Origin of the sequence: Halorubrum sp. SP9 (assembly GCF_005435015.1) — an archaeon.
Classification (GTDB): Archaea; Halobacteriota; Halobacteria; order Halobacteriales; family Haloferacaceae; genus Halorubrum; species Halorubrum sodomense.
The window spans coordinates 112,219-167,598 of record NZ_SGXU01000001.1 but is presented as its reverse complement, the minus strand read 5'-3'; the positions used below and the strand labels follow the sequence as shown (position 1 = coordinate 167,598).

At 70.9% G+C, this 55,380-nt stretch carries 54 protein-coding genes (2 of these 54 cut by a window edge); 22 read left to right on the top strand and 32 right to left on the bottom strand.

The annotated features are described in order from the left end of the window. On the bottom strand, positions 1-311 hold the 5' portion of the coding sequence (locus EXE45_RS00820; protein ID WP_137693269.1) for a hypothetical protein. 187 nt of this gene lie to the left of the window's left edge; 311 of the gene's 498 nt are visible here — the first part of the coding sequence; its start codon is at positions 309-311; its stop codon lies off the left edge, out of view. 261 nt (positions 312-572) lie between these two features. On the opposite strand from EXE45_RS00820, the gene EXE45_RS00815 reads away from it, so the two are divergent. The 4 genes from EXE45_RS00815 (at position 573) to EXE45_RS00800 (ending at position 5,641) form a co-directional block, all read left to right on the top strand. Beyond that, positions 573-1,328 carry a DUF726 domain-containing protein gene (locus EXE45_RS00815; protein WP_137693268.1) on the top strand — a complete coding sequence of 252 codons (756 nt, stop codon included), beginning with the start codon at positions 573-575 and terminating at the stop codon, positions 1,326-1,328. Between the two features lie 85 nt (positions 1,329-1,413). Continuing rightward, positions 1,414-2,256 carry a translation initiation factor eIF-2B gene (locus EXE45_RS00810; protein ID WP_092922769.1) on the top strand — a complete coding sequence of 281 codons (843 nt, stop codon included), beginning with the start codon at positions 1,414-1,416 and terminating at the stop codon, positions 2,254-2,256. Between the two features lie 128 nt (positions 2,257-2,384). Continuing rightward, a complete protein-coding gene (locus tag EXE45_RS00805; protein ID WP_137693267.1) occupies positions 2,385-3,368 on the top strand; it encodes a hypothetical protein in 984 nt (327 codons plus the stop codon). 194 nt (positions 3,369-3,562) lie between these two features. Further along, the gene (locus tag EXE45_RS00800) at positions 3,563-5,641 is read left to right on the top strand and encodes a long-chain fatty acid--CoA ligase (protein ID WP_137693266.1); all 2,079 of its coding nucleotides are present in this window, start codon (positions 3,563-3,565) and stop codon (positions 5,639-5,641) included. A gap of 33 nt (positions 5,642-5,674) precedes the next feature. On the opposite strand, the gene EXE45_RS00795 is transcribed toward EXE45_RS00800, so the two are convergent. The 6 genes from EXE45_RS00795 to EXE45_RS00770 all read right to left on the bottom strand — a co-directional run bounded on the left by EXE45_RS00795 (position 5,675) and on the right by EXE45_RS00770 (position 13,764). Then, positions 5,675-6,985: a tRNA (N(6)-L-threonylcarbamoyladenosine(37)-C(2))-methylthiotransferase gene (locus tag EXE45_RS00795; RefSeq protein WP_137693265.1), complete on the bottom strand. Its 1,311-nt coding sequence runs from the start codon at positions 6,983-6,985 to the stop codon at positions 5,675-5,677. A gap of 98 nt (positions 6,986-7,083) precedes the next feature. Beyond that, the gene (locus EXE45_RS00790; RefSeq protein ID WP_092922781.1) at positions 7,084-7,410 is read right to left on the bottom strand and encodes an ArsR family transcriptional regulator; all 327 of its coding nucleotides are present in this window, start codon (positions 7,408-7,410) and stop codon (positions 7,084-7,086) included. A gap of 85 nt (positions 7,411-7,495) precedes the next feature. Next, positions 7,496-10,048 carry a GAF domain-containing protein gene (locus EXE45_RS00785; protein WP_137693264.1) on the bottom strand — a complete coding sequence of 851 codons (2,553 nt, stop codon included), beginning with the start codon at positions 10,046-10,048 and terminating at the stop codon, positions 7,496-7,498. A gap of 115 nt (positions 10,049-10,163) precedes the next feature. Continuing rightward, complete coding sequence (gene sucD, locus EXE45_RS00780; RefSeq protein ID WP_137693263.1) at positions 10,164-11,033, bottom strand: succinate--CoA ligase subunit alpha; 870 nt, start codon at positions 11,031-11,033, stop codon at positions 10,164-10,166. A 79-nt stretch (positions 11,034-11,112) separates the two neighbouring features. Beyond that, complete coding sequence (sucC, locus tag EXE45_RS00775; protein WP_137693262.1) at positions 11,113-12,258, bottom strand: ADP-forming succinate--CoA ligase subunit beta; 1,146 nt, start codon at positions 12,256-12,258, stop codon at positions 11,113-11,115. 96 nt (positions 12,259-12,354) lie between these two features. Next, positions 12,355-13,764: an aspartate ammonia-lyase gene (locus tag EXE45_RS00770; protein WP_137693261.1), complete on the bottom strand. Its 1,410-nt coding sequence runs from the start codon at positions 13,762-13,764 to the stop codon at positions 12,355-12,357. A gap of 194 nt (positions 13,765-13,958) precedes the next feature. On the opposite strand from EXE45_RS00770, the gene EXE45_RS00765 reads away from it, so the two are divergent. Further along, positions 13,959-14,549: a hypothetical protein gene (locus EXE45_RS00765; RefSeq protein WP_092922796.1), complete on the top strand. Its 591-nt coding sequence runs from the start codon at positions 13,959-13,961 to the stop codon at positions 14,547-14,549. Between the two features lie 146 nt (positions 14,550-14,695). Here EXE45_RS00765 and EXE45_RS00760 read toward each other — a convergent pair whose 3' ends face one another. The 3 genes from EXE45_RS00760 to EXE45_RS00750 form a co-directional block, all read right to left on the bottom strand. After that, positions 14,696-15,019 (bottom strand): BolA family protein, encoded by a 324-nt coding sequence (locus EXE45_RS00760; RefSeq protein ID WP_092922799.1) that lies wholly within the window; start codon positions 15,017-15,019, stop codon positions 14,696-14,698. Positions 15,020-15,105: 86 nt separating this feature from the next. Next, the gene (locus tag EXE45_RS00755) at positions 15,106-15,702 is read right to left on the bottom strand and encodes a class I SAM-dependent methyltransferase (protein ID WP_092922802.1); all 597 of its coding nucleotides are present in this window, start codon (positions 15,700-15,702) and stop codon (positions 15,106-15,108) included. Between the two features lie 84 nt (positions 15,703-15,786). After that, positions 15,787-16,725 (bottom strand): DUF1028 domain-containing protein, encoded by a 939-nt coding sequence (locus tag EXE45_RS00750; RefSeq protein ID WP_137693260.1) that lies wholly within the window; start codon positions 16,723-16,725, stop codon positions 15,787-15,789. Between the two features lie 120 nt (positions 16,726-16,845). On the opposite strand from EXE45_RS00750, the gene EXE45_RS00745 reads away from it, so the two are divergent. Next, positions 16,846-17,550 carry a nucleotide exchange factor GrpE gene (locus EXE45_RS00745; protein WP_137693259.1) on the top strand — a complete coding sequence of 235 codons (705 nt, stop codon included), beginning with the start codon at positions 16,846-16,848 and terminating at the stop codon, positions 17,548-17,550. A 58-nt stretch (positions 17,551-17,608) separates the two neighbouring features. On the opposite strand, the gene surE is transcribed toward EXE45_RS00745, so the two are convergent. Then, entirely contained in the window at positions 17,609-18,403 is a 795-nt protein-coding gene (gene surE, locus EXE45_RS00740) for a 5'/3'-nucleotidase SurE (protein ID WP_137693258.1), read from the bottom strand. A gap of 134 nt (positions 18,404-18,537) precedes the next feature. Here surE and EXE45_RS00735 point away from each other — a divergent pair, with 134 nt between their 5' ends. After that, entirely contained in the window at positions 18,538-18,885 is a 348-nt protein-coding gene (locus tag EXE45_RS00735; protein ID WP_092922814.1) for a DUF5798 family protein, read from the top strand. Here the strand turns inward: EXE45_RS00735 and EXE45_RS00730 are convergent. Together EXE45_RS00730 and purD are read right to left on the bottom strand one after the other, a co-directional pair. Further along, the gene (locus EXE45_RS00730) at positions 18,882-19,484 is read right to left on the bottom strand and encodes a DapH/DapD/GlmU-related protein (protein WP_137693257.1); all 603 of its coding nucleotides are present in this window, start codon (positions 19,482-19,484) and stop codon (positions 18,882-18,884) included. The genes EXE45_RS00735 and EXE45_RS00730 overlap by 4 nt on opposite strands. A gap of 84 nt (positions 19,485-19,568) precedes the next feature. After that, positions 19,569-20,852: a phosphoribosylamine--glycine ligase gene (gene purD, locus EXE45_RS00725; protein WP_137693256.1), complete on the bottom strand. Its 1,284-nt coding sequence runs from the start codon at positions 20,850-20,852 to the stop codon at positions 19,569-19,571. Positions 20,853-21,005: 153 nt separating this feature from the next. On the opposite strand from purD, the gene EXE45_RS00720 reads away from it, so the two are divergent. Continuing rightward, positions 21,006-23,228, top strand: a complete 2,223-nt coding sequence (locus tag EXE45_RS00720; protein ID WP_137693255.1) for a thioredoxin domain-containing protein — start codon at positions 21,006-21,008, stop codon at positions 23,226-23,228. A gap of 97 nt (positions 23,229-23,325) precedes the next feature. Beyond that, positions 23,326-24,426: a geranylgeranyl reductase family protein gene (locus EXE45_RS00715; RefSeq protein ID WP_137693254.1), complete on the top strand. Its 1,101-nt coding sequence runs from the start codon at positions 23,326-23,328 to the stop codon at positions 24,424-24,426. A 43-nt stretch (positions 24,427-24,469) separates the two neighbouring features. On the opposite strand, the gene EXE45_RS00710 is transcribed toward EXE45_RS00715, so the two are convergent. After that, positions 24,470-24,952: a TRAM domain-containing protein gene (locus EXE45_RS00710; RefSeq protein ID WP_092922829.1), complete on the bottom strand. Its 483-nt coding sequence runs from the start codon at positions 24,950-24,952 to the stop codon at positions 24,470-24,472. 95 nt (positions 24,953-25,047) lie between these two features. Here EXE45_RS00710 and EXE45_RS00705 point away from each other — a divergent pair, with 95 nt between their 5' ends. Then, the gene (locus tag EXE45_RS00705; protein ID WP_092922832.1) at positions 25,048-26,286 is read left to right on the top strand and encodes a mandelate racemase/muconate lactonizing enzyme family protein; all 1,239 of its coding nucleotides are present in this window, start codon (positions 25,048-25,050) and stop codon (positions 26,284-26,286) included. A 337-nt stretch (positions 26,287-26,623) separates the two neighbouring features. Continuing rightward, positions 26,624-27,022: a hypothetical protein gene (locus EXE45_RS00700; RefSeq protein ID WP_092922835.1), complete on the top strand. Its 399-nt coding sequence runs from the start codon at positions 26,624-26,626 to the stop codon at positions 27,020-27,022. 166 nt (positions 27,023-27,188) lie between these two features. Here EXE45_RS00700 and EXE45_RS00695 read toward each other — a convergent pair whose 3' ends face one another. From EXE45_RS00695 to EXE45_RS00675, 4 genes are all read right to left on the bottom strand, one after another. Then, positions 27,189-27,974, bottom strand: coding sequence for a PHP domain-containing protein (locus EXE45_RS00695; protein ID WP_092922838.1), 786 nt, complete (start codon positions 27,972-27,974; stop codon positions 27,189-27,191). 512 nt (positions 27,975-28,486) lie between these two features. Beyond that, entirely contained in the window at positions 28,487-29,704 is a 1,218-nt protein-coding gene (locus EXE45_RS00685; protein ID WP_092923287.1) for an MFS transporter, read from the bottom strand. 199 nt (positions 29,705-29,903) lie between these two features. After that, complete coding sequence (locus tag EXE45_RS00680) at positions 29,904-30,455, bottom strand: MOSC domain-containing protein (RefSeq protein ID WP_137693253.1); 552 nt, start codon at positions 30,453-30,455, stop codon at positions 29,904-29,906. After that, positions 30,452-31,369 (bottom strand): PLP-dependent cysteine synthase family protein, encoded by a 918-nt coding sequence (locus EXE45_RS00675; protein ID WP_092922844.1) that lies wholly within the window; start codon positions 31,367-31,369, stop codon positions 30,452-30,454. The genes EXE45_RS00680 and EXE45_RS00675 overlap by 4 nt, the downstream gene beginning before the upstream one ends. A 441-nt stretch (positions 31,370-31,810) precedes the next feature. Between EXE45_RS00675 and EXE45_RS00670 the strand changes: the two genes are divergently transcribed. Then, positions 31,811-32,197: a thioredoxin domain-containing protein gene (locus tag EXE45_RS00670; protein ID WP_137693252.1), complete on the top strand. Its 387-nt coding sequence runs from the start codon at positions 31,811-31,813 to the stop codon at positions 32,195-32,197. A gap of 15 nt (positions 32,198-32,212) precedes the next feature. On the opposite strand, the gene EXE45_RS00665 is transcribed toward EXE45_RS00670, so the two are convergent. Beyond that, the gene (locus EXE45_RS00665; RefSeq protein WP_092922850.1) at positions 32,213-32,431 is read right to left on the bottom strand and encodes a hypothetical protein; all 219 of its coding nucleotides are present in this window, start codon (positions 32,429-32,431) and stop codon (positions 32,213-32,215) included. 131 nt (positions 32,432-32,562) lie between these two features. Between EXE45_RS00665 and EXE45_RS00660 the strand changes: the two genes are divergently transcribed. Together EXE45_RS00660 and EXE45_RS00650 are read left to right on the top strand one after the other, a co-directional pair. Continuing rightward, positions 32,563-33,306, top strand: coding sequence for a ThuA domain-containing protein (locus EXE45_RS00660; protein WP_137693251.1), 744 nt, complete (start codon positions 32,563-32,565; stop codon positions 33,304-33,306). 607 nt (positions 33,307-33,913) lie between these two features. Beyond that, complete coding sequence (locus EXE45_RS00650) at positions 33,914-35,743, top strand: cation:proton antiporter (RefSeq protein WP_137693250.1); 1,830 nt, start codon at positions 33,914-33,916, stop codon at positions 35,741-35,743. A 180-nt stretch (positions 35,744-35,923) separates the two neighbouring features. Here the strand turns inward: EXE45_RS00650 and EXE45_RS00645 are convergent, their stop codons facing one another. The 3 genes from EXE45_RS00645 to pyrB form a co-directional block, all read right to left on the bottom strand. Next, positions 35,924-36,784: a hypothetical protein gene (locus tag EXE45_RS00645; RefSeq protein ID WP_092922856.1), complete on the bottom strand. Its 861-nt coding sequence runs from the start codon at positions 36,782-36,784 to the stop codon at positions 35,924-35,926. A gap of 309 nt (positions 36,785-37,093) precedes the next feature. After that, a complete protein-coding gene (gene pyrI, locus EXE45_RS00640) occupies positions 37,094-37,552 on the bottom strand; it encodes an aspartate carbamoyltransferase regulatory subunit (protein ID WP_092922859.1) in 459 nt (152 codons plus the stop codon). Further along, the gene (gene pyrB, locus EXE45_RS00635; protein ID WP_137693249.1) at positions 37,549-38,496 is read right to left on the bottom strand and encodes an aspartate carbamoyltransferase; all 948 of its coding nucleotides are present in this window, start codon (positions 38,494-38,496) and stop codon (positions 37,549-37,551) included. Before pyrB ends, pyrI begins: the two co-directional genes overlap by 4 nt. A gap of 186 nt (positions 38,497-38,682) precedes the next feature. Here pyrB and EXE45_RS00630 point away from each other — a divergent pair, with 186 nt between their 5' ends. After that, entirely contained in the window at positions 38,683-39,003 is a 321-nt protein-coding gene (locus EXE45_RS00630; RefSeq protein WP_092922865.1) for an ASCH domain-containing protein, read from the top strand. A gap of 60 nt (positions 39,004-39,063) precedes the next feature. On the opposite strand, the gene EXE45_RS00625 is transcribed toward EXE45_RS00630, so the two are convergent. Beyond that, positions 39,064-39,405, bottom strand: a complete 342-nt coding sequence (locus EXE45_RS00625; RefSeq protein WP_092922868.1) for a 2Fe-2S iron-sulfur cluster-binding protein — start codon at positions 39,403-39,405, stop codon at positions 39,064-39,066. Positions 39,406-39,543: 138 nt separating this feature from the next. Between EXE45_RS00625 and mvaD the strand changes: the two genes are divergently transcribed. Continuing rightward, the gene (gene mvaD / locus EXE45_RS00620; protein ID WP_137693248.1) at positions 39,544-40,542 is read left to right on the top strand and encodes a phosphomevalonate decarboxylase MvaD; all 999 of its coding nucleotides are present in this window, start codon (positions 39,544-39,546) and stop codon (positions 40,540-40,542) included. 135 nt (positions 40,543-40,677) lie between these two features. Here mvaD and EXE45_RS00615 read toward each other — a convergent pair whose 3' ends face one another. The 6 genes from EXE45_RS00615 to dacZ form a co-directional block, all read right to left on the bottom strand. After that, positions 40,678-42,204, bottom strand: coding sequence for a deoxyribodipyrimidine photo-lyase (locus EXE45_RS00615; protein ID WP_137693247.1), 1,527 nt, complete (start codon positions 42,202-42,204; stop codon positions 40,678-40,680). A gap of 93 nt (positions 42,205-42,297) precedes the next feature. Further along, complete coding sequence (locus tag EXE45_RS00610) at positions 42,298-42,744, bottom strand: phosphate-starvation-inducible PsiE family protein (RefSeq protein WP_092922877.1); 447 nt, start codon at positions 42,742-42,744, stop codon at positions 42,298-42,300. A gap of 62 nt (positions 42,745-42,806) precedes the next feature. Then, positions 42,807-45,287, bottom strand: coding sequence for a DEAD/DEAH box helicase (locus EXE45_RS00605; protein WP_137693246.1), 2,481 nt, complete (start codon positions 45,285-45,287; stop codon positions 42,807-42,809). 73 nt (positions 45,288-45,360) lie between these two features. Then, the gene (locus EXE45_RS00600; RefSeq protein ID WP_092922883.1) at positions 45,361-46,026 is read right to left on the bottom strand and encodes a GNAT family N-acetyltransferase; all 666 of its coding nucleotides are present in this window, start codon (positions 46,024-46,026) and stop codon (positions 45,361-45,363) included. 108 nt (positions 46,027-46,134) lie between these two features. After that, on the bottom strand, positions 46,135-46,923 hold the full coding sequence (locus EXE45_RS00595) for a mechanosensitive ion channel family protein (RefSeq protein ID WP_137693245.1): 789 nt from the start codon (positions 46,921-46,923) through the stop codon (positions 46,135-46,137). 3 nt (positions 46,924-46,926) lie between these two features. Next, entirely contained in the window at positions 46,927-47,736 is an 810-nt protein-coding gene (gene dacZ / locus EXE45_RS00590; RefSeq protein ID WP_137693244.1) for a diadenylate cyclase DacZ, read from the bottom strand. Positions 47,737-47,871: 135 nt separating this feature from the next. Here dacZ and EXE45_RS00585 point away from each other — a divergent pair, with 135 nt between their 5' ends. From EXE45_RS00585 to EXE45_RS00575, 3 genes are read left to right on the top strand one after another with little or no spacing between them, the layout of a single operon-like run. Continuing rightward, positions 47,872-48,984 carry an aldo/keto reductase gene (locus EXE45_RS00585; protein WP_092922892.1) on the top strand — a complete coding sequence of 371 codons (1,113 nt, stop codon included), beginning with the start codon at positions 47,872-47,874 and terminating at the stop codon, positions 48,982-48,984. Between the two features lie 60 nt (positions 48,985-49,044). Then, on the top strand, positions 49,045-49,719 hold the full coding sequence (locus EXE45_RS00580) for a hypothetical protein (protein ID WP_137693243.1): 675 nt from the start codon (positions 49,045-49,047) through the stop codon (positions 49,717-49,719). After that, positions 49,716-51,071 (top strand): hypothetical protein, encoded by a 1,356-nt coding sequence (locus EXE45_RS00575; protein ID WP_137693242.1) that lies wholly within the window; start codon positions 49,716-49,718, stop codon positions 51,069-51,071. Before EXE45_RS00580 ends, EXE45_RS00575 begins: the two co-directional genes overlap by 4 nt. Before the next feature lie 62 nt (positions 51,072-51,133). Here the strand turns inward: EXE45_RS00575 and EXE45_RS20260 are convergent, their stop codons facing one another. Further along, on the bottom strand, positions 51,134-51,304 hold the full coding sequence (locus EXE45_RS20260; RefSeq protein ID WP_167603403.1) for an HVO_0758 family zinc finger protein: 171 nt from the start codon (positions 51,302-51,304) through the stop codon (positions 51,134-51,136). Between the two features lie 245 nt (positions 51,305-51,549). Between EXE45_RS20260 and EXE45_RS00570 the strand changes: the two genes are divergently transcribed. From EXE45_RS00570 to EXE45_RS00560, 3 genes are all read left to right on the top strand, one after another. Continuing rightward, positions 51,550-52,734, top strand: coding sequence for an MFS transporter (locus EXE45_RS00570; RefSeq protein WP_092922902.1), 1,185 nt, complete (start codon positions 51,550-51,552; stop codon positions 52,732-52,734). An 89-nt stretch (positions 52,735-52,823) separates the two neighbouring features. Next, entirely contained in the window at positions 52,824-54,008 is a 1,185-nt protein-coding gene (locus tag EXE45_RS00565) for a glycosyl transferase family 2 (RefSeq protein ID WP_092922905.1), read from the top strand. Position 54,009: 1 nt separating this feature from the next. Continuing rightward, the gene (locus EXE45_RS00560) at positions 54,010-54,540 is read left to right on the top strand and encodes a hypothetical protein (RefSeq protein ID WP_137693241.1); all 531 of its coding nucleotides are present in this window, start codon (positions 54,010-54,012) and stop codon (positions 54,538-54,540) included. Between the two features lie 22 nt (positions 54,541-54,562). Here EXE45_RS00560 and EXE45_RS00555 read toward each other — a convergent pair whose 3' ends face one another. Both EXE45_RS00555 and EXE45_RS00550 read right to left on the bottom strand, forming a co-directional pair. Further along, positions 54,563-55,015: a DUF5804 family protein gene (locus EXE45_RS00555; protein ID WP_092922911.1), complete on the bottom strand. Its 453-nt coding sequence runs from the start codon at positions 55,013-55,015 to the stop codon at positions 54,563-54,565. Positions 55,016-55,059: 44 nt separating this feature from the next. Further along, positions 55,060-55,380 carry the end of an SDR family NAD(P)-dependent oxidoreductase gene (locus EXE45_RS00550; protein WP_092922914.1) on the bottom strand. 396 nt of this gene lie beyond the right edge of the window, so the window shows 321 of its 717 coding nt (coding positions 397-717); its start codon lies beyond the right edge, outside the window; its stop codon occupies positions 55,060-55,062.

The following is a 55,380-nucleotide window of genomic DNA, read 5'->3' as shown; positions in this document are numbered from 1 at the left end:
TCCGCGTCCGGTTCCCGGTACGGCTCGTCGCCGCCCACGTCGGTGCCGCGGACGCCGTCGTGCGGGTCCCAGTCGACGCCGTCGCTCTCCCCGCAGACGAACCGGACGCCGTCCGGCTCGACCGCGTCGCCGCCTTCGCCGCCGTCCTCACTCCCACCGCCCTCCTCGGCGTCGAACGGCTCCGTCGGCGCGACGTACGTCCATCCCTCCAGCGGGTACGGCGTCACCGACTTGTCCGCGAGGTACCCCTCGCGTTCGAGCGCGACGAGCGTCCCGCAGTGCGGACAGTAGTACGTGACCGGGTAGCTCATACCCCTCGTAGGAGATCGATCGATAAACAGCCGTCGCCGCCGCGTCAGGTATTTGATCGTCCGAGGCGACGATCCGATATCTCACCGGACACCTCTGGAGACGGCTCAGACGGATCGGACGGCCCCGCCGAACTCGTCACCCGACGACGGGTCCTCTACGGCGTCGCGGGCGGCGTCGGGCTCCTCGGCGGCGGCGGCCTCTACGTCGCGAACGCGCTCGACGGCGACTTCGGCGGGTACGAGGCGCCCGAGACGCAGCCGATGGTATCGACCCGCGGGCGCCTCGACGACGGCGATCCGACGGAGCGGTCGGGCTCGTGGGCGTTCGGCGGGGCCGACTCCGTGGTCCTGTTCGTTCACGGGCTCGGCGCGGACGCCGAGTCGGCTCGGAATCAGGCCTACACCGCGCGGCTGGGACTCGCCGCGGCGACGGGCGAGGCGGCGGCGGGCGAGGCGGCGGCGACGGACGACGGTACCACGGAGAGCGCCCGCCCCGTGGTCGGCTACTCGTGGGCGTCGAACGTCGACTGGGGGCTGGCCAAGGAGACCGCGGACGCCAACGCCGTCCCGCTGGCCGACTGGCTGGCGGCGTGGGCCGACGAGGACGGGCGACCCGTCCACCTGTTCGCGCACTCGCTGGGCGCTCGCGTAACGGGCGCCGCGCTCCGGGAACTCGCGGACCGCGGGCGGACGGACGTCCTCGCGTCGGTCTCGCTGTTCGGCGGCGCGATCCCCGACGAGAGCGCCGGCGTCGGCGGTCGGTACGGGTCCGCGATCGCGACGCTGGACGCGCCCGTCCGCAACTTCCACAGCCGGAACGACCGCGTCCTCGGGTGGGTGTACCGCGCCTCCGACCGGACCCGCGCAGTCGGGCACGGCGGACTCCCGGACGGGGCGACCGCGCCCGACGGCTACGCCGACGTCGACGTCACCGATCTGGTCGCGGACCACTACTCGTACGTCGAGCCGGAGGAGGGATGTCTGCCGCGCGCGGTCGGCCGGCTCGGGTTCGACTAGTCAGCCGGCGCGGCGGATCGCCACGGCGCCTCGCCGCCGGTTCTCCCCCGGAACCCCTTTTACCGGCGCGGTCGACCATTCGGGCATGATCGACGAGACCGTCGCCGAGATCCGGGCGATGCGGACCCACAGCACGTCGGCGGTGGCCGTGAAGGCGACGCGGTCGCTCGCGGACCTGCTCGACCGCGAGTACGTGACCGTCGACGAGTTCGAGCGCGACCTCGAACACAACGCGGGGGTGTTGCGCCGGTCGAACCCCTCCCACGCCGCGCTCCACAACGCGATGCGCGACGTCGAGCGCTCCATCGTCGGCGAGGCGACGAGCGTCGAGGGCGCGAAACAACTGCTCGAGGACGTCATCGCCCGCGTCGTCGACGACATCGAGACGGCGAAGGGCGAGGCGGCCGCCAACGCGGCCGAACACATCGAGGACGGCGACACGCTGCTCGTCCACGACTACTCGACGACGGTGTTGGAGGCCGTCGAGAACGCGGCCCGCGACGGCGCGCACCTCACCGTCTACGTCACCGAGGCGCGCCCGCGGACCCTCGGTCGGAAGACCGCGCGCGTCCTCGCCGGCGTGTCCCGCGTCGAGACGCGGATGGTCGTCGACAGCGCGATGGGGTACGCGCTTCGCGACTGCGACCGCGTTCTGCTCGGCATCACCTGTATCACCGGCGGCACCTACTACAACCGGATCGGCACGTTCCCGCTCGTCGTCACCGCCCGCGAACTCGGCGTCCCCGTCACCGCGGTCGGCTCGGGGGCGAAGACCATCGAGGAGTTCCGCTTCGAAAACGAGTTCCGCGACGCCGTCGAGGTGATGCGCGAGCCGGTCGAGGACGTCGAGATCGAAAATCCCAGCTACGACGCCACCCCGATCGGGATGATCGACACCGTGATCACCGACGACGGCGTCCGAAACTGACGCGAAAGCCGGAACGAATCCCCCTACTCGGACGAAGCGTAGCGAACCAGCGGGAAACGAGCAGCGAACCGGCGCCGAACCGAGCCCGGACGAAAACGCTTTGTGTGTGTACCGTGTTAACAGACCTAATGAGCGTTCACACGGGTTCGACGGCGGTCTTTCAGATCCCCGATCAGGGGGTGACGGTAGCGGGATGTGCGAGCACGTGGTGCGAGCTGTGGGCGGTCGCGACCGAGCCGGGAGTCGTAACGGCGGTCGCGCTCGCCGGCGTTCTCGCCCTCCTCGCGTTCGCGTACGTCCGCGACGCCGAGGCGGCCTGCCGCCGCGAGCGACGCCGCGTCCTCGACGAGCGAGACGCGTTCGAGGCGTTCGCCGACCGGGTGGCTGAGATGGACACCGTCTCGGTCGCGACCGAGCCGGGTCCCACCGGCGTGCCCGCCGGCGCCCTCCGCGGCCTCGGCTCGGCCCGAAACGGGAGCCCTCCGGGCGGCGGCCCGGGCGGGGGCCGGGACGCGACGCTCCGGCGGGTGATGGCCGCGTACGAGGACACCGTGCTGTCGCTGCCGCACTACCGGACCGAGTACGACGAGACGGCCGCGGAGAGTCTCGCGGCCGAACTCGGCCCGGACACGGCGACCGCGCTGGCGACCGACGGCGGGCTGTCGAGCGGCGCGCAGTCCGCGCTCGTCGACCGGAGTCGGCGCGCCGTCGACGCGCGGGACCGACTGGCCGACGCCATCGAGGAGGAGACCGACGAACTGGCCGACCGGGAGACGACGCTGTCGTCGATCGACCGCCGTCGCGGGCGGCTGATCGACCACCTGGACGGAGTCCGATCCGACAGCGAGATCGACGCGGCGATCGACGTCTGGAACCGACTGACGGAGCTCGAAGGCGAGTGCGACGAGCTCGCGGCCGACCGGCAGCGGTCGCTCGACGAGCCGCCGATGACCCCGCGTTTCGACGCCGATCCCGACCGAACGTTCTACGAGTACCTCTACGGTCCCACCGACGGCCCACACTACCCGGTGTTAGCGCAGATCGCGGAGCTCGCCGACCGGATCCGCGCGGACAAAGACGGGGTCGAGGCGCGGATCGCAGACGGCCGCTAGCCCTCCCCCGACTGGAGCACGAACGGCACGTTTTCCCGATACTCCCGTCACGAGCGGTATCGCTCCTGCGCTCGCGCTCGTCGTGGCGGGCGGGCGCACCGCGGCGACGGCGCTCGGGATCCGATCGAGGGACCGATCGGAGAGAAACTCAAAACTACCGGATTGTTTATGACGGTCGGGCGGGACTAGGCGGTATGAGTTGGCAAGCGGCGGAACGGGCGTTCACCGACGACGCCATCGCCCGAGAGACGCTCCCGCGCACCTTCGAACGCACCGCGGAGCGGCACGCGGACCGGATCGCACAGCGATACAAAGGGGGGATCCACGACCGATCGCTGGTTACCGACGGGGTCGTTCCGCAGGCGCCAGCGGGCGAGTACGCCGATCTGACGTACGCCGAGATGCGAGATGTCGTTCGGAACCTCGCCGCGGGGCTCCGTGACCTGGGCGTCGACGGCGACACGAGAGTGGCGATGTACTCGCAGACTCGCATGGAGTGGGCCCAGACCGACTTCGCGGCGCTTGCCGCCGGCGCCGTCGTGACGACGGTGTACGCCTCGTCGTCGCCGAGTCAGCTGCGGTACCTGTTGGCGGACCCGGAGGCGACCGTCGTCGTCGCGGAGGATCGGGAGATGCTCGAGGACGTGCTCGCGGTGCGCGGTGACCTCGACCACGGGCTGAACGCGATCGTGACCCTCGACGACGTCGACACCGACGGTCGCGCCGCCGAGGCCGCCGACGGCGAGGGCGCACTCGACGACGTGTACACCCTCGGCGAGGTCCACGGTCGCGGCGCCGCGGCGTTCGACGAGGCGGCCTACGAGGGGTGGATCGACGCCGCCGAGGTCGACGACCTCGCCAGCCTGATCTACACCTCCGGGACCACCGGGAAACCGAAGGGCGTCCGGCTCACCCACGCGAACTTCCGCGACAACGTCTCGCAGTGTTACCGGCGGTTCGCGGACCGACCGGACCGCGACCCGGACGTGCCGGGGATCTCCGCGGAGACGACCACCCTCTCCTTCCTCCCGCTCGCGCACGTCTTCGAGCGGATGGCCGGCCACTACATGATGTTCGCCGCGGGGGCGACGGTCGCGTACGCGGAGAGCCCCGACACGCTCCGCGAGGACTTCGGACTGGTGCGCCCGACGACGACGACGAGCGTCCCGCGCGTCTACGAGAAGCTGTACGACGCGATCCGCGAGCAGGCGGCCGAGTCGCCGGTCAGAGAACGCGTCTTCGAGTGGGCGGTCGGCGTCGGCCGCGCCCATCACGAGGCCGACGACCCCGGCACGCTGCTCGACGCCAAGCGCGCCGTCGCGGACAGACTGGTTTTCTCGTCGGTCCGGGAGGCGATCGGCGGCAACGTCGACTTCTTCATCTCCGGAGGCGGGTCGCTGTCGGCCGAGCTCTGCGCGCTGTATCACGCGATGGACCTGCCCATTCTGGAGGGGTACGGCCTGACGGAGACGTCTCCGGTCGTCAGCGTCAACCCGCCCGAGGATCCGAAGGTCGGCACCATCGGTCCGCCGGTCGTCGACACGGAGATCGCGATCGACGGCACGGTCGTCGGCGAGGAGGTCGCGGACCTGGCCGGGGACGTCGGCGAACTGCTCGTCCGCGGTCCGCAGGTGACCGACGGCTACTGGAACCGTCCGGACGCGACCGCGGAGGCGTTCGTCGATGCGGACGATCTCCCCGACGACGCCGTGACCGCCGGCACGCCGCCCGACGAGCGCGTCGGATCCGGCGACGTCGACCCGGACGCCGAAGCCGCGGCCACCGAGCCGTGGTTCCGCACCGGCGACATCGTCCAGCTCCGCCCCGACGGCTACGTCGCCTTCCGAGAGCGCGCCAAGCAGCTGCTCGTGCTCTCGACCGGAAAGAACGTCGCCCCCGGCCCGATCGAAGACCGGTTCGCCGCCAACGAGTTCGTCGAGCAGTGCGTCGTGATCGGCGACGGCCGGAAGTTCGTCTCCGCGCTCCTCGTCCCGAACGTCGAGCGGATCGACGCGTGGGCCGACGCCAACGGGATCGACCTCCCGGCGGAGCGGGCGGCGATCTGCCGCGACGACCGCGTCCGCGAGCGGATTCAGGCGGAGGTCGACCGCGTGAACGAGGCGTTCGAGCCCTACGAGCAGATCAAGCAGTTCCGGCTCGTCGAGGAGGAGTTCAGCGAGGAGAACGACCTGCTCACGCCGACGATGAAAAAGAAGCGGCGCAACATCTTGGACCGGTTCGGGGACGAGGTCGAGATGATCTACGAGGAGTGACCCGACCGGTCGGCCGTCACTCGGTCAGACCCGTCAGTCGTCGCCCGGTACCCGACCCGCGTCGTCGGCCCCGGCGGCCTCGGCCGGCGTCCCGTCGACCGGCTCTCCGAACGCGTAGACGGTGTTGTGGCCGGTCACCGCCACCTCCAGGAAGTCCCCCACGTCGACCCCGCGCTCCGTCGCGTTCTGGACGATGATCTGTCGGTACGCGCCGTCGCGGCACTTCACGGAGTCACCGGTTCCCTCCTCGACGACGAGGACCTCGAACCGATCGTCGACCATCGACTCGTACGCCTCGCCGACGACCTCCATCTTCAGCTCCGACATCGCCTTCGAGCGCTCCTTCTTGACGGTCCCGCCGAGCCCCTTCATGTCGGCGGCGTCGGTGCCCGGGCGCTTCGAGAAGCGGGTGACGTTGATCTTCTCGGGGCGGACCTCCGCGAGGAGCTCCATCGACAGCTCGTGGTCGACCTCGTCCTCGGTGGGGAAGCCGACGATGAAGTCGGTCGAGAGCGTCCAGTGGTCGAGCCGGTCGTCGAACGTCTCGACGACCTCGCGGAACTTCTCGACCCGGTGCTGCCGGCGCATGTCCGCGAGCACGTCGTCGGAGCCGGATTGGACGGGAGCGTGAACGAAGTCGTACAGCTCCTCGTTCTCGGCGAACACGTCGGCCAGCTCCTCGTGGATCCCGTGGATGCCGCCGGGGTTCGCCATCCCCAACCGGACCCGGAACTCGCCGTCGATGTCGCAGATCCGGTCGAGGAGCTCCGGGAGCTTTCGGTCGCCGTCGTCCCAGCCGTAGACCCCGGTGTCCTGGCCGGTGACCCGGATCTCCTTCGCGCCGGCGTGGACGAGCGCCCGAGCCTTCTCGACGTTCTCCTCGATCGGCGGGGAGTCGACCCGGCCGGTGGCGAACTTGGTGATACAGTACGAGCAGTTGCTCATACAGCCGCGCGCGATCGGGAGGATCCCGACGACGCCGTCTAACACCGGTTCGGCGTCGGGGGTGACCGTCGGGCACTCGCCGTTGAGCACGTAAGCGGGGACCTCGTCCCAGTGGAGGATCTCGGCGTCGACGTCGGCCCCTTCGAACAGGTCGCCCTGCGCGAGCGCCATACAGCCGGTGACGACGAGTTCGGCGGTCGTCTCCGACAGCTCCTCGGCGCGACGGAGCATGTTCCGCTCCGTCTTTTCGACGACGGTACAGGTGTTGAGGATGGCGACGTCCGCGTCGTCCGGGCCGTCGGCCGGGCGGTGTCCCCCGTCGCGGAGGGCGCGCTCGATCTCCCGGCTCTCGCCCCGGTTCGAGCTACAGCCGTAGGTTTCGATGTGGTACGTCGCCATCGGAGTGCCTCCACTACCGGTCCCGGGGGCAAAAGCGCGACGGATCGGGGCGTCGGCGGGGGGCGGCGGGGCAGCGGGGCGGACCGGGACCGCCTGCGTCAGTCCTCGGCGACCGCGGCGGTCGGCGCGTCGGCCTCGGCGTCGGAGGCCGACTCGGCGGTCGCCTCCGGCTCGCCGGCGCCGTCGCGCTCCGCGGGCGGAACGGCCTGGTAGACGGAGCGGCGGGCGTCGCGGGGACACAGCCCCTCCTCGACGAGCCCGACCTCGGTGAGCTTCTCGACCGCGAACCGGACCGTTCGGGTCGAGAGGCGCGTCTCCTCGGCGAGGCCGGTCTGGTCGAACCGGCCCTCCGCGTCGAGCACGTAGTAGACCAGCTTGGCGCTCGGCGGGAGCGGTTCGAGCAGCTCGCGAGTTCCTTCGTCCATACGTGAGTTACACGGGCGAATCGCGCATAACCGTGGCCCGCCTGTGCGCTCGGAACACACGCCACCCGGGTTTTTATATAGCGTCTTAAATCCCGAACTCGAACCGAGCGCCGTCGTCGCCGTCGATCGAGAGCTCCCAGCCGTGCGCGGCCGCTATCTCCCGCACGATGGCGAGGCCGAACCCCGTTCCCCTCGCCGTGCTCGAACGGCCGTACTCCGTCGCCTCCTCCGGGTCGATGTCGAAGCCGACCCCGTCGTCGGCGACGTAAAATCCGTCCGGGAGCGACCCGACGGAGACCGTGAGTCCCTCGTCGCCCCCGGCCTCGGGCTCCGAGTTGTGCTCGACGCTGTCGCCGGACTCCGTCCGGCTGCTCGTGGAACCGTGTTCCACGCTGTTCGTGAACAGGTTCTCGAGCAGCGTCCGGAGTCGCTCCGGGTCGGCGTCGACCGCGGCCGTCGCCGCCGAGACGTCGAGGGTCGCCTCCGCGGTGTCGACGGTTCGCCACGCGCGCTCGGCGGCCTCGTCGAGCGGGACCGACTCGATCTCGTCGACCGTCCGTCCCTGCCGCGCCAGGGCGAGGAGGTCGTCTATCAGCTGTGCCATCCGATCGTGGGCGTCCCCGACCCGTTCGAGTTCGTCGACGACGGCCGCGTCGTCGGTCAGCGATCGGGCGAGGTCGGTCCGGCCGGACGCGACGTTGAGCGGGTTCCGGAGGTCGTGAGAGACGAGCCCCGCGAACTTCTCCAGGCGGTCGATCTCCCGTTGGAGCGCCGCGTCGCGGTCGCGGAGCTGTTCGGTCCGCTCCGCGTGATCGAGCGCGACGGTGACGTTCGCGGCGAGGACGCGAGCCAACTGAACGTCGGTCTCGTCGAAGAACCCCGGCTCCTCCGAGCTGAGCGGCATGACGCCGTGGTCGGCGAGCGGGACGGCGAGGAGGCTCCGGAGGTCGCCGTACCCGACCGCGGTGTCGACCGCGTCGAGGTCGTCGACGGCGACCGGCTGGCCGGTCTCGAACGCCTCCCAGACGCGCCCGTCGCCCGGACCGAACGCCGGCCGGTCGCCGAAGGCCGCCGTCGCCTCCGCGCTTATCGCCGTGGGGCAGAGGACGTTCGCCTCGGGGTCGTACAGCCGGACCCCGCTGCTCGGGAACTCGAGGATGTCGATCGCCGCGCGGGCGGCCAGCCCCGCGATCTCCTCGCGGTCCTCGCCGCCGAACATCTCGCGGGTCGTCGCGTGGAGCCGACGCAGCGTCCGCTCGACGCGCTTCTGGTCTTCGATGTCGGCGTAGACGCTGTAAATAACCGTCTCGTCCGGCTGCTTGACCGGGATGACGTGGAGGATGAAGTCGCGCATTCCGTCGGCGGTCCGGCGACGCACCTCGAGCCGCGAGGGTTCGTCGCGTTCGAGTACCGCCTCCGGGTCGAGCCGGTCGGCGCCCTCCGGGACCACCTCGCTGCGGACCTCCTCGTACCCGCTGTCGGCGCCGTAGCCGAACGTGTCCTCGAACGCCTCGTTGGTGGCGTCGAGGCGGCGCTCGCCGCCGCCGAGCGCGACGGTACGCACCGCCGGAAGCGGGAGGTCGTGGAACAGGGCGGTCAGCCGGTCGCGCTCCCGGCGGAGCGCGTTCTCCGTCTCGATCTGCTCGACGGCGTTGGCCGCGTGGGCCGCCAGCAGCTCCGCGAACTCGACGTCCCGCTCGTCGAACGCGGCGTAGCCGTTCGAGACGGCCTGTAACACGCCGTGCGAGCCGATCGGGACGCTGATCGCCGACCGGATGTCGTCGGCGACAGGGTCCGCCACCTCCGATCCCCGTCGCCGGTCGGCCCCGGCAGTTGGCCGACCCGGAGACGAGGGGTCCTCCAGCTCGTCCGGGTCCGCGGGGTCGACGCTGAGGTTGTCGACCACCATCGTCTCCCCCTCGGCGACCGTGGTCCCGACGACGCCCTCACCGACATCGAACGCGCGGACCTCCTCCTCGGTGACGCTCTCTGAGAGGACCGCGGGAACGACGCGGTCGCCGCGTCGACGCGCGGTGACGCAGCGGTCGAACTCGAGTATCTCCTCGGTCGCGTCGACGGTGCGTTCGAGCACGGTCGCGATGTCGGTCGCGGACGCCAGTTCCGTCGCGAACTCGTGGATCGCCGTGACCTTCGCGTTCACTTCGCGGAGGTCGCGCTCGGCCCGGCGGCGGCCGAGCGCGTTCGCGACGCTGTTCGCGAGCATCTCGTAGCGGTCACGCCCGGCGCCCTTCTGGAGGTAGTCGGTGACGCCGGCGGAGATGGCCTCGCTCGCGATCTCTTCGCTCCCCTTTCCGGTGAACAGTACGAAGGGGAGTCCGGAGTCGATCTCGCGGACCGATTCGAGTAGTTCGAGCCCGTCGGCCCCCGGCATGTCGAAGTCGCTGACGACGCAGTCGACGCGCCCCTCGCGGACCACGTCGAGCGCCTCGTCCGGCGACAGCCGCGTGACCGTCTCGATGCCGTCCACGAGCCGTTCGACGTGGGTCGCGGCGAGATCGGCCGCGCCCGGCTCGTCGTCGACGAACAGGACGCGACTCGCGGCGCCGTCGGTCGGTCCCGTCACGTCGCCTGCGGCCGCGCCGGCGTCCGGCGGCGGGTCGTCGGGACCTGAGTTCATGTGCGTGTGTTACCCTACCGGTAAGTTTAGCTTTCGCTCCGGCTACCGATATTGAAAACCGAAACCGGGGCGAAACTGACGGTCGAACCGCGGCGACGCCGACCGCGCGGGGCGGCTACAGGAACTCCTCGACGTGGTCTGCGACCTCTTCGGGGGTGTCGCCGACCGGAACGCCCGCGTCGTTGAGCGCGTCGATCTTCGACTGCGCGGTCCCCGTGCCGGAGCCGGAGACGATGGCGCCCGCGTGACCCATGCGCTTGCCCGGCGGGGCCGTTCGCCCGGCGATGAAGCCGGCGACCGGCGTGTCCATGTACTCCCCGATGAACCTCGCGGCCTGCTCCTCGTCTTCCCCGCCGATCTCGCCGCACATCACGACTGCGTCGGTGTCGGGATCGGCCTCGAACGCCTCGAGGGCGTCGACGAAGGAGGTCCCGATGATCGGGTCGCCGCCGATACCGATGGCGGTCGTCTGCCCGATGCCGCGCTCGGTGAGGTTGTCGACGACCTGGTAGGTGAGCGTGCCGGAGCGGGAGACGAGCCCGACGTTCCCCTCGGAGAAGATGTTCCCGGGGAGGATGCCGAGCTTCGCCTCGCCGGGCGTGATGATCCCGGGACAGTTCGGGCCGAGCAGGCGCGTGTCGGTCTCGCCCAGGCGCTTGTTCACTTTCGCCATGTCCTGGGTCGGAATCCCCTCGGTGATCGCGACCGCGAGGTCGAGGTCCGTGTCGAGCGACTCGAAGACGGCGTCCGCGGCGAACGCCGGCGGCACGAACACCACGGAGGCGTCCGCGTCCTCGGCCTCGACGGCCTCGTCGACGGTGTCGTAGACGGGGACGCCGTGGACCTCCTGCCCGCCCTTGCCGGGCACCGCGCCGGCGACGACGTTGGTGCCGTACTCGATCATCTGGCCGGCGTGGAACTTCCCCTCCCCGCCGGTGATCCCCTGGACAACCACCCTGGTGTCGTCGTCGACGAAAATGCTCACGCGAACCACCCCGTGGTGAACGTGAGGTTATCGTTCGTGAACGAGCGACCGTCGGGAGCGAGTGAACGTACGATAGAACTCATTGGGTCACCTCATCCGCGTTCTTCACCGCGCGCTGGACCGCGTCCTCCAGCGTCTTCTCGACCTCGACGAGGTCGGTGTTCAGAATCTCCATCCCCTCCTCGGCGTTCGTGCCGGCGAGCCGGACGACCACCTTCTTCGGGATCTCGTCGAACTGGGCTAGGGCCTCGTTGATCCCCTTGGCGACCTCGTCGCCGCGGGTGATCCCGCCGAAGATGTTGAAGACGACGGCGTCGACGTTGTCGTCGGAGAACACCATGTCGAGCGCCTGCGTGACGCGCTCGGCCTTCGCGCCGCCGCCGATGTCGAGGAAGTTGGCGGGCGCGCCGCCGTAGTAGTCGACCAGGTCGAGCGTCGTCATCACGAGGCCGGCGCCGTTGCCGATAATGCCGACGTTGCCCGAGAGGCGGACGTAGTCGAAGCCGTACTCGCCGGCCTTGCGCTCGAGGTCGTCCTCGTAGGAGGCCTCGGCCATCGCCTCGAGTTCGGGCTGGCGGAACAGCGCGTCCTCGTCGATGTTCATCACGCCGTCCGCGGCGACCACGTCGCGGTCGCTCGTGATCATCACGGGGTTGACCTCGATCTCGGAGGCGTCGTTGGACTCGTAGAGGTCGTACAGCGTCGAGAGGATCGAGGCGACGTCGAGCGCGACGTCGGCGTCGACGCCGGCCTCGTAGACGACCTTGCGGGCCTGGTACGGGTGGAGCCCGAACGCGGGGTCGACGTGTTCGCGGGCGATGGCGTCGGGGTTCTCCTCGGCGACCTCCTCGATGTCGACGCCGCCCTCGGTCGACACCATCAGGACCGGCTTCCCCTCGCCGCGATCCATCGTGACGCCGACGTACAGCTCGTCGACGAAGTCGACGCCGGCCTCGACGAGGACCCGGTCGACCGTGTACCCCTTGAGGTCCATGCCGAGGATCTCGTCGGCGTACCGCGCCGCCTCTTCGCGGTCGGTCGCGATCTTGATCCCGCCGGCCTTGCCGCGGCCGCCCACGTGGACCTGCGCCTTGATCGCGGCCGGGTAGCCGATCTCGTCGACCGCGTCGAGCGCCTCGTCGACGCTCGTCGCGAGCCGGGAGTCCGGAACCGGGATCCCGGCGTCCGCGAAGAGCGACTTCGCTTGATACTCGTGAAGTTTCATCCGTGTTGGATCGGAACCGACACCGGCTTAAATGGTTCCGATTCGGCGCGAAGCGCCGCGTCGCAACGGAAACCGGTCGGGAAGCGATCGGCTCGCTCAGTCGTCGTCGCCGAGGATGACGCGGTGCGTCATCGCCTCGGGGTCGAGGACTTCGTCCGCTTCGGCCTCGGTGAGGTACCCCTCGCTCACGGCGACCTCGCGGACGCTTTTCCCCTCGGCGAGCGCCTTCTTCGCGACCTTGCTCGCCTTGTCGTAGCCGATCGCGGGGTTCAGCGCGGTCGCGAGCGCCATCGACTGCTCGACGCGCTCGCGGGCGAACTCCTCGTTGGCCTCGAGTTTCGCCACGAAGCGCTCTCCGAACGTCGCCGCGACGTTCGAGAGCAGGTCCGCCGACTCGAGGAAGTTGTGCGCGATGACCGGCTTGTAGAGGTTCAAGTCGATCTCGCCGCGGGCCGCGCCCGCGGAGACGGCGGCGTCGTTGCCGACGACCTGCTTGTGGACCTGGTTGACCGACTCCGCGACGACCGGGTTGATCTTCCCGGGCATGATCGAGGAGCCGGGCTGGTTCTCCGGCTGCTCGACCTCCCCGAGGCCGTTCCGCGGGCCGGACGCGAGCAGTCGGAGGTCGTTGGCGATCTTGTTGAGGCTGCCGGCGATCGTCTTGAGCGCGCCGTGGCCCTCCGCCATCGCGTCGTGGGCGGCCTGTGCCTCGAAGTGGTTCGCCGCCTCGCGGAACTCGGTCCCGGTCTCGTCGGAGATGTACTCCGCGGCGAGCTCCGGGAACTCGGGGTGGGTGTTGAGCCCGGTCCCGACCGCGGTGCCGCCGAGCGCGAGCTCGCGGAGGTTCGACTGGACGCCCTCGGCGCGCTCGATCCCCTTCGCGACCTGCGTCCGGTAGCCGCCGAACTCCTGGCCGAGCCGGATGGGGGTGGCGTCCTGGAGGTGCGTGCGGCCGGTCTTGACGACGCCGTCGAACTCCGCTTCCTTGGCCTCCAGCTCGGCGTGGAGCGTCTCCAGCGCCGGCACGAGGTCCTTCTCGACCGCCTCGAGCGCGGCGACGTGCATCGCCGTGGGGATCACGTCGTTCGACGACTGGCCGTAGTTGACGTGGTCGTTGGGGTGGACGACGCGGTCGCCGATCTCCGCGCCCGCGATCTCGGCGGCACGGTTGGCGATCACCTCGTTGGCGTTCATGTTCGAGGAGGTGCCGGAGCCGGTCTGGAACACGTCGACCGGGAACTGGTCGTCGTGCTCGCCGGCGATCACCTCGTCCGCGGCGGCGACGATCGCCTCCGCGGTGTCGTCGTCGACGAGGTCCAGATCGCGGTTCGCCTGCGCGGCCGCCTTCTTCACGACGCCGAGCGCGCGGACGAACCGTCGGCTCATCGGAATCCCCGAGACGGGGAAGTTCTCGACGGCGCGCTGGGTCTGTGCGCCCCAGTAGGCGTCCGCCGGCACCCGCATCTCGCCGAGGCTGTCCTCCTCCGTGCGGTAGTCGTCACCCATGTGCCGACCTTCCCGCGAGACGCTGTAAAAGGTACTGGAAGCCGCCAGCGCATCGAAATCGTGCGGATCGGTAACACTCCGGTCGACGTCGCGGACCGCGAGCCGACCGCCGGATTAAATCGCGTAAAACAGCCGAAATTCGGTTCAACGGCGTACCCGTTATATCATCGTCCGTCGCCAACGCCCCGGCGCACATGAGCCCGAACGACTCAGCGATCGGAACGGCGCTCGACCGCGACACGGTCCGGTCGACGAGCAAGCTCCTAATCGGTGCGCTGGCGATAGTCGGTGTCCTCGCGGTCGTCACGCTGCTGCCCGGCGTCGATCGCCTCGTCCCGTTCGCGCCCGTGACGTTCGCCGCGGTGGCGACGGCCGTCGTCGCGCTCGCGGTCGCCGGTATCCTCCTGTACGCCGCGCCCAAGTTCGCGCTGCTGACGCGGCTGGCGCTCGGCCGGCGGGGAGCCGACGCCGAAAGCGACACCCGATCGGACCGGATCGTCGAGAATGCGGGCGGCGTGGTCCACTGGCTCGTCGTCTTCGGGGCGGTCCTCGTCGCGTACCGCGGGCTCGCGGGCGTCGCGGTCCCCGTCCTGAACGGCGCCGCCTGGGCGTACGACGCCGCCTTCCTGTTCGTCGCGCTCGTCCCCGTGGTGTTCCTCGTTGCCCGTCTGACGGTCACCGTCGACCCGCTGGCCGAACTGGTCGCCGACCGCGTCGCGGGCGAGGCGTCCGGCAGCGAAGCCAGCGACGCGGACGAGCCGACCCCGGCCGACGACGACGGTTGAGCGGAATATCCCGAGTCGCCTACGCGTTCTGTTATCCCGAGCGCCGGTGTCGCGAGCGCGCCGTCGAGTCAGAGCGCGAGCAGCAGAAGCGGTTCGCAGCGGTGCGGAGAGTGAAGCGGTTTTTTCGACGAGTGCGCGACCGGCGATCAGGCCTCGTCGACCGGGAACAGCCCGGCCTCGCGGAGGTCCTCGTCGAGGGTGCCGTCGCCGTGTTCCGCGTACGCCTCGGGGGTGTACGTCTTGATCTCCAGGGCGTGGACCGACCGCGTCATGTGGTCGCCGACCGCGTCGTACACGCGCTGGTGCTGGTCGACGAGCGACTCGCCCTCGAAGGCGGGCGAGACGACGACCGCCGCGAAGTGGGCGTCCTCGTCCTCGTCGTCGTGGATCCGGGGCGCCGTCACGCGCGCGACCGCGTCGGGGAGGTTCTCCTCGATGAGGTCAGCGACCGCGTCGGGTTCGATGGTCATGTCCCCGCTCGGACGCGAACGGGCAAAAGTCGACCGGCCCGGTCCGGCGGGGCGCCGGCCCGGAGCGAACCCGGAGCGGCGGGCCGTCACCGCTCGAACACGAGCGCGTAGTGGAACGGCGGGAGGTCGACCTCGCGCTCGAAGGCGAGGTCCGTCCCCGCCGCCTCGACCGCCTCGCGCGTCGCGGTCGGTGACATGCGGAGCTCCGTGGGCGGCCCGCGCGGCTCGCCGCCGATCCGCGTCTCCTCGCGGGGGCGGTCGCGCCAGTTGACGACGACGAGCGAGCCGCCGTCGGCCAGCGAGTCGGCGACCCCCGCGACGACCGCCTCCGGCTCGGGAACGCCGTGGAACGCGTTCATGAGAAGTGCGACGTCGACGGGCTCGGGGAGCGGCGACGGGAGGTCGCGCGCGTCGCCGGCGACGGTCCGGACGTTCTCGATCCCCTGTGCGGTCGTCAGGGCGTCGAGCTCGGCGAGCAGGTCGGCGTCGACGTCGAGGGCGTACACCGTCCCCGGGGCCGCGATCCGCGCGGCCGGGAGCGCGAAGTAGCCGTTGCCGGAGCCGACCTCGGCCACCCGGTCGCCCGGCGCGACGCCCAAATCGCGCAGCGTCGCGCCCGGCGTCGGCCACACGCGGCCCCACCAGTCCCAGTCCGGCTGTCCCGTGTTTCGGAAGCGTTCCATGCGATTCGTAGCCGCCAGCCGACGGTTATGCGTTGCGAGTGCGGCGACGCTGACCGCGCTCTGCGACGGGAGCCGACGCAAGGGTCAGACGCGGTCGAGCCGCGAGAGCCCGCGCCAGATCGCGTCGACCAGTCGGGACTCGGGGTCGTCGTCGGGGTCGGTCCCGTTCCACCCGCGCGCTATCGCGTCCTCCAGCACCGCGAGCGAGTGGTTCTCGAAGTTGTTCATCCCGCGGAACGTCTCCAGCGCGTCGCGCGCCTCGTCGTCGAACGCGTCCGTCGGCTCGCCGTCGTAGAAGCCGAGGTCTGCGAGCGCCGACCCGACCGCGGTCGCCGTCTCGCCGGTCAGCTCTCGCGTCTCCGCCGGCACCTCGCGTTCGAGGAGCGTCACGTCGTAGATCTTGAACACGCGCTCCAGCTCGTCGATCGGGCGCTCGTGGTCGTCGACGCGCACGTCGACCCAGCGGTCGTTCTTCCCGTCGTAGCCGCCCTCGGGCTTGGCGACGTACAGCGCCGCGGACTGCTCGCCGCGCCTGTCGCCGCCGGCCTCGTTGCCCGCGTGGAGCGCGGCGATCAGCCGCTCCGGGAGGCCGCCGTCGATCCCCTCGAACGTCTCCGCCATCGCGTCGAGGGTGTCGGCGTTCTCCAGGATGTTCCCCTGGACCGTGTAGTGGTCGCCCTGCCGGTCGCCCGCGTGGTCGTGGCACTCGTCGCCGGTGAACGCCGCCGGCGGGTCCTCCGGGTCGGCCGCGACGATCCCGACCTGTCGCGAGGGCGCCTCGTCGTCGTCGGCCGTGAGCCGGTCGATCGCCTCGGCTGGCGCGTGGCCCTCTCGGAGCAGGTCGAGCCCGTCGGGCCCGTACGCGACGTTCGCGAAGCTCTGCGTGGCGACCGCGCCCGCGTCCGCGCTGACGAACGGGACGACGGCGCCGACGCCGACGAACTTCGACTGGACCGCGACGCCGACCGCGTCCGTCTCGGGGTCGCGGGCGGCGATCGAGAAGGTCGAGGGTCGAGGTGGCATACGGGACCGATCGTCGGGCGCCGCGATCAAAAATCCGCCGCCGCGCGGCGGCCGGGCTCGACCGGCCCGCCGCCGACCGGGTTCTACAAGCTTATCCCCGCCGACCGACTTCGATCGGGTATGAGCGACGACGACGCCGTCGATGTCGAGTCTCCCGACGACGCCGAGGGCGACGCGGCGAGAACGAACGGCACGGCGGAGGCGACCGCCGAGGAATCGACCGGCGAATCTGCCGACTGCGACGCCGACGGGCGCGAGCGGACGGCCGGCGACGGCGACGCCAGACGGAGCGAGGAGGCGCTCGCCGCGGCCGTCGCCGAGCACGACGAGGCGCTCGCCCGCGAGGTCGCGGCGCTGGAGGCGGACCTCGCCGAGACCCGGGAGGAACTCCGCGAGCGCGACGAGGCGGTCGATGAGCTGACGAGCAAGCTCGCCCGCGTGAAGGCGGACTTCAGCAACTACAAGGAGCGCGCGAAGCGGAAGCAGGAGGAGATCCGCGAGCGCGCCTCCGAGGCGCTCGTCGAACGGCTCGCGCCCGTCCGGAACGACCTCCTGCGCGCGCTCGACCAGGACGAGGGGAGCGACCTCCGCCCCGGCGTCGAGTCGACGTTGGAGAAGTTCGACGAGGTGCTCGCCGACGAGGGCGTCGAAGCGATCGAGCCCGACCCGGGCGAGGAGGTCGACCCCGCGCGCCACCAGGTGATGCTCCGCGTCGACAGCGACCGCCCGGAGGGAACGATCCACGAGGTGTACGAGCCCGGCTACGAGATGGGCGACCGCGTGCTGAGCGAGGCGAAGGTGACCGTGAGCACCGGCGGCGAGTAGCGCGGCGCTTCCCCGAGCGAACCGCCGTCTCGCGTCAGGACCGAACCGCCGTCTCGCGTCAGGACCGAACCGCCGTCTCGTAGGCGTCGACGAGTTCCTCGAGCCCCGCGTCCGCCTCGGCCGCGTGGGGCACCGACAGCGGCGACACGGACACCTCGCCGTCGACGACGGCGCGCCGGTCGGTCCCCACGGGGTCCGGCACGTCGCCGTCGTTCATCCGTCCCCAGATCGGGTCCGAGAACCCGATGCGGCCGTCGCCGTTGCGCTCGGCGCGCATCCCGTACCACGTCGAGGGCGTCGTGACCCTGAGCGGCGCGCGGTCGGCGTCCGCGATCGGCGCGTTGACGTTGAGGTAGTCCGCGCGGTCGAACACCCCGGCTTCGACCGCCTCGTCGACGAGGAACCGCGTCGCGCGGACCGCGTGCGAGAAGTCCTCGGCCTCGAACTCCCGTTTCCACCAGTCGTCGCCGCCCGGCACGTACATCGAGGTCGCGACCGCGGGCGCGTCGAAGAACGCCGCCTCGACCGCCGCCGAGACGGTGCCGGACCGGCCGAGCGTGTACGCTCCGAGGTTCGCGCCCTCGTTACAGCCGGCGACGACCAGGTCCGCGTCAGGGACGAGTTCGTCCAGCCCCGCGACGACGCAGTCGACGGGGGTCCCGTCGACCGCGTACCCCAACTCGTGGTCGTCGACGGCGATGTCGGCGGAGAGCAGGCGGCCGACGGACGACTGGTCCTCCGCCGGGGCGACGACGGTCACCGCGTACTCGGTCGCGAGGGCGTCGTACAGCGCGCGCAGCCCGGCGGCGTCGACGCCGTCGTCGTTGGTCAAGAGGATCCGGTCGACGCTCATACCCTGTTCACGGGCGAGTCGGGCAAAAGTCCACCGTCGGGCGGGCGGGCCGCGCGTCGGCGGACGAGCGCGGAGCGACCGCGACGCCCGAACCGAACGGAAAAGCACACGTATCGCCGGGCCGACCGTTCGGTATGGGATTCGGGGACACCGCCAAGAAGATCCAGACGCTGGCCGACCGCGCGGAACGCACCTACAAGAAGATCAGCGAGCTCCGCGACGAGGTCGACGAGACGCAGGAAACCGTCGTCGACACCGCCGACCGCGTCAAGGGGCTCGAAAACGAGATGGCCGAACAGCGGGCCGTCCTCGACGCCATCGCCGAGGAGGTCGGCGTCGACTTGGACCGCGTGAGCACCGAGGCGCACATCACGGACGCCGAAGCGACGGCCGCCGCCGCGAGCGGCGCCGCCGACGAGACGGGCGCCGACGCCGAATCGCCCGCCGACGAGAGCGGTGCGAACGACGGGAACTCGGCTTAATCGCTGCTCGCGGTCGGGTCCGCCCGCGAGACGACCTCGGCGGGGACGCCCGCGACCGTCGCGCCCGGCGGCACGTCCTCCGCGACAAGAGAGTTGGCGGCGACGCGCGCGCCCTCGCCGACGGTGACGCCGGGGAGGACGACCGCCCCCGCGCCGATCATCGCCTCGTCTCCGACGACCACGTCGCCCAACCGGTACTCCTCGGTGAGGAACTCGTGGCACAGCAGCGTGGCGTCGTACCCGATTATCGCGTCGTCGCCGACGCGGATCCGCTCGGGCCAGAACACGTCCGGCGTCGACTCCAACCCCCACGCGACGCCGGTGCCGACGGTCACGCCGATCCGGCGCAGCAGCCAGTTCTTCAGCCGGAGGCTCGGGCAGACCCGCGCGAGGACGATGACGACGTAGTTGCGGACGACCGCGAGCGGCGACTTCGCGTCCGGCCACGACCACAGGGAGTTTCGTGACCCCGGCGTCGGAACCCGTTCGAGGCGGTCGCTCCGGGAGGGATCGGCTCCCTCGCGTGTCGCGTCCGCCTCCGCGTCGTCGCGCGTCGCCTCCGCGTCGTCGCGCGTCGCCTCCGCGTCGTCGTTTGTCACGTCGCTCCGTTCGGACGGCGAGGGTAAAAGGATCGCTCCCGGTCGCGGCGCGAGCGGTCGCGGGGGCTCGGGAACGCGAGCGGGTCAGCGCCGGAGTTCGTCCATGTGGTCGATCCGACGCCGAACGAGGTCGGCCGTGCCGATGTCGTGGCGGATACGGACGCGGTCGCCGGCGGCCGCCAGCGCGTCCTCCGCCTGCGCCTCGGCGGCCGCGATGGAGTCGCCGCGGCCGACGACCGCGAACGCCCGCGACGTGGTCGTGTACAGGCGGCCGTCGCGCTCGTCGACGCTCGCGTAGTAGAGCAGCGCGTCGCCGACGCTCTCCTCGTCGACCGCGATCTCGGCGCCCGCGTCGGGGTCGGTCGGGTAGCCGTCGGGCACCGCGTACTTACAGACGGTCGCCTCGCCCGAGAAGGCGAGTTCGGGGAGCGTCTCGCCGTCGCGCGCGGCGGTCAACACGTCGACGAACGGCGCCTCGAGGACGGGCAGCGTGTTCATCGCCTCCGGGTCGCCGAAGCGGGCGTTGAACTCGACGACCTTCGGCCCGTCGTCGGTGAGCATGAACTGCCCGTAGAGCACGCCCTTGTAGTCGGGGAGCGCGTCGACGACGGCGTTCAGTACGTCGACGGCGGCGTCGTAGTCGCCATCGGTCATGAACGGGAGCGAGAGGCCCGTGTCCGTGTACGACCCCATCCCGCCGGTGTTCGGGCCCTCGTCGCCCTCGTAGGCGCGCTTGTGGTCCTGGACCGCGGGCGTCGTCCGGACGTCGCCGTTCGCGACGAACGCCTGAATCGTGAACTCCTCGCCGACGAGGCGCTCCTCTAAGACGACGCGGTCGTAGTCGGAGTCGCGGAGGTACGCCTTTGCTTCGTCCGCGGTCACCTGGTCGCCGATCACCTTCACGCCCTTCCCGCCGGTGAGGCCGGCGGGCTTGACCGCGAGGTCGCCGTCGTACTCGTCGATGTACTCGCAGGCCGCCGCCGTGTCGTCGAACACCGCGTAGTCCGGACAGCCCGGGATCGCGTGCTCCTCCATGAACTCGCGCTGGTACGCCTTGTCCGTCTCCAGGCGCGCCTCCGCCGCGCGCGGACCGAAGGCGTAGACGCCGGCGTCGTCGAGCGCGTCCGCGACCCCGGCCTCCAGCGCCGACTCCGGGCCGATGACTGCGAGGTCCGCGCCGACCGCGGTCGCGTAGTCGGCGACCGCGGCGGCGTCGGTCTCCTCGATCGCTTCGAACCCGTCCGCGAGCCGTCGGATCCCCGGGTTGCGGACGCTCGCGCAGGCGTACAGCGCGCAGTCGTCGGCCACCGCGCGGGCGATCGCGTGTTCGCGGCCGCCGCCCCCCACCAGGAGTACGGTCTCCGTCATGCCCGACGGGTGTCCGCACGGTAGTGTAAACCTTACTCTCTGTTCGACCCGATATATGCGCGTTCGTGGACATTCGCGGCGGTGGTGACGGGAGAGACGGCGGCGCTCGGCGCGGCCCGGACGCCTTTTGGCCCGCCGGGTCGAATCGGGCGTATGCCACAGCCGACCGAGCGGAACCGCCTCGGCGGAGAGGCGAGCCCCTACCTCCAACAGCACGCGGACAACCCAGTCAACTGGCAGCCGTGGGGCGACGAGGCGTTCGAGCGCGCCCGGGAACACGACGTGCCGGTGTTCGTCTCCATCGGCTACTCCTCGTGTCACTGGTGTCACGTCATGGCGGAGGAGAGCTTCGAGGACGAGTCGGTCGCGAGCGTCGTGAACGAGTCGTTCGTCCCGATCAAGGTCGACCGCGAGGAGCGCCCGGACGTCGACAGCACGTTCATGACCGTCTGCCAGCTCGTCACCGGCGGGGGCGGGTGGCCGCTCTCGGCGTGGTGTACGCCCGAGGGGAAGCCGTTCTACGTCGGGACCTACTTCCCGCCCGAACCGCGCCGGAACCAGCCCGGCTTCCGCGACCTCTGTGAGCGCATCGCCGACTCCTGGAGCGACCCGGAGCAGCGCGAGGAGATGAAGCGGCGCGCCGACCAGTGGACCGAGAGCGCGCGCGACGAGCTGGAGTCGGTCCCGTCGCCGGACGAGGCGGGCCCGGACGGGGACGGCGGCTCCTCCCCGCCCGGGGACGACCTGCTCGACACGGCCGCCGCGGCGGCGCTGCGCGGCTACGACGAGGAGTACGGCGGCTTCGGGAGCGGCGGCGCGAAGTTCCCGATGCCGGGACGGATCGACCTCCTCATGCGCGCGTACGCCGGCCGCGGCCGCGACGCGCTCCTCTCGGCCGCGACGGGGACCCTCGACGGGATGGCCCGCGGCGGGATGTACGACCAGGTCGGCGGGGGGTTCCACCGCTACGCGGTCGATCGCGAGTGGACGGTCCCGCACTTCGAGAAGATGCTGTACGACAACGCGGAGCTGCCGATGGTCTACCTCGACGGCTACCGGCTCGCGGGCGACCCCGCGTACGCCCGCGTCGCGAGCGAGTCGCTCGCCTTCCTCGATCGGGAACTGCGCCACGCGGACGGCGGCTTCTTCAGCACCCTCGACGCCCGGAGCCGCCCGCCGGCGAGTCGGCACGGCGGGAACAATGCCGACGGCGGGGAGGACGTCGAGGGCGCGTTCTACGTCTGGACTCCCGAGGAGGTCGACGCGGTCCTCGACGAGCCCGCCGCGTCGCTCGCAAAGGAGCGATACGGGATTCGGCCCGGCGGCAACTTCGAGCGCGGCACGACGGTTCCGACGATCGCGGCGTCGGTCGCGGAGCTGGCCGCGGAGCGCGACCTCTCGTCCGACGAGGTCCGAGAGATTCTGACCGAGGCCCGAACGGCGCTGTTCGACGCCCGGGAGTCGCGGCCGCGTCCCGCCCGCGACGAGAAGGTGTTGGCGTCGTGGAACGGACGGGCGGTCTCCGCGTTCGCGCGGGCCGGGGACGCCCTCGGCGAGCCGTACGCCGAAATCGCGAGCGAGGCGCTCGACTTCTGCCGCGAGGGGCTCTACGACGCCGACGCGGAGACCGGCGCGCTCGCCCGTCGCTGGCTCGACGGCGACGTGCGCGGGCCGGGCTACCTCGACGACTACGCGTTCCTCGCTCGCGGCGCGCTCGACGTCTACGCCGCGACCGGGGACCCGGGGCCGCTCGGCTTCGCCCTCGATCTGGCTGACGCGCTCGTCGACGAGTTCTACGACGCCGACGACGGGACGATCTACTTCACTCGGGACCTCGACGCGGAGGGCTCGGAGACGGACGACGCCGGCCCCCTCATCGCGCGGCCGCAGGAGTTCACCGACCGGTCGACGCCGTCGAGCCTCGGCGTCGCGGCCGAGACGCTCGCGCTCCTCGACGGCTTCCGGACGGACGGGGAGTTCCGCGAGATAGCCGAGCGCGTCGTGACGACGCACGCCGACCGGATCCGCGGGAGCCCGCTGGAACACGCCTCGCTCGTCCGCGCCGCCGACCTGGTGGAGACCGGCGGGATCGAGGTGACGGTCGCCGCCGACGAGGTCCCGGACGAGTGGCGCGAGACGCTCGGCGAGCGGTACCTGCCGGGCGCGCTCGTCGCGCCGCGGCCGGCGACGGAGGCCGGACTCGACGAGTGGCTCGACCGCCTCGGGATGGCCGAGGCGCCGCCGGTCTGGGCGGACCGCGACGCGACCGACGGCGAGCCGACCGCCTACGTCTGCGAGGGCTTCACCTGCTCGCCGCCGCGGACCGACCTCGACGCGGCGCTGACGTGGCTGGAGACGCGGGAGCCGTCGTCGTAGCGACGACGCTTAACCGGTCCCCGCTCTGCTCGTTTCCCGCCGGGCGCGGCCGATCAGCCGCATCGTAATTAAATATCCCCGTCACCTCGCTTCTCCCATGTACGATTTCGTCGTCGTGGGCGCGGGGCCGCCGGGCTCTCGGTTCGCTCGGCGCGCGGCCGAGGACGGTCGCGACGTCGTCGCCTTCGAGAAGGGCTCGGTCGGCGAGCCGCTCGCCTGCTCCGGCCACGTCTCCGACGACGTGTGGGAGTACGTTCCCGACGACGCCCGCGACGAGCTCCTCCAGAACCTGGTGTGCGGCGCGCGCTTCCACGTCGGCGGTCCGGGATCGCGGGCGTATCCGTTCTACAAGCGGGAGCCGGTGTCGAACGTGATCGACCGGGTCGGACTCGACCGGACGCTGGCGGACTGCGCGCGCGAGGCCGGCGCCGACGTCCGGGAGGACCACACGGTCGTCGGCGTCGAGGAGCGGTCCGACCGGGTCGCCGTCGACGTCCGGACGCCGGCGGGCGACGTGGAGCGCGTCGAGGCCCGGATGGTCGCCGGCTGCGACGGGCCGACCTCGCGGGTGCGCCGCGCGCTCGACCTCCCGGAGCCGGACGAGCTGCTCCACGGCGTCCTCGGGTTCGACCCGGGGCCGGACGCCGACGACTTCGTCGACGTCCACCTCACCGCGCCGACGTTCTTCGCGTGGCGGATCCCCCGCGGCGACGCGGGCGTCGAGTACGGGCTGGCGGCGCCGCCGAGCGAGGACGTGTCGGGGATGTTCGACCGGCTCACGGACGCGTACGGCGCGACGACGGACCGGCGCTGCTCGGGCGCGATTCCGATCGGGCCGCCGGCGCGGACGACGAGCGACCGCGGCTTCCTGATCGGCGACGCCGCCGCGCAGACGAAGCCGTTCACCGGCGGCGGCATCCTCTACGGGACGCGCGCGGCCGACGTCGCCGCGGCGGCGATCGACCCGCGCGACCCGGCGACGCTCGCCGAGTACGAGTCCGGGTGGCGCGACGAACTCGCCGCTGAGATCCGGCTGGGGAAGGCGATCCGACGGTGTTACTCGCTCCCGGAACCGGTTCAGCGGGTCGGGCTGCGGGCGCTGTCGGGCGAGATCGGCGTCCACATGGACGAGCCGTCGTCGTTCTTCTCGCCGTCGAACCTCCGGGCGCTGTTCTCGCGGGGGAAGCCGCCCGAGTGAGAAGCGGCGCGACGGCGCGGACGGGAGCTCCGAGGCCGCGGCGCTACTCCTCGACGACGTTCGCGAACGAGACGTTCTCGCGGACGCTCGTGATCTCGACGGTCGGCTCCTCGCCCGGTTCGGCGTCGGGAACGATGACGACGTAGCCGCGTTCGATCTTCGCGATCCCGTCGCCCTTGTCGCCCAGCGTCTCGATCGTCACGTCCCGTACCTCCCCCTCCGAGACGGGCGGGTCCGGCTGGACGGCACCGGCGGCCCCGCGGGAGGAGGGGCGCTGTCCGTCGTCGGACCGGGCCCCGCCCGAGCCACCGTCCGTGTCGGGAACGGACGCGCCGTCGCCGTCGACCGTCGCGGTCGACCCGTCGTCGGGGCCGGCGCGGTCCAAGACGGCGATCCGATACGTCTCCCCGACGCTGACGCTGCCGTGTTCGATCTCCGAGGCCGGGACGGTGACGACGTAGTCGTCGCCGCGAGACTCCACCCGTCCGGTGTACAGGCACGCGAGAGAATCAGTGATCTCGACCATGGGTCGTATTGCGCGTACGGGGATGAAAAGCCACCTGTTCGGACGGACGGTTGACGAAGGTAAACGTTTACCCTGTTCCGAATGAATCGGAACCTATGAGCCGAAACTACGAGTCGCTCCACGACCCGAACGCGGAGTACACGATGCGGGAGCTCTCCGCCGAGACGATGGGCACGACGGGGACGCGCGGCGGCGATCGCGACGTCGAGATCACGGACGTCCAGACGACGATGGTCGACGGGAACTTCCCGTGGACGCTCGTCCGCGTCTACACCGACGCGGGCGTCGTCGGCACCGGCGAGGCGTACTGGGGCGCCGGCGTCCCCGAGCTCATCGAGCGGATGAAGCCGTTCGTCGTCGGCGAGAACCCGCTCGACATCGACCGCCTCTACGAGCACCTGATCCAGAAGATGTCCGGGGAGGGCTCCGTCGAGGGCGTCACCGTCACGGCCATCTCCGGCATCGAGGTCGCGCTTCACGACCTCGCCGGGAAGATCCTCGACGTGCCCGCCTACCAGCTGCTCGGCGGGAAGTACCGCGACAAGATGCGCGTCTACTGCGACTGCCACACCGAGTCGGAGGCGGACCCCGAGGCGTGCGCGGACGAGGCCGAGCGCGTCGTCGACGAGCTCGGCTACGACGCCCTGAAGTTCGACCTCGACGTTCCTTCGGGCTTCGAGAAGGACCGCGCGAACCGCCACCTCCGCCCCGGCGAGATCCGCCACAAGGCGGAGATCGTCGAGAAGGTCACGGAGCGAGTGAAGGACAAGGCGGACGTCTCCTTCGACTGCCACTGGACGTTCTCGGGCGGCTCCGCGAAGCGCCTCGCGGACGCCATCGAGGAGTACGACGTCTGGTGGCTCGAAGACCCCGTGCCCCCGGAGAACCTCGAGGTCCAAGAGGAGGTCACGAAGAGCACGACCACGCCGATCACGGTCGGCGAGAACCGCTACCGCGTCACCGAGCTGCGCCGCCTCATCGAGAACCAGGCGGTCGACATCGTCGCGCCCGACCTCCCGAAGGTCGGCGGCATGCGCGAGACCCGTAAGATCGCGGACGTGGCGAACCAGTACTACGTCCCGGTCGCGATGCACAACGTCGCCTCGCCGGTGGCGACGATGGCGGCGGCCCACGTGGGCACCTCCATCCCGAACTCGCTCGCGATCGAGTACCACTCCTACGAGCTGGGCTGGTGGGAGGACCTCGTCGAGGAGGACGTCATCGAGGACGGCTACATCGAGGTGCCGGAGGAGCCCGGCCTCGGCCTCACGCTCGACATGGACACCGTCGAGGAACACATGGTCGATGGCGAGACGTTGTTCGACGAAGCGTAGCTTCGTCGTGCTCGCCTGACCCTGTCAGGCGTTGTTCGACTGAGCGAAGCGAAGTCGAACTCGATAGGCGAGCGCAGCGAGCCTATCGGTGTTTGACGAGCACGGCGCGTTTGCTGATGTGCCATCGGGTGTGAGCCTCGGGGAAGCGGATCTCCGACTCCTGTCGGTACCCCGTTACTTCCCTCTGTCCCCGATAGCTCGGAGGGACTGTGCCGGAGACGACGCGCGAATCGACTGTCGGTCAATCGCCACCGCCGGGAGCGTAGAGCGCGCAGTCAGCGGCGAGCCGGCGGCTCGCCACGGTGTTTCATACCGGTCCCCCGCGTACACGTACTCGATGTCCGACACGAGAGAGCCGACACGGTCGACGAGCGCTGAGCGGCGCGACGAACGATTTCTGTCGGCCTGTGCGGTGGCCGCGACACTCGGGTGTTTATTGGCGACGGCGACGCCGATCGCTGCGGAGACATCGGCCGCGTTCACGGGAAGTATCGTCACGAGCGGGCTGCTGGGGACGCTGTTCGCCGTCCAGAACCTCCGGCTGTTCCGCCGAGACCGAGCGGTCGCACTCGCGCCGGCGGCACTCACGCTCGTCTTCGGTGTCTGGTTCATGGCTGCGCCGCTGTTGTACACCGAAGTCGGGTTTCTCGCCACCGCCGGGACGCAGTTCGCCGGACTGCTCGTGGCCGCGTTCGCATTCTATATGGTCGTCGCACGGATCGCCCCGGGACGGTGACTACTGTCGGACCACTACGCGCCTACAGTCGGCGGGAGGGCCCCGATTCCTTCCCGTCGGCTCGGCCGCCCGCTCGCCAATAAGAGACGGGTAGTGAGTCGGTGAGCGTCAACAGAGCCGCGTCGTCCGGCGAACCGAAACGCCGTCGAGATCGGTAGAGAGCGTGTCAGGATCGGTTCACCGCGTGGTCGAGCCGGACCGCCTCCAGTTCCCGCCGGTCGAGTTCCGCCTCGATCTCTCGCACGCGGGGCGCGATCGCGTCCGGCTCGTGGCTGTCGGTCCCGACGGTCACCTCGACGCCGGCGTCGACGAGCCGGTCGAGGAACGCGGGCGCCGGGTGGAACTCCCCGTAGTCGTCGAGCAGCCGTCCGGCGTTGATCTCTGGGACGGTCCGCGAGTCGCGGAAGGCGTCGACGACCGAGGCGTAGTGGTCCTCGGTCGCGAACCCGCGGAGGTGGGGGTTGCGCTCGATCAGGTCCGGGTGCGCGGCGACCGCGAACAGCTCCGACTCGACCAGGGCGACCAGCTTCTCGAAGTACCGGTCCACGAGGGCTCGCCGTTCCGACTCGGGCTTGTCGGCGAAGTGCGAGCGCGTGTGGACGTTCGCGCCGTCGAGGTCGTGGACGCTGCCGACGGCGTAGTCGAACCCCGCGTCGTCGAGGAACGCCGCGATCGCTTCCTCGTGGGCGGGGTCGTAGTCCATCTCGGCGGCGTCGAACACCTCGACGTCGACGTCCTCGCGGACCGCCTCGATCGCCTCTCGGCGCCGCTCGTAGGTCAGGTCGAGGTTGAACCCGAACGCGCGCTTGTGGCGCCGCGCGCTCGGCTCCGGCGAGACGTTACAATGGTCTGCGAACCCGATCCCGTCGAGCCCGGCGTCGGCGGCGGCCTCGACCATCCAGCGGAGGAACGCCCCGTCCGAGTAGTTCGTGTGGGCGTGGTAATCGTACACGGCGGCCGTACGGCCCGGCCCGACTCGAAGGTTCGGGTCGCACGGAACGCGTTCGCACGGGAGACCGAGTCCCGGCGCGCCGCGATCGAACCCCCGGCGCGCCGCGATCGAACCAGCAACATGCTCCGCGAATCTCGTTGAAACTTCATTTAGGAATTTTTTCCTACTGATGATTGGTGTATGATTCCATGAGTACTACTCCCAAGAGACACTGTCGCGTCGTGGACGGCGACTATCGGCCGCTGGCGGGCCGGGTCGTGGTCGGCGAGCGGCGGGGCGGCGACGGGGACCGGATCGGCTACTGGACGACCGGCGACGACGGGGGGGTTCACCCTCGAATCAGATGGCGGCGTCGACGTGGACGACGTCTCGTTCACGGTTCGGAACCCCGCCGGCGGGGGCGATGCGGAGCCGGTCCGACGGCGAGACCGACCGGACGGGAACGAGGCGACGCTACGTCGGCTGACCGCTGAGAGCCTCGCGCGTCGCGGGCGCGGCGCGGCCGGACCGCGTCACCGCCGCTCGCCGGCGATCGCGTTCACCGCGGTGACGAGGAACGCGACCCCCGCCATCCCGGCGATGACGGCGAACGACGCGCCCCAGCCGAACAGGTCGGCGACGAGGCCGACGCCGACGGAGCCGGCCGAGCCGAGCACCGTGTAGACGGTCCGGATAAGCCCGAAACCGGCGCCTCGCTCCGCGTCGTCGAGCGCGTCCATGAACCGCGGGTCGATGGCCGAAAAGAAGCTCGACCCGAGCGCGGCGAGGAACACGGCGCCCCCGAGCCCGGCGACCGTCGGGAGCGCCGGCAGCCCGACGGCGGCCGGCAGGCGGACGAGGTCGGGAAGCGCGACCAGCCCGGCGAGGCCGAGCGCCCCGCCGAGGAGCGCCGCGGCGATGCTCGCGTCGCGGCCGGCGCGGTCGGAGAGTCGGCCGAGCCCGACCTGCGCGCCGGCGCGAACGACGAAGAACGCCGAGAAGACGCCGCCGGCGAACGCGGGCGTGTATCCCCGGAACTCGACGAGGAACGTCGGGAGAAAGGAGATGACGCCCTGCGCGACGTACGTGCCGAGGGTCGCGACCGCGAGCGGGACGAGGATCTCGCGGCGCCCGACCAGTTCCAGCAGCGGTCCGAGTTGGAGTCGCTCGGCCATCGGCTGGTCCGGGCGCCGCGGCTCGGTGGGACGGACCCCCCGCGCGAACAGGACGAATATCGGGACGCCGACGAGCGCGGCCAGCGCGACGCCGGGACGCCAGCCGTAGCGGACCCCGACCCAGGCCGCGGCGACGGGCGCGACGAGCCCCGCCAGCGGCCCGCCCATCGAGTGGAGCCCGACGGCCGTCCCGAGGTCGTCGAACGTCCGCGAGAGCAGCGTGGTCGCGACCGCGTAGTGGAGCCCCGCCGCGAGTCCCAGAAGCACCGCCGCCAACACGAACGCGGGAAAGACCGGGACGACGGCCAACACGAGGCTCATCGCCGTCGTCCCGCCGACCGCGACGAGGATGATCCGGCGCTCGCCGTACCGGTCCGCTAAGATTCCGCTCGGGAACTGCGAGAGTCCGTAGGCGAACCACATCCCGGAGAGGGCGACCCCGATCGCCGTGTTCGAGACCCCGAGATCGTCGATGATCAGGGGAACGACCGGGCTGATAGCCAGGCGGGCGAAGTACGTCACGAAGAAGGCGAGCATACACAGCGTCAACACCGTGTGCCGGTAGTCCCAGTTCACGCCGACCACCGACTCCGCGACGCCGGATCCGTTCGACTCGTCGGCGCCGGATCCGTTCGACTCGTCGGCGCTGGATCCGTTCGACTCCGCGACGCCGGCGTTCGCGACCCCGTGGCGTCGACTGCGCGGTTCACGTCTCGTGTCCGCCGTCGCGCGCGACCCGTATAAACCGTCCTCTCGCGGAGAGCGATCGGGGGGTTCACTCCCGATCCGGGGGTCGCTCTCGGTCCGCGAGCCGCTCCGCGATGGCCGCGCCGGCGCTCCGCGGGTCCGCCTCTCGGACTCGCACCGCGTCGTCGACGGCGACACGGCCGGGTTCGACCACGTCACAGCAGAGTCCGCCGCGGTTCCGGAGCGCCGACGCGAGCCCGTCCTCGCCGGCGAGCTCCTCAACGTGCGCGCAGGGGGGTCGACGTCGTGTCGGTCGCAGGAGGGCGTCACCGACCGCGACGGTCGCGTCGAGGAGCCCGTCCATTTCGGCGCCGAACCCGTCGACGACGACGTTCCGCCGGTGACGCCCGTCGCGCACGTCGATGCCGGTCTCCTCGCGGACCGCGGCGAGCGCCTCCGCGGCGACGAGCGTGACCGCGCAGCCGTCGAGTTGGAAGTGCCCGTCGCCGCGGCGGTACCGGTCGCTCTCGACGCCGTCGGGTCGGACCTCGACCGCGTCGCGGAGCACGGGCGGGGCGCCGCCCTCGGACGCCGTGACCAGGCTTTCGACCGTGCCGGCCCGTTCCGGTTCCGAGGTCACGCGTCGAAGGTGCCCGCCGTCAGGTAGCGCTCGCCGCTGTCCCAGAAGACGGTGACGACGAGGGGTTCCTCGCCGGCGAACGCACCGGTCTCGCGCAGTTCGGCCGCGACGTCCTTCGCGGCGAGGTTCGAGGCGCCGGACGACTGTCCCACCAGGATCCCCTCCTCGCGGGCGAGGCGGCGGCACTCGGCCTCGGCGGCTTCGAGCTCGACGGCGTGGACCTCGTCTATCAGGTCGACGTCGAGGTTCGGCGCGACGAACCCCGGTCCCATCCCCTGGAAGCCGTCGGTTCCCGCGGGGCCGCCGGAGAGGACGGCGTTGTCGGCGGGCTCGACGGCGTCGATCCGGACCTCGGGGAACGCCTCGCGCAGGCGGCGGCCGATCCCGGAGAGCGTGCCGCCGGTGCCGACGCCGGCGACGAGGGCGTCGACGGTTCGGTCGCCGACCTGATCGAGTATCTCCGGACCCGTCGTCTCGTAGTGGGCGCGGGGGTTCGCGGGGTTCTTGAACTGCCGGAGCTGGACGGTGTTGGGCTCCGCTTCGAGCTCGTCCGCGCGGTCCTTCGCGTCGGAGATGTCGCCGTCGACGAGCTCGACGGTGGCGCCGTACGCCTTCATCAGGCGGCGGCGCTCGATCGATTTTCCCTCCGGGATCACGAGGGTGACGTCGTAGCCGCGCGTCGCGCCGACCATCGCGAGCCCGATGCCGGTGTTGCCCGAGGTCGGTTCGACGATGCGGTCGCCGGGCTCGATGTCGCCCGCCGCCTCGGCCGCCTCGATCATGTACAGCGCGGGGCGGTCCTTCGCCGAGCCGCCCGGGTTCCGGGACTCGACTTTCGCCGCCACCGCGGTTCCCGCGGGCGCGTCGACCCGCACCAGCGGCGAGCCGAGCGTCGACAGGATGTCGTCGTCCATTACCCGACCGGAGGCGGCCGCGACCCAAAGGCCCCGCGGACTCCGGCAATCGATGTCGGCCGTGACGACCGAGTCTATTTATAAATAGACGGCCGGAGCCGGACGCTGACGCGGTGGCGCGTGCCTCCGAACGCCCGCAGGGCGTGAGGAGCACGCGCGAGGGAGTCAGTCGCCGGAGCGAAGCGACGGCGACTGACAGGGCGAGAGCGAAGCTCTCGCTTGCAGCCGGACGTAGTCCGGCGACGAGGTTGGGGAGGTGTGAGGTGCGGTCGCTGTGCGGCGTGGGGCGGGACTCGAAGGGGCGGTCCGTGTCGAGTCACGACTTGAAAATGGTCAGATCGACCGAGCGACACGCCACCGAAAAGTTCCCGTCGCGAACGATCGAGGTTTCGTCTTGCCACCGACGCGCCGTTTACGTGCCTCGGCGACCTACGACCGCCCATGACGCTCGAAACCCTCGCGCCCGCCGCCGACCTCGACGCGGACGCGTTCGACGAGTCCGTTCTCGAAGCGCTCTCGGCCGACGATTACGTGTTCAAGGTCTGGGGCGGCGACTGGTGCGGCGACTGCCAGCGCCAGCTCCCCGAGTTCGGCGCCGCGCTCGCGGCCGCCGGCGTCCCGGACGACCGGATCGAGGCGTTCCCGGTGACGAAGGGCCCCGAGGGGAAGGAGGGCGAACTGGTCGACGAGTACGGGGTCGAACTCATCCCCACCGTCGTCGTCGAGTCGCCCGACGGCGAGGAGGTCGCGCGGTTCGTCGAGGACGAGGACGTCTCTATCGCGGAGTACCTGGCCGGCCGTCTCACGGACGCCGAGGCCGCCGCGTGACCGGATCGTCGCCGGTCAATCGTCGTCCGCCGAGTTCACGTCGCCCGCGTAGTAGAGGACGGCCATCACGACGCCCATCGTGACCGCCTGAACCGTCGTGGACGCGTCGAGGAGGACGCCGACCGCGAGGACCGACGTCGTCACTACGACGCCGGTGAGGAGGGCGTACCGAAGCCGAGAGAGCCCGCGCGCCCAGCCGTCGATCCGGCGGTACAGCCCTCGGGGACCTGCCATGGGGTTTCGCATCTTGGGCGGAACAAGTGTCTTCGGGTCGGGACGGGACGATGAGAGGAGAGGCGAGACGAGGCAGAACGAGACGAGGCGAGGAGAGGATCGCTCAAGTCCGTTCGGCGTCGACCCCGCGTATGGCACGCGTCACGGTCTGGAACGAGTACCGACACGAGCGTCGAAGCGAGGTCGTCGCCGACGTGTATCCCGACGGGATCCACGCGGTTATCGCGGACGCACTGGAGCAGGCGGACCACGAGGTCCGCACCGCGACGCTCGACGAGGGACCGGATCACGGACTTACCGAGGACGTCTTGGACGACACCGACGTGCTCACGTGGTGGGGCCACGCGGCCCACGACGAGGTGCGAGACGAAGTCGTCGAGCGCGTCCGCGAGCGCGTCCTCGACGGGATGGGCCTCATCGTCCTCCACTCCGCGCACTACTCGAAGATATTCAAGCGGCTGATGGGCACCAGCTGCTCACTGAAGTGGCGTGAGGCCGCCGAGCGAGAGCGGCTGTGGACGATCGAGCCGAGCCATCCGATCGCCGACGGGATCGGCGAGTCCATCGAACTAGCGGAGACGGAGATGTACGGCGAGCGCTTCGACGTCCCCGCGCCCGACTCGCTCGTGTTCACCTCCTGGTTCGAGGGCGGCGAGACGTTCCGATCCGGCTGCTGTTACCGCCGCGGGAGCGGGAAGGTGTTCTACTTCCGCCCGGGCCACGAGACGTACCCGATTTATCACGACGACGACGTTCAGCGGGTGCTTCGCAACGCGGTCGACTGGGCGGAACCGGGCGACGGCCCGACGCCGACGTTCGGCAACGCCGAGCCGGTCGAGGACATCGACACGAGCGACGACCGGACGGTCCACTAGCGACGGTCCGACGTTCACTAACGGCGGCTCGCGAGCGGGTCACTAGCGGCGCCTCGCGAGGAGGGCACTGGCGACGCCTCGCGAGGAGGGCACTGGCGACGCCTCGCGAACCCCTTACCGACGTCCTCACGCCACCTCGCGCAGCTCCATGAACGCAGTCATCGTGGTCGATTCCGCCTTCCCGAGGTGTTCCGACGCGGTGCTCGGGGGGCGTCGATGCGCTCTGCGACCGCCTCGGCGCTCGCCGCCCGCGGGGACTCGTCGTGCCCGATCTCGACGAGCCGACGGCTCAGCGGTTTCAAGCGACCGCCGCTACGGCGCGGACGTTGAAAGGCGACCGCCTCACGCGAACGCGAGACGACCGGTTGTGTCGCACGCCGGCGGCCGGTCGGATACCCCTCTGCGGTCGCCACTGATAAACCCTCGTTCACGTCGCGAAAATCGGCTCACGACGGAGAGCCCCTCCGCGACCCCCGAACGGGCGTTCGCGAATCGGTCGGACGCGACGCCCGGAACGACGAGCCGTTGGCGATGTTCAGTAGGTTTATTCGTCGGTTGGCCGAAGGTTCGTCGAGACCAAACTGTGACGAGTCAGCTGATTCCGTTGGTGGCGGCGATTATCGCTATCGGCGTGCTCGCACAGCTTCTCGCCGATCGGTTCGCGGTCCCGAGCATCGTCTTTCTGCTGATCTCGGGACTCATCCTCGGGCCGGAGGGGCTGGGTGTCATCACGCCGAACACGTTCGCGTCGCTTCCCGCCATCGTCGGCCTCTCGGTCGCGATCATCGTCTTCGAGGGGGCGTTCCATCTCCGGATCGAGAACATTCGGCGGGCCACGAAAGTGAGCATCCGGCTCGTCTCGATCGGCGCCGCGATCTCGCTTCTCGGGACGGCGCTCGCCGTCCGGTTCGCTCTCGGTACCGGCTGGGACATCGCGTTTCTCATCGGCGCGCTGCTGGTCGCGACCGGCCCGACGGTGGTCTCGCCCATCCTCCAAGTCGTCCCGGTCCGGGACCGGGTCGCGACCGCGTTAGAGACCGAGGGGATCGTCAACGACGTGACGGCGGCCATCCTCGCGGTCGTCGTGTTCAAGATCATGCAGCTCGAGGAGCCGACGCTCGGGGCGTTCCTCGAGCTGTTCATCGGCCGGATCGGAACCGGCGTCGGAATCGGAGTGATCGTGGCGGTGATCATCTGGATCGTGCTCCGATACATCGACCTCTCGCCGGGCGACGCGCCGCGAAACGCTCGGCTCGTCGTGCTGGCCGGCGCGCTCGTCGCGTTCGCCGCCGCCGACACCGTCGCCAGCGAGGCCGGCGTGGCCGCCGTGGCGACGGCGGGAGTCATCCTGGGCAACGCGGACATCCCGTACGAAGAACAGATCGCGGACTTCAAGGGCGACGTCACGCTCATCGTCCTCTCGTTCGTCTTCATCGCGCTGGCGGCGCTGCTCGATTTCGGCGATCTGCTCTCTCTCGGGGTCGGCGGGGTGATCGTCGCCGCCGCCGTCATTCTCGTCATCCGACCGCTTGACGTGTTCGTCTCGACCAGAGGGACCGATTTCACGTCCTCGGAGCGGCTGTTCGTCAGCTTCGTCGGTCCGCGCGGTATCATCCCGGCGTCGGTCGCGACCCTGTTCGCGGTCGAACTCCAGAACGCCGGCGAGTCCGAGGCCGCCACGCTTCTGGTGGGGACCGTCTTTCTCGTCATATTCTCGACTGTCGCGTTACAAGGCGGACTGGCTCGCCGGATCGCGGAATACCTAGACGTGATACCAATGCGTGTACTCATCATCGGCAGCGGGCGGGTCGGCCGCGAGGTCGCCGCTCGCCTCGAGAGTCGAGGAGAGAACGTCGTCGTGATAGAGAACGACGAAACAGCCGTCGAGCGGGCCCGAAGCGAGGGGTTAACCGTTCGAATCGGAGACGGAACCGACGTGGACGCGCTTCGCTCGGCGGGCATCGAAAACGCCAAGACCGTCGTCGCCGCGACCGGGAGCGACGAGGTCAATCTGTTCATCGGCCAGCAGGCGGCCACGAACTTCGACGTCGAACAGGTGATCTGCCGCGCCAACGATCCGGACAACGTCGAGGCGTTCGACGAACTCGGCGTGACGACCATCTCCTCGACGTTCACGGTGGCACAGGCCATCGACGACGTCATCGAACGCCCGGCGATGGCGGAGTGGGTGGATATGCTCGGAGAGGAGGGGGACGTCCAAGAGGTGACACTCCGGAACGAGGCGTTCGTCGGGCGGCCGCTCAGCGAGGTAGGGGCCGAACTCCCGGGACGCTGTCTCGTCGTTCTCGTCACGCACGACGGGGAAACGTTCGTGCCGGAGGCCGCCGATACGCTCGAGGGCGGCGACCACCTCACGCTGGTGGGCGAGTACGAGGACGTCCAGGCGGGCGTGTCGCTCCTCGAGGATGGTGGCTGAGGGCTCGGAGGGAGGAGGCGTCGACGGCCGCGAGAGAGACGCACGCCGAGTCGGCGTATCGACCGGGCAGCCGCGTGCTGAATCGGTCGAGCGGGACTCACGAACGCGGTGACCCAGTCGAGCCCCCGTCGTCCGAACCCCCTCGCTCGCGGTGTGAGAAGATGTCCCGCCGATTGACGCTCACTCCGGACGGTGGACCTCGCCGTCGCGGGAATCGGCGTCCTTCCGGCGGACCGCGGCGGCCGCGTTGTTCGCGTCGTAACCGAAGAACACGTCCTTCGCGTACGTCTCGGCGACCTCGGTCGCGTGGATCAGGTCGTCGACGTCGATGTCGACCGCGTACAGCTCCAGCGAGAACGGCGGCTCCGGCGGCGCGCCGTGGAGGTCGTAGTCGCCGCCGAGCCGAGACCGGAAGCCGCGAGCGATCGTCTCCACCCAGTACGTCGTCGCGTACTCGGTGTCGTACAGCGGGACGACGAACTCGTCGACGTGATCGGCCAGCCGGTCGAGGTCGAGACCGGCACGCTCGCGGAGGTGGTCGGGGTAGGGGTCGGGGTACAGCGTGAGCAGGAGCCGTCCGGGGACCAGCTCGGCCGCCTCCGCGACGAACTCGGTGATGACGTCAGCGCGCCAGTCGGCGAAGTCGTCGCGGTCGCTCTCGGCGAACAGGCGCTCGCAGCGGTCGCAGTGACAGAACCCCTCGCGGGGGAACCCGACGTCGTCGAGCCGGACGTCCCCATTTTCGGCCGCGCAGTCCGCGATGATCTCCAGTAAGCCCTCGCGGTACTCCGGGTGCGTCGGACAGATGTACGCCCAGTCGAAGTACTCGCGGTCGCGGGTCGCCGGCTCGCCGCGCTCGTCGACCGGGACGAGGTCGTCGTTCTCGCTCGCGGCGGCGTTGTCGCCGAAACACGACACCATGTTCACGGCGTTCGGCAGCGGCTCGGCCGACCGCCCTGTGACGTCTTTGACCTCGTAGAAGCCGAGGTCGAACGGCTCCATCTCGACCTCGTCGGCGTTGCGCGTGACGACCCCGTACATGGGGCCGGCTACGGGACTGGCCGGTAAAAACGGACGGTATCGCGGTGGTCGGCGCGCGATGCGACTCGCCGAGCGGCACAAGATGTAGTCGGTTCGGCCCGCGGAGGGCGCGGGCGCGATGTCTCGGCGTCACTCGACTTCGACGGGCTGCTTGTCGCCGGCGAACAGGAAGTACGCGAGCGCGACGAGCGACAGCACGAGGACGAGCTTGGCTTTCTTGCTCATATCTGACGTTTCGTGGTACGGGCGCTAAAACTTACCGGAGGGCGATCGCGAGAGGGAGTCGCACCCCGAGGGCCGGTCGAGGGTTCAAACGTCGATATGGTCGGCGATGTCCGTCCGTAGGATCGTCGCGCAGTAGTCGCAGCGCACGCCGTCGGCGACGACGTCGAACCGGGTCTCGATCGGCTCGTCGGCGTTGGTGATACAGTTGCGATTCGGACAGGAGAGCACGCCCGTCACGCTGTCGGGGCGGGTGACGCGGTTCTTCTCGACGACCTCGAAGTCGCGGACGATGTTGATCGTCGCCTCGGGGGCGATGAGCGAGAGGACGTCGACCTCCGACTGGGACAGCTCGCGGTCCTCGACCTTCACGATGTCCTTGCGGCCGAGCCGGTCGGAGGGGACGTTCATCCCGACCGAGACGCCGAACCCCTCCGAGCCGTCGATACCCAGGATGGCGAGGACGTTCAGCGCCTGCCCGCCCTCGACGTGGTCGATGACGGTGCCGTCGCGGATCTTCGAGACGCGGAGCTCGTGCTCGCTCATCGGTCCACCTCCGCCCCCCCGTCGCCGTCGGGAGTCGCGTTCTCCAAGAGGGTGTCGAGCAGCGCCATCCGCACGGGGATCCCGTTGTGTGCCTGCTCGAAGTAGCGCGCGTGGTCGGTCTCGTCGACGTCGGGCGCGATCTCGTCGACCCGCGGGAGCGGGTGCATCACGGTGAGGTCGTCCGCGGCGGTCTCCAGCGTCTCGGCGTCGATCTGATACTCGCCGGCGACGCGGTGGTACTCGTTCTCGTCGGGGAACCGCTCCTTCTGGATCCGGGTGACGTACAGCACGTCGAGCTCGTCGAGGACCGGTTCGAGTTCGTCGTGCTCGCGGATCTGCGCGCCCGTTTCGTGGAGGTCGAACCGGACGGACCGCGGGAGTCGCAGCGACTCCGGGCTGATGAAGTGCTGGCTGGCGTCGAACTCCGTGAGCGCGGCCGCCAGCGAGTGGACCGTCCGCCCGTACTTCAGGTCGCCCATGATACCGATCGTGAGGTCGTCGAGCCCGTGGTCCTCGCGAATCGTGTGGAGGTCGAGGAGGGTCTGAGAGGGGTGTTGCCCCGCGCCGTCGCCCGCGTTGACCACGGGGACGTCGACGCGCTCGCCGGCCAGCGTCGCGGCGCCCTCGCTCGGGTGCCGGAGGACGAGGGCGTCGGCGTACCCCTCGATGACGCGGACGGTATCGGAAAGCGACTCCCCCTTCGACACCGACGAGGAGTCCACGTCGCCCATGTCGATGGTGTCCATCCCGAGGCGCTTGGCCGCGCTGTCGAAGCTCATCCGGGTCCGAGTGCTCGGCTCGAAGAAACAGAGCGCGAGCACGCGGCCGGCGTGCCGGTCCGCGTAGGCGGCGGGGTCGTCCGCGACCGCCCGAGCCCGGTCGAGTACGGCCTCGATGTCATCCCGCGAGAGCTGCGTCGCGGTGATGAGGTGGTCCTGTCGCATCGTCTGAGATGGGACTCGGCAGTATCTTGAATCCCTCGGCTCGGCCGTCGTAACGGGTGTTCACGTCCGTGTGGATCCCTGCGACCGCCGGTTTCGAGATTCGTAGTACGCGGGAGTGGTTCGCACGCTTCGGGAGCGCCGGCCCGCGTCCGCACTTATAAACCGATCCGCGCCGAAAGGTCGGCCATGTCCGAGACCGATCCGGCCGACCTGCTTCCGAACGACCGCGTGAAGCGGGCGGCCCTCGACGGCGACGTGACGCAGCTCCACCGCGGGAACCGGTACGGCGAGGAGGGCGACACGTTCGAGGTCGACGGCGTGACGTTCGAACTCACCGAGGTCAGCGAACGCACGCTCGGCGACATGACCGACGAGGACGCGAAGCGCGAGGGGTCGCCGTCGCTAGAGGCGTACAAGGAGCGAATGGTCCGCGCGCACGGCGGGAACTTCGACTGGGACGACGACGCGGACGTGGTGCGACACCGCTTCGAGCGGGTCGACGAGTAGCGAACCGGTCGACGAGTAGCGAACTGGGCGACGAGTAGCGAATGGAGGGAACGAGGCGACTCAGTCGTCGTCCGCGGCCGCGCCGTCGCCGTCCGCCGCGGAGACCGCGGCGTCGTCCTCGATGCTCGGCGGGTACTTCCCGCGGTCGAGCTTGAGGTCGGACTGCGGGCGCGCCATACAGGTGAGCGCGAACTCCTCGGCCTCCTCGTCGGTGAGGCCGCGAGCGGCCGGCTGGGTCACCTCGCCCTCGACGATTTCGGCGGAACAGGCGAGACACATCCCGACGCGGCAGGAGTACTCCTGTGCGATCCCCGCGTCGAAACAGGAGCTGAGGATCGTCTCCGTGTCGGCCACCTCGATCGTCTCGCCGGTGCCGACGAATTCGACGGTGTACTCGGTCATGGCGCCGAGTACCCGCCGACCGGTCAAAAAGGGTTCCCCTCGATCGCGTCGCCGTCGCGGGGACGGAACTGAGGGGACCACCGACTCGGTTCTCCGCCCATCGCAACGACTAATCCCCCGCCGGACGCTTCCCGAGGTATGACCGGCAAGGCCACCGCGCGAGCCCACCCGATCCAGGGGCTCGTCAAGTACCACGGGATGCGCGACGAGGAGCTTCGGCTCCCGTACCACGACAGCATCAGCCTCTGTACCGCGCCGACCGCGACCACGACGACCGTCGAGTGGCAGCCCGACGCGAGCGAGGACGCCTACGTCATCGGCGGCGAGGAAGTCGACGGGCGCGCCGCCGAGCGAATCGACATGGTCGTCGATCACGTCCGCGAGCTGGCCGGGGTCGACGCCGCGGTTCGGCTGGAGAGCGAGAACTCCTTCCCGTCGAATATCGGCTTCGGCTCCTCGTCGTCCGGCTTCGCGGCCGCCGCGCTCGCCCTGACCGAGGCCGCGGGCCTCGACATGTCGCTCCCGGAGGTCTCCACCGTCGCCCGCCGCGGCTCCTCGTCGGCCGCCCGCTCGGTGACGGGCGCGTACTCGCGGCTCGACGCCGGGCTCAACGACGAGGACTGCCGCTCGCACCGCCTCGACACCGGCGTGAGCGAGGACGGGTTCGACCCCGAGGCGGACCTGCGGATCGTCGCCGCGCACGTCCCCGCGTACAAGGAGACGGAGGAGGCCCACCGCGAGGCCGCCGCGAGCCACATGATGCAGGCGCGGACCGCCCACGTCCAAGACCAGCTGGTGGAGATGACCGACGCGCTCCGCGCGGGCGAGTTCGACCGGATCTTCGAGACGGCCGAACACGACTCGCTGTCGCTGACGGCCACCACGATGACCGGGCCCGCGGGGTGGGTGTACTGGCAACCCGAGACGATCGCCGTGTTCAACGCGGTCCGAGAGCTCCGGGAATCGGGCGTCCCCGTCTACTTCTCGACGGACACCGGCGCGTCGGTGTACGTGAACACCCTCGCGGACCACGTCGACGAGGTCGAAGGCCGGATCGCGGAGATCGGCGTCGACACCGACGTCTGGGAGGTCGGGGGCCCGGCGCGGATCCTCGACGAGAACGAGGCGCTGTTCTAACCCCGGGACCGACGCCGGCCATACGCCTCGATTCCGCCGAATCCACGTCACCGTCGTTTGACATTGCGAACGGCTCGCGCGGTCAGGGGACTCGGCCGGGAGGCGATCGAGCGTCAGCGCGGTGGGATGCCCCGCTCACTCCTCCGGGTCCTCGCCCCGCGCCCGCTTGTACATCGCGAGCGCCTCCTCGCGCCGTTCGGAGTGGTCGACGATCGGCGCGGGGTAGTCGGGCGCCGCGTTCGCGCGCTGGGTGGGCGACAGCTCGTGCCACTCGTGGATCAGGTCGGCGTCGAGGCCGCGCAGTTCGGGGACGTACTGCGTTATGTACGCCGCGTCGGGGTCGTATCGCTCCCCCTGCGTCATCGGGTTGAAGATGCGGAAGTACGGCTGCGCGTCGGTCCCCGTCGAGGCCGCCCACTGCCACCCGCCGTTGTCGTTGGCGGTGTCGTGGTCGGCCAGGTGCTCCCGGAAGTGGTCGTAGCCGTGGCGCCAGTCGGCGAGGAGGTCCTTCGTCAGGAAGGAGGCGACGATCATCCGAACCCGGTTGTGCATGAACGCCTCCTCGCGCAGCTGGCGCATCCCGGCGTCGACGATGGGGTAGCCCGTCTCGCCGCGCTTCCACGCGGCGATCTCCTCGGGGTCGTCGCGCCACTCGATCCCCTCCTCGTACGTCTTGTAGTTCTCGGTGACGACCTCGGGGTTGTGGAAGAGGACCTGCGCGTAGAACTCGCGCCACGCCAGCTGCTGCTGGTACTCCTCGACCTGCTCCGGTGCGTCGTCGGGGCGGTCGTCGGACTCCGCCTCGGCCATCGCCGCCTCGGTCGCCGCGTACGCCTCCCGAACGCCGATCTCGCCGTACTTCAGGAACGCCGAGAGCCGGGAGGTCGCTTCCTTGGCGGGGTAGTCGCGCTCGGCCTCGTAGCCGAACACCGCCTCGTCGAGGAAGTCGTCGAGGCGCTCGCGGGCGGCGGCCGTCCCCGCGGGCCCGACCTCGGCGTCCGGCTCCGCGAAGCCGAGGTCGCCGGGGGTCGGAAGCGCCCCGACGCCGCCGTCGGTGACCGTTTCGTCGTCCGCGCCGGGCGCGTCGAGGGCGTCGGCGGCCGTCGCGAGCCGGTCGGCGGAGACGAGCCCTTCGGCGGTCGGCGTCGGCGCCGGATCGTCCTTCGCGCGGTCGGTCCACTTCTTCCAGTAGTAGCTGTACACCGAGTACGGGTCGCCGGCGTTCGTCCGGATCGCGTCGGGGTCGTGGAGGACCGCGTCGTGGTGGGCCTCCCGTTCGACGTCGACCGCGTCGAGCGCGCGCCGGACGCCGGCGTCGCGCTCGCGGGCGAGCCCGGAGTAGTCGCGGTTCCAGACGACGCGCTCCGCGTCGAGCGCGTCGGCGAGCCGCGGGATCGCGGTCCGGGGGTCGCCGCGGGCGACGAGCAGGTCGCTCCCGCGCTCGCGGTACGCCTCGCGGAGCGCGGCGAGCCCGTCGAGCAGGCGGCGCACGCGCACGTCGCTCGCGTGGTCGAGGACGTTCGGATCGAAGACGAAGGCGGGGGCGGCGGGCCCGCGGTCGGGAGCGTCGCCGTCCGCGCCGTCGTCACCCGCCCCCGTCGCGGCCGCGAGCCCGACGTTGTCGGCGGCCCTGAGGTCCCGTCGGTGCCAGAACAGCTCCATGGGATCGCCACGGACGCGTCCACCGTGAAACCACCGGGACCGGCGGCGGACTCCGCGCGGGCGAAGACCGGGGCGTTCCGGCTCGCCCCGGGTTCAGAGCTCCAGCCGTCCCGGAACGCTCACGCGGTCGAGGAGGAAGTAGCCGACCGTGAGCGTGAGGGTCAACCCGCCGAGGGCCGCGGCCGCGAACAGCGCCTCGGTTCCCCCGCCGTAGTCCTCCAGCCGGAAGCTGATCACGCGGCGGGAGACCGCGATGATCGCGGCGCTCACGACGATCCGGAGGACCGGCTGCCCCCGGGCGTACGCGACGAGCGTGCGGTGGACCTCGACGATGATCAGCAGCAGGAGGACGCTGTCGAGCAGCTGGACGACCTCCTCGGGATCGGTGAAGTTGCCCGCGACGAGCAGGCGGTACAGGGAGACGAACAGGTCGAAGACGCCGATGAGGAACAGGAGGAGGAGGAAGTACGCCGCGCCGAGGACGAGCCACTCCATCGCTCGCGCCGCGGGGTCCGCCGCGTCGTCCAGGTCGACACCCATCGAAGGAACGCTCGACAGCCGAGGAGAAGTCAGTTTTGGTGGCCTCGGTCGAGCCGGTCGCGTCAGCCGTCGGCCTCGCCCGTCAGCGACTCGAGCAGGTGGACCGCGGGCGCCTTCGCGAGCGGGTCGTTCCCGTTACCGCAGTGGGGCGACTGGACGCAGGCCGGGCACCCGCCCTCGCAGTCGCAGGAGTCGATGAGCCGCGCCGTCCGGATCATCAGCTCCTCGATCCGCCCGTGGCCGCGCCGGGTGAGCCCGACGCCGCCCGGGTACCCGTCGTAGACGAACACCGCCGGCCCCTCGGTGTGCGGGTGGTAGGGCGTGGAGATCCCGCCTACGTCGGCCCGGTCGCACAGCAGGTGGAACGGGAACAGCGAGATGATCCCGTGTTCGGCCGCGTGGATGCCGCCGTTGAACGCGTACTCGCCGCCCGGGATCGGTTCGCCGTCGTCGATGCCGCCGGCGTCCGCTCCGTCGCCTGCGTCGCTCTCGCCGCCGGCGTCGGGGTCGGGCGCGCCGCCGTCGGCGCTGACCTCGGGGTCGCCGGCGGCCTCGTCCCCGAGCGCGTCGCCGAGGCGCCGCATCTCGCGTTCGAGGTCCTCGGGCACGGGGAAGTACAGCGCCTTCGTCCGCAGCGTCGTCTCCGGGAGGTCGAGCGTCGACTCGCCGAGCGACTCCCCCGTCGCGGCGTCCTTCCGGACGAACCCGGTGATCTGCTCCGTCACCGTGACGTCAGCGAAGCGGACCGGCACGTCCGGGCGCGCCGAGAGCGCGCGCTCGTCGAGATCGTCGTTCACGACGACGTCCTTGTCGGAGCGCACCTGCGTGTAGTAGTCGGCCCACGACCGCTGGAGCTCGGCCACGTCGCGGTCGAGGTCCAGCTCCGTCACCTCGTAGGTGCGGCCCTGCTGATGGTAGATGGCGCCGGGGTGGGCGTCCCGGAGCGCGTCTGCGACGCCGAGCGTCGCGACCGTGTCGCCGCTCGACCGCTCGACGAGCGATATCTCGCGCTCCTCGGCGGTGCGGAGGTTCACGGACTGCTGCGGGCTCGACCCCCCGGCGTGGACCCACCGCGTCCCCGCGGCCGCCTCGCGCCGGTTCAGCACGCCCTCGTCGGTGAGGTCCGCCACCACGCCCGGGAAGGAGTCGCCGAAGAAGCGCTCGTCCTCGGGCGAGAGCCAGTTCTCGTCGGCCGCGCAGGCGACGTGGCCGGGCATGAGCTGGCCGTTCTCCGGGTCGCAGATCGCGTCCTCCGGCTGCGCGTCGAAGAAGTCGTTCGGGTTGCGCATGAGGTACTGGTCGAGCTGGTCCTCGCCGCCGACCATCACCACGAGGGCGGGGTCGTCGCCGCGGCCGGCGCGGCCCGCGCGCTGGTGGGCGGACATCCGCGTGCCGGGGTAGCCGTCCAGAATCACGACGTCGAGCCCGCCCACGTCGACGCCGAGTTCGAGGGCGCTCGTCGACCAGACGCCGCGCAGGTCGCCGGCGTGGAGGTCCGCCTCGATCTCGCGGCGCCGGTCGTCCGTGAGCGCGGCCTGGTACGCGCCGACCTTGCCGGCGAGGTCGCGCTCGCCCCGCTCGCGGAGGTCGCTCGCGCTGTCGGTGGCGTACTGCTCGGCGGTCTGCCGGGCGCGGGTGAACGCAAGCGTCTGCTGGCCCGCCGTCACGAGGTCGACGAACAGCCGCTTCGACTCCGTGTGGCTCGACTTCCGGCGCCCGCTGCCGCGCTCCCGCCAGTCGTCGTCGTACTCCGGCGGGTTCCACAGCACCCAGTCGCGCGGCCCCCGACCGGAGGCGTCCTCGTCGACCAGGGTAATCCCGTCCGGGTCGCGGCCGGTGACGGTCGCGACGTGGTCGACGGGGTTGTTGATCGTCGCCGAACAGCAGACGAACTGCGGCGAGGATCCGAACCGCTCGCACGTCCGCGCGAGCCGGCGCAGGGTCAGCGCGACCTGCGAGCCGAACACCCCGCGGTAGCTGTGGACCTCGTCGATCACGACGTACTCCAGCGACGAGAAGAACCAGTCCCAGAGGCGCCCGGCGTACGGCAGCAGCGCGTAGTGGAGCATGTCCGGGTTCGAGAGGAGGACGGTCGGCCGGCGGTCGCGCACGTCCCGCTTCTCCGCCCGCGAGAGCCGCCCGGTGTACGAGTCGACGGAGACCCGGCTGCCGAAGCCGAGGTCGGCGGCGAGCTCCGACAGCGACTCCTCCTGGTCGGCGATCAGCGCGTTCTGCGGGCCGACGTACAGCGTCCGCCCGCCGCGGTCCATCGCCGCCTCGAAGGCGGGAACGGTGTACGCGAGCGACTTCCCGCTGGCCGTCTCGGTCGCGAGGACGACGTCGTCGCCGTCGCGGACCGCCTCGATCGCGTCCGCCTGGTGGCGGTAGAGCCGGTCGATCCCCCGCGACGCGAGCGCGTCGTCGAGCCGCGGTTCGAGGTCGACGTCCGCGAAATCGGGTTCGCGCGCCGGGATCCGCCGGTGGTCGGCGATCTGTCCCTCGTAGAAGGGGCGGTCCCGCAGCCACTCGATGGCGTCGTCCACGGTTACGGAACCCTGGGGTCGGCGGGGCCTAACGGTTGCGGTGGCGACGCGGCGGGTGCGAGGGTGCCGACCCTCAGTCGTCCGCCGGTGACGGTGACGGCGCGGCGTCGACGGAAAGGGCCCCGGAGAGCGGCTCCGTCGGTCCCTCGCGGGCGAGCGGCGGCCAGCGGACCTCGGTCGCGATCGGATCGTCGAGGTCGAGCCGCATCCGGAGGTCTCCGCGGCGCTCGACGACCTCGAACCCGACCGTCCGGTAGACGTTCCGGGCGACGCGGTTGCCGGTCTCGACGTGGAGTTCGATCCCCTCGCGGCCGGCAGCGGCGGCGTTTGCGATCACGTGGCGGCACAGCTCCGTCCCCACGCCGCGGTCCTGCGCGTCCGGATGAACGAAGACGGCGAGTTCGGGGACCGCCGCGCCGGTCGGCGTGTACATGGCGTGGCCGAAGAGCTCGCCGTCCCGCTCCGCGACGACGTTGTTCCCCTCGGTCAGCATCGATCGGATCCAGTCGGCGCAGCGCCGCCGGCTCACGGGCGGGAGCCCCTGCGCGCGGTCCGTCCGGTCGAACCGCTCGTACATCTCGGCGAGGAACGGTTCGTCCCCCTCGACCGCGGGACGAATCGTCCAGCGCGCGCCCTCCTTGTCGACGAACCGCGGACAGCGCGGCGGGCAGTGCGGCGTCCCCTCGCACTCGCTGCCGTCCCACCCGTCGCAGGCGGCGATGGCGGTATCCGAGGTCATGTCTCCGCGTTAGCGGCGCGTCGGGTTATAGGGAGACAACGACTTTCACGGAGTGAGAACGGGTGACGACCGCCTCCGACGAGCCACGATCCGGAAGGGACAGAGCGGCTACTCTCGGATCAGCACGATCCCTTCGCGGAACACCGCGTGGTTCGGGACGACGTGTTCCTCGCCGTCCGTCTCGATGTGGGTGACGAACAGGTCGACCTCCTGAACGATGCCGCGCTCGCCGGCGACCCGCACCTCGTCGCCGATACCGTACGGCTGTCGCAGGAGGAGGAAGACGCCGGCCGCGGCCGAGGCGACGAGGTCCTTCGTCGCGAGCGCGGTGAACAGCACGACCGCGAACGCGTACGCCGCGAGCAGCACGACGAGCGCGAGCGTCTGGACGCCGACCTGTCCGAGCGCGACGAGCGCCGCGACGTACACCACGCTGTACTTCACGAGCGTGGGGAGCACCCCGAGTTCCGGGAGTTTGATCCCGCGAAGCCGCTCGGCGACGAGCAGCTCGGTCTTATCGCCGACGACGATCCCGACGATGAGGACGATCACGGCGACGAACAGCCGCGGGAGGAACGCCGCGACGCCGGACCAGAACCGGTCGAGGTAGTTCACGTCCGCGACGGTCAGAGCGACGATGACGGTGACGGCGAGGATGAAGTAGCTGGACAGCTGCGCTAAGATCCGCACCGTCGAGGTGTCGAACTCGCGGGCCGTCCGCTCGAAGGCGGTCCCCTCGATGACTTCGGGGACGCCGGCGCGGCGGAGCAGTCGGCGGTTGATCACCCCAGTGAGGTACGCTAACACGAGTCCCAACAGGAGGACGCCGAGCGCCAGCCAGATCCGGTACGGGACGTTTGCGAGGAACTCGGGGACGGTGATCTGGGCCGCGGACATGGGTCAGTACTCCTCCGGATCGATCTCCAAGACGAGTTCGCCCGCCTTGAACGCGCGGACGAGCCCGTCGGACTCGGAGAGCACGATCGAAGTCGAGTTGGTGTCGCGGGTGATCGCCGCGCCGGACATGTGGCGCGCGCCGAGCCCCTTCGGGATGTCGACGCCCTCGGCGGCGGGTTCGAGGTATCGGTACGCGGAGACGATCTTCCCGGAATCGGAGACGACGAACGCGCCGTCGAGCCGCGAGAACTCCTTTAACATCACGTTCACGATGGGGTCGCCGACGTGGACGTGACTCTTCTCGAAGGGGTTGTACGACAGCGGCCGCGACTTGTTCATCACCTTCCCCGCGTCCCCGACGACGAACAGGGCGCCCACCGGCTTCCCCTTCTGTCCCTTCTGCCCGAGTTCGATCGCGACCTCGAACACGTCGCGGATGACGCTCGGCTCCGCCCGGGAGTTGGCGAACAGGTCGTAGATACCGGTGTGGATCCCCTCGTCGACGGTGACGCGGATCACCGCGTCCGAGCCGCCGTCGAACACCGAGGTGACGCAGGCCACCTCGTCGCCCTCGGCGAGCAGGCCCTCGTCCATCGCGCCCTCGATACCGAACCGGATCCGGTCTTTGACGTTGTCGAACGGGAGCGGGAGCTCGACGAACGTCTCGGCGTCGACGTCGTTGTCGGGCGCGACGACGACGACCTCGACCCCGTCGTCCGCGAACCGGTCGTAGAAGGAACTCGTCGGGGAGAACAGCAGTGCGGCGTCCACGTCCGAGACGAGGTCCGCCAGGTGGTCGGTGAGCGAGGCCATTATCACGGGAGACAGGTGGAGTCCGTATAGTCGTTGCGTCGTGCGGGCGTCTGACGCCCGTTCGGAGGTCCGACGGAGCACCGCGGACCGGATTCCCGCGCGACTTTTATCCGCGAGTCGACTACCCGGGCGTACATGGCGACTCGCGAGGCCCTCTGGGAGTACCGGAACCGGTTCGGCGACGCCTTCGGACGGACGTACTTCCGGCGGTTCGGGGCGGGCGTCGTCTCCAGCGTCGGGCTCGGCACCTACCTCGGCGAGCCGACGCCCGCCGTCGACGAGGCCTCGCGCGAGTCGGTCGAACTGGCCCTGCGGTCGGGCGTGAACCACGTCGACACCGCTGTCAACTACCGCTGCGGCCGCGCCGAGCGCGTGGTCGGGGAGGCGCTCCGAGGCGCGCCGGTCGACCGCGAGTCAGTGGTCGTCGCGACGAAGGGCGGCTTCCTCCCGTTCGACGGCGAGCGCCCGGCCGATCCGAGCGCGTACGTCCGCGAGCGGTTCGTCGAGCCCGGGATCGTCGGCCCTGAGGACCTCGCGAACGGCGCGCACGCGATGACGCCGGACTACCTGGAGTGGTCGCTCGACCGCTCGCTCGACCGGCTCGGCCTCGAATCCGTCGACTGCTACTACGTCCACAACCCGGAGACCCAGCTCGCCGCCCGCTCGCGAGACGACGTGTACGACGCGCTCGAAGCCGCCTTCGAGGCCCTCGAACGCCGACGGGCCGCGGGCGACGTCGGCGCGTACGGCGTCGCCACGTGGAGCGCGTTCCGCGTCCCGGACGGCGACGACGGCTACCTCTCGCTCGCCGACGTCCTCTCGCGGGCCGAGGCCGCCGGCGAGGCGGTCGGCCCCGACGACGACCACGGGTTCGAGGCGATTCAGCTCCCCTTCAACGTCGCGATGGCGGACGCGTTCACGCGGCGGAACCAGCCCGCACCGCCGGGTTCGGACGGCGACGGTCCCGTCTCGACCCTCGAATTCGCCCACGAGGCCGGACTCTCCGTCGTGACGAGCGCGAGTATCGGGCAGGGCGAGCTGGCGGTCGAGGGCGCGATCCCCGCCGACGTCGACGCGACGCTCGCCGGGGAGACGCCGGCCCAGCGCGCGCTCAACTTCGCGCGGAGCGCCCCGGGCGTCACCTCGTCGCTCGTCGGGACGACCGATCCCGACCACGTCCGCGAGAACGTCGCCGCCGGCACCTTCGACCCGCTCGGCGCGTCGGCGTTCGACGCCGTCTTCGAGTGAGCGGGCGGCCGCGACCGCGCGAGCAAAAAACGTTTGTCGGGACCGACCCAAGCCGGGCGCATGTCCCCCACGCGACGAGCCCTCCTCGGTAGCGCGGCGCTCGGGGTCGCCGGCGCGCTCGCCGGCTGCCTCGGCGGCGGCGCGGGCGACGCGAACGATCCGGAGGCGGAGTCCGACCGGCGACAGACGTCGGGGACGGACTCGGACCCGACCGTGGTGAAGCCGCGGAACCCCGACGGCGAGAGCGTCCTTCTCGACGGGAGCGAGACGAACGGCGCGGGCGAGCCGGTCCCGATCGGGCGAGAGCTCGTCACGAGCGCGAGCCGGGCGAACGAGCTGTTGGTCGCCGAGGGCGTCGGTGACGCGGACCGCGAGTGGACCCGGACCTTCCTCGACGAGACCGACTACGACGCGGAGACGGTGTACGTCTCGCAGGGGGGCGTCCGGTCGTGTCAGCGCCTCGTGATCCACTCGGTTTCGTGGCGGCCCGGACACGTCGAGTACGAGTACTGCCGCGAGCTCAGGCCACCCGACGAGGCGTGCGAGGCGGACGCGGGGGTCGCCCTCGCGTTGCTCTTCCGGCTGCCGGTCGCGCTCGACGGGCGGCTCACCGGCTCCGGCTCCAGCGGGCGCACCCCGTGTCGGACCACGGAGACGGAGTACGCGGTGATCGACGGGAACGCGACCGTGCCCGGGAACGAGACGGCGATCGACGAGGGAGGTGACGCCTCGTGACGGAACGCCTGACCCGACGCGACGCGCTCGCCGCCGCCGGGGCGGTCGCGCTCGGGTCGCTCGCCGGCTGTTCCGGCGGGGGGAGCGAGCCCGAGTTCTGGGACGACCCGCCGTCGCTCGACGTCGAGCGCGTCCCGAGCGAGTTCGACGAGCCGGTCCCGGAGCCCCCGCGGCTCGTTCCGGTCGATTTCGAGCCCGGGGTGGCGGCGGCGTTCGCGGACCGCGTCGACCGCCTGCTCAGTCCGATACCGGAGCCGCTGACCGCCGAGACGCTTCCGAACGGCGAGATCCGCGAGCGGATCGAAGCGGAGCGGACGGCGGCTCGGAAGTCGGTCCCGGGCTCGGACGAGTCGCTGCCACCGCTGCGGACCGCAGAGCGGTACACCGCGGCGCGAGATCACGCCGCGACCGCCGTCGGCACGTGGGCCGCCGTGACAGTCGAGGGCGATCCGTCGCAAGTGGCCGCCGACGTCGGGACGGTCCGCCGACGCGTGGCCGAGACGCTGGACGCGCTACCCGGGCCCGCAGCGGACCCGCCGGCCGGCGCCGCGATCTACGGGCCGATCGAGCGCTGGTACGACGAGGCGCAGCGGCAGACGCTGGTCGGCGGGGGCGCCGACCCCGATCGCCGCGCGAATCCGATTCGGACGGGCGAGTCCGTCGGTGACGTCGAGCGGGTCCAGTCGTCCGTCGAGGCGGGGCGGTACCTCCGCGACCGGTATCGGGCGTCGCTCGCTGCCCCGGAACCGGTCGAAGCGGCCCTCCGCCGCGAGGCGAAACGGCTCGGCCGCGAGGTCGGCGAACGGCTCGAGGCGCTCCACGGCGAGGACGTGGAGGAGATCCGATCGAACCCCGGAACCGAGTCGTTGCTCGACGAACGACCCGTCCCGCGGGACGCGCCGAGCGTCTCGCTGCTCTCGACCGCCGGCTACCGGGCGTTCGAGAACCTCTGGTTCGCACCGATTCCGGTCGGGAACTACGAGCCGGAACACCCTGCGACCGCGCTCGTACGGACGCTCCTGCTCCGCGTTCGACTCCGGGGACTCGACGTCGTCGCGTCCCGGATAGAGGCGGGCGAGACGATGTTTCCCGCGGACGCCGCCGCGGTCGGCGCGGCGCGCGACGCGGCGATCGAGTCGACCGCGTCGCTCGCGTCGAGCGCGAATCCGCTGGACCGGTGGCTGGCGACGCAGTTCCGTCCGTTGTTCGAGGAGCCCGACGGGGCCCTCACAGCGGCCGAGCGGGACGCTCATCGGGTGGTCGAGGCGTACACCGCGTACCGGTGGATAGAGACGGTCACGGGCGAGGCGCGAGCGGTGACCGAGTCGGTCGCGGCCGCGTTCGACTCCTGATCGGATTCGATCGCGGTGCGCGAGGGGGAAAGAGAGACGTCGGAAGCAGCGAGGGGAGACCGTCAGCGAAGCTCCTTGAACCGGCTTCCGCACTCCGGACAGATCCGGACCGCGAACACCTCGTCGGGGTCGTTCTCCTTTTTTAATACCTTGTCGCAGTCGGCGCAGTTGAGCCGCTCGTAGGTGTCCTTGACGAGGTCGCCGTCGCGGAGCCCCTTGCGCGTGGATTTCATACCCCGCCGTTCGTCGGCGGGGCGGATAAAAACCCCGTACGACAGCGGTCTGACGCGTCTGCCGATACCGACGCCGAGACGGGTCGGGCGGCGAGACCGATACCCGGTTTCACGGCGCCGCACTCGGCCGCGTCCGTGGCGTCCGCGCTCGGCCGCGTCCGTGGCGTCCGCGCTCGGCCGCGTCCGTAACGTCCGCGCTCGGCCGCTTTCGCAACCCTTGTGTCCGGGCGCGGGGAATCGCCGCCGTGTCACGGACCCGGCTGTTCGGATCGCTCTGCGCGCTGGTCTTCCTCGTCAACTTCGCGCGGGTCGTGTTCGCGCCCCTCGTGGGCGAGTTCATCGACGCGTTCGGGATCCAAGAGGGGACCGCGGGCCTCATCGTCACGCTCGCGTGGCTCGGCTCCGCGGCTCCGCGGATCCCCGCCGGCTGGGCGCTCACGCGCTTCACGCGGCGACGGGTGATACTCGTCTCCGGCGCGATGCTGACCGCGGGGGGGCTCGGCGTCGCGCTCGCGCCGAGCGTGCTCGCGCTCATGGTCGCCGCCTTCGCGATCGGCTTGGCCTCGGGCGTCTACTTCGTGGCCGCGAACCCCTTCATCGCGGAGCTGTTCCCCCGGCGCGTCGGGCGGGCGATGGGCGTTCACGGCACCGCGAGCCAGCTCGCCGCCGTCATCGCCGCGCCCGCGGTCACCGTCGCGCTGTGGTACGACTGGCGGTACGCCTTCTACGGGCTCGCGGCCGCCGCGGCCGCCAGCACGCTCGTGTTCGCCGCGCTCGCGGCGCGGACCAATCTCCCGGACGCCGGCGCGGGAGACACCGACTTCCTCGCGGCCGCCCGCGGCGAGTGGAAGCTGATCCTCGCCGGGGTCGTGCTGATGGGGCTCACGAGCTTCGTCTGGCAGGGCCTGTTCAACTTCTACGAGCTGTACATGATCGACAAGGGGCTGCCGCCGGCGACCGCGCGGAACCTCCTGACGGTGATCTTCGCCGCCGGCGTGCCCGCGTTCCTCGTGTCGGGCGACCTCGCGGACCGGCTTCCCCACGTGCCGTACCTGCTCGGTATCGTCACGGCGTTCGTCGGCGGGGTCGTCCTCGTCGTCGTCGCAGAGGGGCTGGCGGCGGTGATCGCCGCGAGCGTCGTCGTCGGCTTCGCCATCCACATGCTGTTTCCGGCGGGCGACACGTACCTCCTCGGGTCCCTCCCCGACGAGTCGCGCGCGTCGGCGTACGCGATGTTCTCCGCCGGGATGATGTCGACGCAGGCGGCCGGCTCCTGGGTCGTCGGCGAGGCCGTCGAGGCGGGCGCGACGTACGACGCCGTCTTCCTCGCGCTCGCCGGCGGGCTCGCGGCTCTCGTCGTCGCGTACGCGGCGCTGTACCGCCTCGGGCGCGTTCCCGGCGGCGCCGCGGGCGCGACGCGTGCGGTCTGAGGCCGCGCGGGCGGAGCGCGGCCGGTCGGGACCGGCACGCGCCTACGGTACCGCACCTGTTTTGGGCGTCCCGCCCGTGTGATCGGTAAATGGAGTACGTTCAGGAGCGCGTGACGACCCTTCACGCGTTGACCGACCACCGGCCCGACGCCCCCACGGACCGGGCCGCGGTCGTCGTGCCGATGACCGAGCGCGAGTACGGGACGCTCGCGGCCGAGCGTGTGCTCTCGTCGCTGGAGACCGTCGACCCCGCTCGGGTGATCGTCCCGCTGCGAGCGTCGGCCGACCGCGCCGGGGCGTTCGCGGAGTGGCTCGACGGGTTCGACCTCGACGTCGAGACGCTGTGGTGCGACGGCCCCCGGCTCGCGTCGCTGCTGGAGGCGCGGGGACTCGACGGCGACCGCGGGAAGGGGCGCGACGTGTGGCTCGCCCTCGGTCGCGCGCTCGACGAGGAGTTCGTCGTCGTCCACGACGCCGACACGAAGACGTACTCGCCGGCGTTCGTGAACCGGCTGCTGTTCCCGCTGGGGCGCGGCTACGACTTCTCGAAGGGGTACTACGCCCGCGTCGAGGACGGCTCGCTGTACGGGCGGCTGTTCAGGCTCTTCTTCCGACCGCTCGTCCGCGCGCTCGCCGATGCCGCGCCCGGCCGAATGCCCGACGTCTTAGAGTACCTCTCCGCGTTCCGCTACGCGCTCGCGGGCGAATTCGCGGCGACGAGCGACCTCGTCTCCCGGCTCCGCGTCCAGCGCGGCTGGGGGCTGGAGGTCGGGACGCTGGGCGAGGCGTTCGGCCACGCGGGCTTCGCGGACAGCGCGCAGGTCGACCTCGGGCGCTACGAGCACGACCACCGCTCCGTCGAGGGGCCGACGGGCCTCGCGGACATGAGCCGGGCGGTCGGCGCGGCGACGCTGCGCGCGGTCGAGGACGCCGGCGTCGACGTCGACTACGACGGCCTCGCCGAGCGGTACCGCGACGCCGCGGAGACGCTGGTCGACGGCTACGCGACCGACGCGGGGTTCAACGGCCTCTCGTACGACGCGGCCGACGAGCGGTCGCAGGTGGCGACCTATGCCGAGGCGCTCGGCGAGCCCGGTCCCGACACCCGGCTCCCGGCGTGGGAGGACGCGCCGGTCGACCCCGATGAGGTCCGGGAGGCCGCGCGCGCGGACCTCGACGCGGTTCGCGGCGACGGGGCGACCGGCGGGATCGACGCCGCCGGCGCTCAGGCGACCGACGACGGGCAGGCGGAGCCCGCTCCGGGGGAGGACTGAGATGGCGGACGGAAGCGGGCCGAGCGTCGCCGCGCGCGACGACCTCGCCGGCGTCGTCGACCTGTTCGGGTGGCTCACCCGCACGGAGCTGTCGCGGGCGCTCTCCGAGCTTGCGTTCAAGCAGCGCGCCGAGGTCGACGAGGACGCCATCGACGCCGCCATCGACCTCGCGGTCGCCGAGTACGCGCTCGTGCCGGCTCCCGACGAGGCGCTCTCGCGCGCGGAATCCGAGCCGATCTCCGACGGAGGGACCGCCCTCGCGGTCGGTCCGGCCGCGTTCCCGACGCTCCCGGAGGGCGCCGAGGACCTCCCGCACATCCTCGACGTGCCCGACCGCGGCGTCGACCGCGAGGCACTCGCGGACGCGGTGCTCGACCGGCTCCGCGAGGAGGCGATCGAGGCGATAGGGGAAGGCGACGCCGACCGGCTGGAGACGCTCGCGGACGTGACCTACGACGTGGAGGCGTGGGCGCCGGTCGACGTGGATCCCGTCCGGACCCGGATCCTCGCGGAAGTGGACGAGGGAGCGTGAGTCCGGGGAGCGCCGCGGCCCCTCACCCAGAGAACTCTGACTCGCTCACGCGGACGACGAGGGTCTCGTCCACGTCGCGGAGGTCGTACTCGGGCCTCTCGCCCTGTCGCCGCCGGACGAAGAGGGGCTCGACCGGGCGCCCGTCGACGAGCCCGAACACCTTCAGTCGCTGGTCGGTCTCCTCGGGGGGCACGTCGCCGTCGCGGACCTCGCGGGCGAGGTCGCGCGAGAGCCACTCGTCGGTCGCGACCGAGGGCTCCAGGACGAGCGCCTCCGCGACGAAGCGGACGAGGTACCAGTCGAGGTCGTTGAGCAGGGAGACGGCGGCGCCGAGGCTCACGGTGTCGACGGCGACGCTGTTCTCGAAGGGCTCCTCGATCCGGTAGGTGGCGAGCGCGTCCCGCGCGGTCTCGCGGGAGAGCAGCTCGTAGGAGAGCTCCACGTCGGGGTCGCCGAGGAGACACACCCGCGTCACACCTCGGCGGTCGCGGGGAGCGGTGAAATCGGTTGCGGTCGGCCCTACCACGAGATCCGCTCGCGGTCCTTCCAGAGGTGCCCCGCGGGGCTCCCCGGCGCGAACCGCGCGAGCCAGACCGGCGTTTCGGCGCCCTTCGAGGGGGTTCGGGGCGCCTCGTCGCCGCCCATGTCGGTCCGGACCCAGCCCGGCGAGACGGCGTTCGCGATGAGCCCCCGCTCGCCGTACTCGCCGTCGAGGTACGCCGTCAGCCCGCCGACGCCGACCTTCGAGAGCCGGTAGGCAGGATACCCGCCGCCCATCTCCCCCTCGGTGAACTGGCCCAGCCCCGACGAGAGGCTCACGACGCGACCCCCGGTCCCCTC

Bases quoted from the DNA above. Each gene is read 5' to 3' on its own strand.
- EXE45_RS00815 (WP_137693268.1), top strand. From the start codon at position 573: ATGGTATCGACCCGCGGGCGCCTCGACGACGGCGATCCGACGGAGCGG.
- EXE45_RS00810 (WP_092922769.1), top strand. From the start codon at position 1,414: ATGATCGACGAGACCGTCGCCGAGATCCGGGCGATGCGGACCCACAGC.
- EXE45_RS00805 (WP_137693267.1), top strand. From the start codon at position 2,385: ATGAGCGTTCACACGGGTTCGACGGCGGTCTTTCAGATCCCCGATCAG.
- EXE45_RS00800 (WP_137693266.1), top strand. From the start codon at position 3,563: ATGAGTTGGCAAGCGGCGGAACGGGCGTTCACCGACGACGCCATCGCC.
- EXE45_RS00795 (WP_137693265.1), bottom strand. From the start codon at position 6,985: ATGGCGACGTACCACATCGAAACCTACGGCTGTAGCTCGAACCGGGGC.
- EXE45_RS00790 (WP_092922781.1), bottom strand. From the start codon at position 7,410: ATGGACGAAGGAACTCGCGAGCTGCTCGAACCGCTCCCGCCGAGCGCC.
- EXE45_RS00785 (WP_137693264.1), bottom strand. From the start codon at position 10,048: ATGAACTCAGGTCCCGACGACCCGCCGCCGGACGCCGGCGCGGCCGCA.
- sucC (WP_137693262.1), bottom strand. From the start codon at position 12,258: ATGAAACTTCACGAGTATCAAGCGAAGTCGCTCTTCGCGGACGCCGGG.
- EXE45_RS00770 (WP_137693261.1), bottom strand. From the start codon at position 13,764: ATGGGTGACGACTACCGCACGGAGGAGGACAGCCTCGGCGAGATGCGG.
- EXE45_RS00765 (WP_092922796.1), top strand. From the start codon at position 13,959: ATGAGCCCGAACGACTCAGCGATCGGAACGGCGCTCGACCGCGACACG.
- EXE45_RS00760 (WP_092922799.1), bottom strand. From the start codon at position 15,019: ATGACCATCGAACCCGACGCGGTCGCTGACCTCATCGAGGAGAACCTC.
- EXE45_RS00755 (WP_092922802.1), bottom strand. From the start codon at position 15,702: ATGGAACGCTTCCGAAACACGGGACAGCCGGACTGGGACTGGTGGGGC.
- EXE45_RS00750 (WP_137693260.1), bottom strand. From the start codon at position 16,725: ATGCCACCTCGACCCTCGACCTTCTCGATCGCCGCCCGCGACCCCGAG.
- EXE45_RS00745 (WP_137693259.1), top strand. From the start codon at position 16,846: ATGAGCGACGACGACGCCGTCGATGTCGAGTCTCCCGACGACGCCGAG.
- surE (WP_137693258.1), bottom strand. From the start codon at position 18,403: ATGAGCGTCGACCGGATCCTCTTGACCAACGACGACGGCGTCGACGCC.
- EXE45_RS00735 (WP_092922814.1), top strand. From the start codon at position 18,538: ATGGGATTCGGGGACACCGCCAAGAAGATCCAGACGCTGGCCGACCGC.
- purD (WP_137693256.1), bottom strand. From the start codon at position 20,852: ATGACGGAGACCGTACTCCTGGTGGGGGGCGGCGGCCGCGAACACGCG.
- EXE45_RS00720 (WP_137693255.1), top strand. From the start codon at position 21,006: ATGCCACAGCCGACCGAGCGGAACCGCCTCGGCGGAGAGGCGAGCCCC.
- EXE45_RS00715 (WP_137693254.1), top strand. From the start codon at position 23,326: ATGTACGATTTCGTCGTCGTGGGCGCGGGGCCGCCGGGCTCTCGGTTC.
- EXE45_RS00710 (WP_092922829.1), bottom strand. From the start codon at position 24,952: ATGGTCGAGATCACTGATTCTCTCGCGTGCCTGTACACCGGACGGGTG.
- EXE45_RS00705 (WP_092922832.1), top strand. From the start codon at position 25,048: ATGAGCCGAAACTACGAGTCGCTCCACGACCCGAACGCGGAGTACACG.
- EXE45_RS00700 (WP_092922835.1), top strand. From the start codon at position 26,624: ATGTCCGACACGAGAGAGCCGACACGGTCGACGAGCGCTGAGCGGCGC.
- EXE45_RS00675 (WP_092922844.1), bottom strand. From the start codon at position 31,369: ATGGACGACGACATCCTGTCGACGCTCGGCTCGCCGCTGGTGCGGGTC.
- EXE45_RS00670 (WP_137693252.1), top strand. From the start codon at position 31,811: ATGACGCTCGAAACCCTCGCGCCCGCCGCCGACCTCGACGCGGACGCG.
- EXE45_RS00665 (WP_092922850.1), bottom strand. From the start codon at position 32,431: ATGGCAGGTCCCCGAGGGCTGTACCGCCGGATCGACGGCTGGGCGCGC.
- EXE45_RS00660 (WP_137693251.1), top strand. From the start codon at position 32,563: ATGGCACGCGTCACGGTCTGGAACGAGTACCGACACGAGCGTCGAAGC.
- EXE45_RS00645 (WP_092922856.1), bottom strand. From the start codon at position 36,784: ATGTACGGGGTCGTCACGCGCAACGCCGACGAGGTCGAGATGGAGCCG.
- pyrI (WP_092922859.1), bottom strand. From the start codon at position 37,552: ATGAGCGAGCACGAGCTCCGCGTCTCGAAGATCCGCGACGGCACCGTC.
- pyrB (WP_137693249.1), bottom strand. From the start codon at position 38,496: ATGCGACAGGACCACCTCATCACCGCGACGCAGCTCTCGCGGGATGAC.
- EXE45_RS00630 (WP_092922865.1), top strand. From the start codon at position 38,683: ATGTCCGAGACCGATCCGGCCGACCTGCTTCCGAACGACCGCGTGAAG.
- EXE45_RS00625 (WP_092922868.1), bottom strand. From the start codon at position 39,405: ATGACCGAGTACACCGTCGAATTCGTCGGCACCGGCGAGACGATCGAG.
- mvaD (WP_137693248.1), top strand. From the start codon at position 39,544: ATGACCGGCAAGGCCACCGCGCGAGCCCACCCGATCCAGGGGCTCGTC.
- EXE45_RS00615 (WP_137693247.1), bottom strand. From the start codon at position 42,204: ATGGAGCTGTTCTGGCACCGACGGGACCTCAGGGCCGCCGACAACGTC.
- EXE45_RS00610 (WP_092922877.1), bottom strand. From the start codon at position 42,744: ATGGGTGTCGACCTGGACGACGCGGCGGACCCCGCGGCGCGAGCGATG.
- EXE45_RS00600 (WP_092922883.1), bottom strand. From the start codon at position 46,026: ATGACCTCGGATACCGCCATCGCCGCCTGCGACGGGTGGGACGGCAGC.
- EXE45_RS00595 (WP_137693245.1), bottom strand. From the start codon at position 46,923: ATGTCCGCGGCCCAGATCACCGTCCCCGAGTTCCTCGCAAACGTCCCG.
- dacZ (WP_137693244.1), bottom strand. From the start codon at position 47,736: ATGGCCTCGCTCACCGACCACCTGGCGGACCTCGTCTCGGACGTGGAC.
- EXE45_RS00585 (WP_092922892.1), top strand. From the start codon at position 47,872: ATGGCGACTCGCGAGGCCCTCTGGGAGTACCGGAACCGGTTCGGCGAC.
- EXE45_RS00580 (WP_137693243.1), top strand. From the start codon at position 49,045: ATGTCCCCCACGCGACGAGCCCTCCTCGGTAGCGCGGCGCTCGGGGTC.
- EXE45_RS20260 (WP_167603403.1), bottom strand. From the start codon at position 51,304: ATGAAATCCACGCGCAAGGGGCTCCGCGACGGCGACCTCGTCAAGGAC.
- EXE45_RS00565 (WP_092922905.1), top strand. From the start codon at position 52,824: ATGGAGTACGTTCAGGAGCGCGTGACGACCCTTCACGCGTTGACCGAC.
- EXE45_RS00560 (WP_137693241.1), top strand. From the start codon at position 54,010: ATGGCGGACGGAAGCGGGCCGAGCGTCGCCGCGCGCGACGACCTCGCC.